Consider the following 42127-nt stretch of genomic DNA (forward strand, 5'->3'; position numbering starts at 1 on the left):
TCCAACCGATCCAATGGACCGGCCGGGGATGTCAACATATCTGGCGTTGACTTTTGGCACGCTGTTGAGTTCTCAAGGAACGGACACTTCCTTCGGACCGCCTTCCAGCGGGCCCTCCGGGCGCTTCGTTCTTTCGTGTTCTCAGCTTATCAGATGTTTCCCGGCCGTTTTACCGGCTTTCGTTTCTCCGAATTCCCGCTGAGGGGGTTTCCTTCGACTTCGCCGAGAAGCTTATCAAAGCTTCTGAGTGCTCAGACTCGGGAGGTTTTTCGCTTTGCCGGCCAACATCCGAGTGGATGCGATGCCCAGGCTTGGCGGTGTCGTAGACACTACGCCCGGTCCCCGCCGTTGTCCAGCGGGACCCAACCGTTCAAATCTACTAGCCGACCGGTACCACGTCAATGGTTCCGGGGGGATGATCATGACCTTACCAGGTCCGGAGCTCAGGCTGCGACGGGCTGGAGGTCGGCCCGGTCCGCCTCCTCGACATCTCCGAACTCGCCGCGGGAGGCGGCACGTCGGCCCAGCACGAGGGCGTAGACGAGGAACAGGACCTCCGCCAGGACGCCGATCCCGACCCGGGCCCAGGTCGGTAGGCCGGACGGGGTGACGAAGGCTTCCAGGATGCCGGAGACCAGCAGCACCACCGTCAGGCCGAGCGCCATGCCGATGGTGGCGCGGCCCTCCTCGGCGATCGCCGTGGCGCGGGTGCGCGGGCCGGGGCTGATGATCGTCCAGCCCAGGCGCAGGCCCATTCCGGCGGCGACGAAGACGGCGGTGAGTTCGAGCAGGCCGTGCGGGATGAGCAGACCCAGAAAGAGGTCGAGTCGGCCGGCCGCGGCCATCATCCCGATTCCCACGCCGAGGTTGACCACGTTCCCCAGCAGGACCGGGATGACCGGGATACCGAGCAGGACGCCGTAGACCAGGCACTGGACGGCGATCCAGGCGTTGTTGGTCCACACCTGGGCGGCGAAGGCGCTGGCCGGGTGCTCCGAGTAGTAGGCCTCGGCCTGGCCGCCCGGCTTGGTCAGCTCCTGGAACGCCTCGGGGGTGGCGATGCTGTCCCGGACCTCCGGGTGGGTCGCCACCCACCAGGCGATCACCACCGTGAGGGCCAGCGAGAGCAGCGCGATCGGTATCCACCACAGGCGCGCCCGGTACAGGGCGGAGGGGAAGCTGACCGCGAAGAACCGACCCACGTCGCGCCACGAGGAGGTACGGGCACCGGTCACCGCTCCCCGCCCGCGGGCGACCAGGGTGGTCAGCCGGCCTTCCAGGACCGGGTCCGGGACGGTCGCCTGGACCTGGGCGAGGTGGCTGGTGGCCCGCTGGTAGAGGGCGATCAGCTCGTCGGCCTCCTCGCCGCTGAGCCGGCGGCGCCGGCTCAAGGTCTCCAGACGCTGCCACTGCGCCTGGTGAGTGGCGACGAAGACGTCCAGGTCCATGCGGCTCGCTCCAGGGCTGCGGGGTGACGGCGGGTGAGGACCGCGGGCGGGGCACGCCCGGGCCCGGGTGCGCCTAGCTTGCCAGAGGTGGCGGGCGGCCCGGCAGGCGATACCGGGGCTGCCCGTCAGGGGCGGTACCAGTCTTCCGGCCGACGGACCGCCCCCGTACTGTTTGGCGCTGGTGCATTGCGGGGGGCGGGCCGTCCGGCTGCCACGAGTGAGCGGTGGGTGTTGTGAGCGACCTGGTGACAGGTGAGGCGGTCGTCCTGGGGCTGCGGGCGGCGAAGCTGCCCAGCCGGGCGCTGGCCCGGTTGATCGACACGGTGGTCCAGTTCATCGGCTGGATCGTCACGAGCATGGTGGCCATCGCCGTGGCCGGCGATGCCGACGAGGCCGCCATCGCCGCGATCATGCTGTCGATATTCGTGTTCTACGCGGCGATCCTGCCGATCCTGGTCGAGACGCTCTCCAAGGGCCGCTCGCTCGGCAAGCTGGCGCTCGGGCTGCGGGCCGTACGGACCGACGGCGGACCGGTGCGGTTCCGCCACACGCTGGTGCGCGGCCTGGTCGGGGTGGTCGAGTTCTCGCTGGCCGGTGCCCCTGCGGTGATCACCTCGCTGATCTCCCCGGAGGGCAAGCGGCTCGGCGACATCTTCGCCGGCACCCTGGTGGTCCGCGAGCGGGTGCCGGCGGGGGTGCTCGGCCACGGCGCGTTGCCGCAGGTGCCGCCGCAAGTGCTGCACATGCTCGGGAACGACCTGGTGGCGATGGACCTCTCCGCCGTCCCGGAACCGCTGTGGCTGGCGATCCGCCAATTCCTCGGCCGGCTCGACCAGCTCGACCCCGCCGTGGCGGCGGGGATGGCGCAGCGGCTGTCGACGGACCTGGCCGGGCACACCGGGCGCCCGGCGCCGTACGGGCTGATGCCGGCGATGTACCTGGGCGCGGTGCTGACGGAGCGGCAGCGCAGGGAGTGGGCCCGGGCCACCGCCGCCGCCGGCGCCGGCCAGTGGGGGGGCGCGCAGACCTTCCAGCAGCCCCAGCCGCAGGCCCCCCAGCAACACCAGCAGTACCAGCAGCACCAGCAGCCGCAGGCCCCTGCCGCGGCGCCCCCGGTAGCGCCCCCGGCGACGCCCGCCGAGGAACCCGCATGGGGACTCACCAAGGACCCCGCCGCACAGCCCGCCGCCGAAGGCTTCGCGCCCCCGGCCTGAACGGCCACCGCCTCGATCGGGCCACCCGCCTCGATCGGGCCGCCGCTCAGCCCCCGTACTCGACGGGCCACCGGTTGGGCGGGGACTCCAGCTCCTCCAGTTCGATGCCGGGCGCGGCGAGCACCACGTCGCCCGCCAGGTGGACCACCGCCTGCTCGCCGGTGGCCAGGTCGGCCACCTGGTAGCGCTCCACCTGGAGCGGGCCGCTGTCCGTCTCGTGCGTCTCGACGCCCTCCAGCTGCCAGCCCTGGTCCACGGTGTGCGGCGCGAGCACCGGATCGGTGAGGCGGACCAGCCTGATCCGGGCACTGCCGCCCGGGCGTAGCCGGAGCAGTCGGGCGGTGGCCACCAGGAAGGCCGGCGAGCTGCCGGTGAAGGCGTGCGCCCGGTCGTAGCCCTCGACGGCCTGTGCACCGCCCGGATCGGCGGCGTCGGTCCGGACCCAGGCGACCCCGTCGACCGCACCGCCCCGCACCTGCCAGCCACCGGCCCGCACCTCCAGCCGCAGCGGGCGGCTGCGGGAGTCGAGGGTGAGGTCGGTGGTGCCGAGCGTGCCGCCGTCCGGGCCGTAGGTCTTGGACACGTAGCGCCAGCCCGCCGGGCCGGGGGCGCAGCTGAAGCGTTCCTCGCCCAGCAGGACGTGGTCGTGGGTGTCGTGGAGCGAGTAGCGGCCGTTGGGCATGGCCCGAAGCCTACGCAGCCCCACGCACCGGCGCCCGGCACCCCCGTGAAGGGGTGCCGGGCGCCGTCGCGATCGGACCGGATCGGTACCGGATCAGTAGCGGTACTGGTCCGCCTTGTACGGGCCCTCGACCGGGACGCCGATGTAGTCGGCCTGCTCCTTGGTCAGGGTGGTGAGCTTGACGCCGAGCGCGTCCAGGTGGAGGCGGGCGACCTTCTCGTCCAGGTGCTTGGGGAGGACGTAGACGCCGACCGGGTACTGCTCGGTCTTGGTGAACAGCTCGATCTGCGCGATGGTCTGGTTCGCGAAGGAGTTGGACATCACGAACGACGGGTGGCCGGTCGCGTTGCCCAGGTTCAGCAGGCGGCCCTCGGAGAGCACGATGATGGTGCGGCCGTCCGCCTTGCGCCACTCGTGGACCTGCGGCTTGACCTCGGTCTTCACCACGCCGGGGAGCTGGGCGAGGCCGGCCATGTCGATCTCGTTGTCGAAGTGGCCGATGTTGCCGACGATGGCCTGGTGCTTCATCCGGGCCATGTGCGAGGCCATGATGATGTCCTTGTTGCCGGTCGTCGTGATGAAGATGTCGGCGGTCTCGACGACGTCCTCGAGGGTGGCGACCTGGTAGCCGTCCATCGCGGCCTGCAGCGCGCAGATCGGGTCGATCTCGGTGACGATGACCCGGGCGCCCTGGCCGCGCAGCGACTCGGCGCAGCCCTTGCCCACGTCGCCGTAGCCGGCCACGACGGCGACCTTGCCGCCGATCAGGACGTCGGTGGCGCGGTTGATGCCGTCGATCAGCGAGTGGCGGCAGCCGTACTTGTTGTCGAACTTCGACTTGGTCACCGAGTCGTTGACGTTGATGGCCGGGAACAGCAGCTTGCCGTCGCGGTGCATCTCGTACAGGCGGTGGACACCGGTGGTGGTCTCCTCCGTCACGCCCTTGATGGTGGCGGCGATCTCGGTCCACTTGGCGGGCGAGTCGGTCAGGGTGCGGTTGAGCACCTCCAGGATGAGGCGGTACTCCTCGTTGTCCGCGGTGGACGGGTCCGGGGCCTCGCCGGCCTTCTCGAACTCGACGCCCTTGTGGATCAGGAGGGTGGCGTCACCGCCATCGTCCAGGATCATGTTCGGGGTCTGGCCGTCGGGCCAGGTGAGCGCCTGCTCGGTGCACCACCAGTACTCCTCCAGGGTCTCGCCCTTCCAGGCGAAGACCGGGACGCCGGCCGGGTTCTCCGGGGTGCCCTCCGGGCCGACCGCGATGGCGGCGGCGGCGTGGTCCTGGGTGGAGAAGATGTTGCAGGAACACCAGCGGACCTCGGCGCCGAGCGCGGTCAGCGTCTCGATCAGCACGGCGGTCTGCACGGTCATGTGCAGCGAGCCGGTGATCCGGGCGCCGGCCAGCGGCTGGGAGGCCGCGTACTCCTTGCGGATCGACATCAGGCCGGGCATCTCGTGCTCGGCGAGCTGGATCTCCTTGCGGCCGAACGGGGCCAGGGAGAGGTCGGCGACCTTGAAGTCACCGGTGGGGTTCGACGACATGCGGGGGCTCCTCGCTGCGGTGGGCCTGGGAACGGGTGTGCTGAGCTGCAGAGCGGCCGCGGGTATGGCCCTCTGCTGCGGCACAATCCGTCGGAGGACCTCTCTCCCTCGACCCGCGCACCGGCGCGGCCCGACCGCCATCAGCAGCGACGTTTGGCTCTGCCGACGAATCTACACCGACCGGGCGGTGCGCCGGGGCGCACACACCCGGTTCCGGTCACGGCCGGGGCCGTGCGGGCTCAGTGCGCCGCGGGGCCGGGGCCGCCGGGGGTGGCCTCCGGGTCGGGGCCGGCGGCGGCCTTCTCGGCGCTGTAGATGTCGGGCTCCAGGTAGATCGCCCGGGCGATCGGGACGGCCCGCCGGACCCGGGCCTCGGCCAGGTCGATGGCCTCGGCGATCTGCGCGGCGGTGTCCTCGGCGTTGACCCCGATCTTGGCGGCCACCAGCAACTCCTCCGGGCCGACGTGCAGGGTGCGCATGTGGATCACGCCGGTGACCGAGTCGTGGTCGACCAGGGCGTCCCGGATGTCGGAGACCACCTCCTGGTTGGCGGACTCGCCGACCAGCAGGGACTTGGTCTCCACCGCCAGCACGACCGCGATCACCACCAGCAGGATGCCGATCGCCAGCGTGCCGATGCCGTCCCAGACGCCGTTGCCGGTGATCACGGTGAGGCCGACGCCGAGCAGCGCGAGCACCAGGCCGATCAGGGCGCCGGTGTCCTCCAGCAGCACCACCGGCAGCTCCGGGGCCTTGGCCCGGCGGATGTAGGAGGTCCAGGCGTGCGTGCCCTTGTCCTTGACCGCCTCGCGGTAGGCCGTCAGGAAGGACCAGCCCTCCATCAGGATGGCGAAGACCAGCACGCCCACCGGCCAGTACCAGCTGTCCAGCTCGTGCGGGTCGTGGATCTTCTCGTAGCCCTCGAAGCAGGCGAACAGGCCACCCACGCTGAACAGCACCACGGCGACCAGGAAGGCGTAGACGTACCGCTCGCGCCCGTACCCGAACGGGTGCTCGGCGTCGGCCTCCCGGGCGGCCCGCTTGCCGCCGATCAGCAGCAGCACCTGGTTCCCGGAGTCGGCCACCGAGTGGACGCCCTCGGCGAGCATCGAGGAGGAGCCGGAGAAGGCGAAGGCCACGAACTTGCCCGCCGCGATCGCCAGGTTCGCGGACAGCGCCGCGACCAGTGCCTTGGTGCCGCCTTCGGTACTCATGCTGTGGTCGGGTCCCTCCGACTGGGGCCGGGGCAGTCCGGCCGTGGTGTGTCGAGCGCACATTATCCCGATGCCGGCCGGCCGCCTCGCCGCCGGTACGCCGGGAGCCGGCGCTCCGAGAGGCAGCATCGGGTGGTCCGGGCAGAGAATCGGTTCGGGGCGGCGGGTGCCGGGCCGACCCGGTGCGATCGCCGGAGCGGCGGACGACGCGAGGACGAGGACGGCCATGGCTGAGACCGGCGAGGCACCGCGGACGGTGATCCTCACCGTCGACGACGATCCCGGGGTGTCCCGCGCGGTCGCCCGCGACCTGCGGCGCCGCTACGGCGGCACCCACCGGGTGGTGCGGGCGGAGACCGCGGCGTCGGCGCTCGACGCGCTGAACGAGATGAAGCTGCGCGGCGACCTGGTCGCGGTGATCCTCGCCGACTACCGGATGCCGCAGATGAACGGCATCGAGTTCCTCGAACAGGCGATGGACGTCTACCCCGGGGCGCGGCGGGTGCTGCTGACCGCCTACGCGGACACCGGCGCGGCGATCGACGCGATCAACGTGGTGGATCTCGACCACTACCTGCTGAAGCCCTGGGACCCGCCGGAGGAGAAGCTCTACCCGGTGGTGGACGACCTGCTGGAGACCTGGCTGGCCTCCGACCACCGGCCGGTGCCGGAGACCAGGGTGGTCGGGCACCGCTGGTCGGCGCACTCCTCGGAGGTCCGGGAGTTCCTCGCCCGCAACCAGGTGCCCTACCGCTGGTACCCCTCGGACGAGCCCGAGGGACAGCGCCTGCTCGCCGCCGCCGGCGAGGACGGCATGCGGCTGCCGCTGGTGATCACCCCGGACGGCGAGGCGCTGGTCGAGCCGGACGGGACCGAGCTGGCGAGCCGGGTCGGCCTGGCGACCACCCCCTCGGCGGATTTCTACGACCTCGTCGTGATCGGCGGCGGCCCGGCCGGCCTGGGAGCGGCGGTCTACGGCGCGTCCGAGGGCCTGCGGACCGTGCTGGTCGAACGCACCGCGACCGGCGGCCAGGCCGGCCAGAGCTCGCGGATCGAGAACTACCTGGGCTTCCCCGACGGCGTGTCCGGCGCCCAGCTGACCGAGCGGGCCCGGCGCCAGGCCGCCCGGTTCGGGGCCGAGATGCTGACCGCGCGCGAGGTGACCGCCCTGGAGGTGAACGGGCCGTCCAGGACCGTGCGCTTCGCGGACGGCTCCGCGATCGCGGCCCACACCGTGATCCTGGCGACCGGCGTCAGCTACCGGCAGCTGGACGCCCCCGGGGTCGCCGAACTCACCGGCCGCGGCGTCTACTACGGCTCGGCGCTGACCGAGGCGGCCGGCTGCGCGGGCAAGGACGTGTACATCGTGGGCGGCGCGAACTCGGCCGGCCAGGCCGCCGTGTACCTGGCCAGGGGCGCCCGCTCGGTGACCATCCTGGTGCGCGCGGCCTCGCTGACCAGGTCGATGTCGCACTACCTGGTGCAGCAGATCGCCGACCTGCCCGGGATCGCCGTGCGCACCGCCACCGAGGTGGTCGAGGCGCACGGCACCGACCACCTGGAGCAGATCACCCTGCGGGACACCGGGACCGGCCGTACCGAGCGGGTCGACGCCCAGTGGCTGTTCGTGTTCATCGGTGCCGCGCCGCTGACGGACTGGCTCGAAGGCGTGGTGACCCGCGACGGCCGCGGCTTCGTCGTCGCCGGGCCCGACCTGTCGCCCGGCGGGCAGCCGCCCGCCGGCTGGCCGCTGGACCGGGCCCCGTACCACCTGGAGACCAGCGTCCCCGGCGTCTTCGTGGCCGGTGACGCGCGCTCGGAGTCGGCCAAGCGGGTCGCGTCGGCGGTCGGCGAGGGCGCCATGGCCGTGATGCTGGTGCACCGGTACCTGGAGAGGCTGTGAGACCTGTGACCACTCCGCCCGTGTGCAGCCCCGCGGAGCTCCGCACGCTCTTCCTGTTCGAGCACCTGGCCCCGGAGCAGCTGGACTGGCTGTGCCGCGAGGGGCGGGTGGAGCAGGCCCCGGCCGGCCCGGTGTACGCCGAGGGCGACGCCGCGACCTGCTTCTACGTCCTGCTCGACGGCACGATCGTGCTCTCCCGGCGGGTCGGCGTGGACGACATCGAGGTGACCCGGACGTCCCAGCGCGGCGTGTACGCGGGCGCCTTCCAGGCCTACCTCGGCGACCGGACGCCACAGCTGTACACCAGCTCGCTGCGGGCCGTGGCGCCCTCGCGGTTCTTCGTGCTGTCCGCCGAGACGTTCGCGCGGCTGATGCGCGAGTGGTTCCCGATGGCCGTCCATCTGCTGGAAGGGCTCTTCCTCGGCGTGCAGGTGACCCAGGAGGCGGTCGGCCGGCGCGAGCGGCTGCTCGCCCTCGGGTCGCTGTCGGCCGGCCTCACCCATGAACTGAACAACCCCGCGACCGCCGCGCTGCGGGCCACCGCCGCGCTGCGCGAACGGGTCGCCGGGATGCGCCACAAGCTCGGTGCGCTCGCCACCGGCTCGTACCCGGTGGAGGGGATGGAGGCCCTGATCACGCTCCAGGACAAGGCGGTCGACCAGGTCGCCGCCACGAAGTCCGTCACCCTCGGGCCGCTGGAGGCGGCGGACCGCGAGGACGCCGTGGACGACTGGCTGGACGAGCGGGGGATCACCGACGGCTGGCAGCTCGGACCGGCCTTCGTCCAGGCGGGCCTGGACACCGGCTGGCTCGGCCGGGTCGAGGCCGCGGTCGGGGCGGGCAAGCTGGAGGGCGCGCTGCGCTGGCTGCACTACACGGTCGAGACCGAGCTGCTGATGAACGAGATCGAGGACTCCTCCACCAGGATCTCGGCGCTGGTCGGTGCGGCCAAGCAGTACTCGCAGCTGGACCGGGCGCCGCACCGGGTGATCGACGTGCACGAGCTGCTGGACAGCACGCTGCTGATGCTCGCCGGCAAGATCCCGTCCGAGGTGGCGGTGGTCCGCGACTACGACCTGACGCTGCCGCACATCCCGGCGTACCCCGGGGAGCTCAACCAGGTCTGGACGAACCTGATCGACAACGCGCTCGCCGCGATGGCCGGCGCCGGCACCCTGACCGTCCGCACCGCGCGCGACCACGAGCAGGTGCTGGTCGAGTTCGGCGACACCGGGCCGGGCGTGCCCGACGAGATCCGGGAGCGGATCTTCGAGCCCTTCTTCACCACCAAGCCGGTCGGCGAGGGCACCGGGCTCGGGCTCGACATCTCCTGGCGCATCGTGGTCAACAAGCACCACGGCGACCTGCGGGTCGAGTCCGAACCGGGCAACACCCGCTTCCGGGTCCTGCTCCCCCTCGGCGAACCGGACCAGGGCGGGTCGGACAAGCCCTAGGGCTTGTCCGGCAAGCCCTAGCTCGCCAGGCCCAGGTAGACCGCGGCGAAGTCGGTGAGTCCGACCAGTTCGGCCAGGGCCTGCAGCGGGTCCTCGAAGCTCGACGTGTACTCGGTGAGCCGGACCTCGTGGGCGTCGGCGAGCCGGCGGGCCCGGGCCACGCTGTGGCCGGCCTCGTTCAGCTCCTCCACGCCCGGGGTGTGCCGCAGCAGCACCACCTGGAGCTGGAGCGTCTCTGGCTCCTCCACCCGGTCCCGGAAGAAGTCCTCCGGGTCGGCCCCCGCGCCCAGCCGCCCGACGAACATGCCGCGGTGCGCCGTGAGCACCGCGGGCAGCCGGCCGGGCAGCGCCGGCAGCCCGGCCCGGTCCGCCAGCACGGCGGCGAACCGGCCGGCCGCGGCGGCGGTCACCGGGCCGGCCGCCCACACCAGCGGGACGGTGCCGGAGAGCTGTGCCGCCAGCGCCTTGGCCGGGTTGGTGTACGCCTGGGCGTCCGGGCGGCAGCGCACCGCCACCTCGTCCAGCCGGTCGGCGGCGGCGGCCACCGAGCCCGGCGCGAGTTGGGTGACCCCGGTCTTCTCGGCCAGCGCGAGCAGCGGCGCCAGGAAGGCCCAGAGCGCGCCCGGGTCCTCGGCCGGCAGGTCCGGCTCGTCGGTCCGCGGCCGCCCGCCGTCCTCCACCGCGCTCGGCGCGAAGGGCAGCGGCAGGCCGCGGACCTGGAGGGCGGCCTCGGCCAGCGGGCTGCTCTCCGGGGAGATCACGGCGATCGCGCAACCCCGCGTGTAGGCCTGCTCGGCGAGCGAGACCAGGCCGCCCTCGATGCCCTGGGCGGAGGCCAGCACCACCAGGTCCAGCGGGCCGACCCAGCCGGGCAGCTGCCAGCCGAGCCCGGCGGTGAAGACCGGCCCGGCCGGCCGGGACTCGGTCGGCGCCAGCGGGAGCACCTGGCAGTTGGGCACCGCCAGCGCGGCGAGCATCGCGCCGGCGTTCAGCGCGCTGCCGCTGCCCGCGACCACGACCGTCCGCGGCCGCCCCTCGGGGCGCAGCCCCGCCAGGCCGGCGGCGTCGGCGAGCCGGGAGGCGATCCGGATCCTGGCGCCGACCCCGGCCAGCGCGAGCAGGGCGTGCTGCCGGTCGGCGCGCAGCAGGGCGGCCGGGTCGTCGAGCAGGGAGTCGTCGAGCATGCGGCTGGCCTCCAGCGGGTGACCGGACGGGATGTCAGGAGGGGCGGCGGGCCTCGTCCAGGAGGAGCACCGGGATGCCGTCGCGGACCGGGTACACCAGGCCGCAGGTCTCCCCGGTGCAGCGCAGCTCGTGCTCCTCGCCCTGGACCTGCTCGGTCAGCGGGGCGTGGCACTGCGGGCAGACCAGGATCTCCAGCAGGGAGGACGGCAGGCTCATGGCGTAGGGCTCCAGCTTCGTACGGAGGGGGGCGGGTATGCGGGTGCCCCGACCGGTAGCAACACTACCGGCCGGGGCACCTGCGCAGTCAGCGCCTCGGCGATCTGTCCGCCGCTCGGGCGGGCCCGGTGGCGGGCCCGGCCGGGTCAGGCCCGGACCAGCGCCAGGACGGCGTCGCGGACCTCGGCCATCCGGGCCGGGTCCTTGGCCTCGACGTTGAGGCGCAGCAGCGGCTCGGTGTTGGAGGCGCGCAGGTTGAACCACCAGTCGGAGCCGGCGACGGTGAGCCCGTCCAGTTCGTCGACGGTGACGCCGGGCTGCTCGCCCCAGGCGGCGCGGACGGCCTCGGTGCGGGCGTGCTGGTCGGCCACGGTGGAGTTGATCTCGCCGGAGGCTGCGTAGCGGTCGTAGCGGGCGGTCAGCTCGGAGAGGGTGCCGTCCTGGCCGCCGAGGGCGGCGAGCACGTGCAGGGCCGCCAGCATGCCGGTGTCGGCCCGCCAGAAGTCGCGGAAGTAGTAGTGCGCGGAGTGCTCGCCGCCGAAGATCGCGTCGGTGCGGGCCATCTCCTGCTTGATGAAGGAGTGGCCGACCCGGGTGCGGACCGGCTCGGCGCCGAGCTCCTGGACCACCTCGGCGACCGTCCAGGAGGTGATCAGGTTGTGGATGACGGTCGGCTTGTCCTCGCCGGCCGCCCGGGCCCGGGCGATCTCGCGGGCGGCGACCAGGGCGGTGATCGCGGACGGCGAGACCGGCTCGCCGCGCTCGTCCACCACGAAGCAGCGGTCGGCGTCGCCGTCGAAGGCCAGGCCGATGTCGGCGCCGGCCTTGACCACCTCGGCCTGCAGGTCGACCAGGTTCTTCGGGTCGAGCGGGTTGGCCTCGTGGTTGGGGAAGGTGCCGTCCAGCTCGAAGTACATCGGCACCAGGTCGAGCGGCAGGCCGGCGAAGACGGTGGGCACGGTGTGGCCGCCCATGCCGTTGCCGGCGTCCACCACGACCTTGAGCGGGCGGATCGGGGTGAGGTCGACCAGCGAGCGCAGGTGCGCGCAGTAGCCGGCCAGGCTGTCCTGGGCACTCAGGGTGCCGGGGGTGGCGTCCGAGGCGGGGACGGTGACGGCGCCGTCGGCGTCCAGCCAGGACTCCACCAGCTCGCGGATCTCGTCCAGGCCGGTGTCCTGGCCGACCGGGGCCGCGCCCGCCCGGCAGAGCTTGATGCCGTTGTACTGCGCCGGGTTGTGGCTGGCCGTGAACATCGCGCCGGGCAGGTCGAGGCTGCCGCTGGCGTAGTACAGCTGGTCGGTCGAGCAGAGGCCGATCTCCACCACGTCCGCGCCCTGGGCGGCGGCGCCCTCGGCGAAGGCCCGGGTCAGGCCCGGCGAGGAGGGGCGCATGTCGTGGCCGACCACGATCGCCGACGCACCCACCACCTTGACGAACGCCGCGCCGAACGCACGGGCCAGGGACTCGTCCCACTGGTCCGGCACCACACCCCGGACGTCGTAGGCCTTCACAAGCTGCTTGAGGTCCCGCACCTGACTGCTCCCGGTGTGTGTCTGCTCGGACGAAAGGGCAGCGTACCCGCAGCGGGTGGGGCCCAGGTGACGCCGGGCCCGCGGACCGGTGCGCCCGGCGGCCTCAGTTGTCGGGCGAGCGCAGCACCCGGAGGTGGCCGCGGCGGCCGGACTCGCCGGGGTCGCCGTCGCCGGGGCGGCCCTGACGGGGTGTGCGGTCCTGCGGGCGCTCCTGCGGGCGGGCCGCCTCGCGGACGGCGTTGGCCAGCGCTTCGAGGTCGTCGCTGCTGCGGCGCAGCGGGCTGACGTCGGCGGCGAGCCGGACCACCTCCCAGCCGCGCGGGGCGGTGAGCCGCTCGGCGTGCTCGGCGCACAGGTCGTAGCAGTGCGGCTCGGCGTAGGTGGCGAGCGGGCCGAGGACGGCCGTGGAGTCCGCGTAGACGTACGTCAGCGTCGCGACGGCCGGACGGCCGCACGCGGTCCGCGAACAACGACGTACAGAGCTCACGAGGGTGGACGGTACCGCACTCCTGACCAGGCCGCGAAGACCCGCCCCCGGTCCACCCGGTGTGTCGTCGTCACGCGGGGTGTCGGAATGGTCCACTTCCGAGCAGCCAAGGGCTACGCTCGACTTTGATATGGACAGCTCCGCACCCCAGCCTCCGGTGTCACCGGCCGGACCACCACGCCGTTCCCGGCACCGTGATCGGCACGGCCGCGGCCTGCGCGGGCCGCTGGCGCCGCCGCAGGTGCCGATCTCGCTCACCCGCTCCGAGCTCTTCGACGACTACGTGCGCGAGTCGGTGGAGCGGCTGGAGCGACGGTGGCCGCAGCTGCAGGAGGTCGAGTTCGCGGTCCTGGAGGTGCCGGTCCCCGCGGAGGGTGAGCGGGAGCCGGAGACGGTGCCGCTCGGGCGGGTGATTCCGGCCGCGCCCGGGCGGCGCAGCCGGATCGTGGTCTATCGCCGTCCGGTGGAGATCCGGATGAAGGCGCGCGAGGACCGGGCCGCGCTGGTGCACGAGATCCTGATCGAGCAGGTGGCCGAGTTGCTCGGCCTCTCCCCGGACGCGATCGACCCGCGCTACGGCGAGGACTGACCGGCCCGCCGCCCGGGCCGGGCGGCGGGCCGAGGCGTACCGGGCCGGGTGCGGCCCGGTCAGCGCAGCAGCAGTCCCGGGTCGCCCTGGGCGTGCGGCAGCCGGACGGTGCTGTGGTCGTCCGCCAGTGCCTGGATGGTGAACATCTGGACGTCCTTGGTCGGGACGGTGAGCATCCGGGCGGCCATCACCGGGCCGCCGGAGACGGTCTCGACGGTCAGGCCGTAGACGCCGTTCAGACCGTCCGGATCGGGCACGTCCAGGGCGACGGTGGCGCCGGCCGGGACGGTCAGGTCCTTGCTCACGGGGTTGCCGCCGCCGCTGCCGGCCGAGGCGGTGACCTTCACCTTGGCCTCCTCGCCGTTCGAGGTGAGGATCAGCTGGCTCTGGCCGCCGCCGCGGTTGTCCGCGATGTTGGCCCGCGCGCCCACCGGGGCCGCGCCGGCCAGCCAGGCGGCGTCCGACTTGCCGTTCTTGGCGCGGTCGACCCGGACCCCGGCCACCACCGGGGTGGGGTGGGCCGGGTCGTTGGTGGTCAGCCGGATCGCGCCGACCTCGCCGCGGGTGACCTGGCCCAGGTCGACCGCGGTCACCATGCCGGCCTTGACGTGCAGGGTCTCGTGGTCGACCGGGGTGAACCAGCCGTTCTTGCCGGAGATCTGGACCTTCAGGTCGGCGTCGTCCTCGCCGGGCGCGGCGACCACCAGCCGGGCCGCGGAGGCGTCCGCGGGCAGGCCGGGGATCACCACCTCGGGGGCCGGGGCGACGGAGGGCTGCAGCCAGTCCGCGCCCTTGCCGCTCTCCACGGCGTGCAGGCCGGCGCCGACCCGGCCGCTGCGCACCCGCACCTGCACCGCCAGGTCGTCGACGCCCGGGGCGAGCGAGCTGAGCCTCAGCGCGTCGGAGGTGCCGGGGGCGATCGCGATGCCGTTGGCCGCGTCGTTGTCGATCGGGCCCTTGGGGCCGTACAGCTTGAGGTCGACCACGGCCGGGCCCGCCTCGGCGTTGACCAGGCTGACGTAGTCGACCCGGCCCTGGACGGTGCTGGCGCCCGAGAACCAGAAGCTGGTGCCGGAGGGGACGCAGCCGACCCCGGACAGGCCGACGGCCTGCTGGTCGGTCACGGTGGTGATCTGCGAGACGCTGAAGCCCGGCGCGAGGGCGCCGGTGGCCACGGCGACGGTGCCGGGGGCGAGGTCGCCGTTGGCGGCCGGTCCGGTGGCCGGGGCGCCGGGTTTGGCCAGCGCCAGCCGGGCGGCCGCGCCACCGGCGGGCGCGTCGGACGGGGCCCCCGAGGCCGGGGCGGAGGGCGCCGGGGCGGGCGCCCCCGCCGTCGGCACGGTGACGTCGTTGAGCGTCGCCGCGCCGCCGGTCGCGGTGGCGCCCAGCGGTGAGTACAGCGACAGCGCGGTGTTCCCGGTGACGCCCTGGAGCGGCTGCGGGCACACCAGCGAAGTCCGCTCGACCTGCGCGGTGGTGGCGCCGGCGGCGGTCCCGGCGGCGGCCGGGGTGACCGGGGGGCGGAGCTCGGCGATGCCGAAGACCACGCCCAGGACGACCGCGGCGGCCAGCAGCGAACGGCCGGTGCGGCTGCCGCCGGACAGCGTGGCGGCGGCGAACTCGGGCTTCTTGAGCGTGGGCGCCTTGAGCTTGGGCGCCTTCAGGCTGGGCTTCTTCATACCGGGTCAGCTCCCCGATCCGTGGTGGTGCGGGTGACCGCCGTTGCCGTAGGGGTCGGTGCCCTCGGGGTACGCCTGCGGGTACGGCTGGGTCCCGTCGGGTGCCCAGGGCTGCTGCTCGGGCGCGTTCGGGTAGCCGGCGTACTGGTCGTAGCCGTACGGGGCGTACTGGTCGGGGTACTGCGGCTGGGCGTACGGGCCGTCGGCGCCGGGCTGCCCGGCCTGGGGGGCGTACGGGCTGCCGGCCGGCTGCTGCTCGGGGTAGCCCTGGTAGCCGTACGGGTCCTCCTGGTAGCGGCCGTCCTGGTACTGCTCGCCGTCCTGGTAGGGCGCCCCCTGGTACGGGTCGCTCCGGTACTGGTCGGCCTGGTAGGGATCGGCCTGGTACGGGTCCGCGTACTGCTCGGCGGCGGGCGTGAACTCCTCGACCGGCTCCGGCTCACCGGTGGTCTGTGCCGGGATCCCGGCGGCGTAGACGCCGCCCTCCGGCTCGCCCTCGCCCTCGCCCTCGCCGCGCTCGGCCATCCGGCGGGCCCGGCGGCTGCCCGGGGCGGGTGCCTGGGCCTGGACGGCGGCGGCCAGCGCCTGGGCGGCGGCGACCTCCTCGGGGAGGTCGTCGTCGTTGTGGTTGCGGCGGCCGGGCAGGGCCAGCACCAGGACGGTGAGGCCGAGCAGCAGCTGCAGCGCGATCCAGCCGGTGTGCACCAGGTTCGACTCGCGGGTCACGTCGAGCCGGCCGCCCTCGGCGGGGAGCTTGAACCCCTGCGCCCAGCCGTCCAGGGTGACCGCCTCCAGCGGCTTGCCGTCCAGCGTGGCCTGCCACCTGGGGTCGGCCTGCTCGGCGAGGCGCAGCTGGCGGCCGGCCGACCCGGCCGGCAGCTCGGTCCAGATGTCGTGCACCCCGGAGGCGAGCGGCACCGGGAGGCCCTTGGGGTCGGTCAGCACCGCCCGGGCCCCGGCCGCCCCGGTGACCTGCCAGAGCGCGATGCCGTTGCCCTGGTTGAGCCTGGTCAGGCCGGGGGTGGTGTCCAGCACGTCCCGGACCTTGGCGGTGATCGGGTCCTTGGTCTCGATGTACTCGACGCCGTAGCCGGCCAGCGCGGCCGCCTGGTCGCCGCCGGAGCCGGCCAGCAGCTGGCTGGTCAGCTTGGTGAGGTCGCCGGCGGTGCCCGCGTCCACGGTGCCCTCGGCCTGGCCGAGCGTCAGGCCGGAGCCGCGGACCAGCGCGTAGGAGACCGAGGAGGCGTCGGCGGGGCCGGCCAGCACCAGGGTGCGGGCCCGGTCGGAGGTGCTCGCCTCCTCGGCGATGAAGGCCGGGACCTGGGCCTGGGCGGTGCGGGTCAGCGGGCCGTGGGCCCCGGTGACGGCCCACCAGACGGCGGTGCCCAGCGGCGCCAGGACGGCGCTGAGGACCACCACCGCGGCGAGCGGCTGGCGCCAGCCGAAGGCGATGCCGGAGACCCGGGCGTTGGCGCCGTCGGCGCCGATCGCGGCGGCGGCCAGCAGGGCGACACCGGTGAGCAGGGTGGCCGGGCCGGCCCAGGCGGCCGCGGCGGGCCCGCCGGAGGCCGGGGTGACGGCGGTGCCGGCCACCGCGACCGAGAACACCAGGCCGGCGCCGGCCGCGCCCCAGGCGGCGAGCACCGCGCGCCGCCGGTCGGCGCGCAGCAGCGCGGCCAGGGCGGCCAGCACCACGCCGACCGAGAGCCAGACCGGCGGCACCCCGGCGCCGCCGGGGTTGACCAGGACCAGGCCCAGGGAGGTGGCGGACGGGCCGTTGAATCCGGCCACCCCCGCCTCCAGCAGCAGCCGCGAGGGGTGCGCGAGCACCTGCAGCGACCAGGGGGCGAGCACCAGCACGGGCACCCCGAGGATCACCAGCACCCGCAGCCCGAGCAGCCGCAGTGCCTCGCCGCCGGAGCCGTACGCGCCGCCGCGGACCACCGCGAAGGCCAGCGCGGCCAGGCAGAGCGGGACGGCGATGGCCCAGGCGAGCGGGACGAAGGCGGTGCAAAGGACGAGCATCAGGGCCGTCATCCAGGTCGACCGCCAGCCGGGGCGGGCGCCCTTGGCGGCGGTCTCCTTGCGGATGCCGAGGCCGGCGCTGATCGCCGCGGCGCGGGCCAGCGGCGGGAGCAGCACGGCGAGCACCGCGGTGCCGATCCGGCCCTGGGCGAGGGCGCCGGTGGCGGCCGGGAGCAGCGCGTAGCTGGCGCTGGCCCAGGCCCGGACCAGCTTGGACTCGATCAGCGGGCGGGAGACCAGGTAGGCGCTGACCGCCGCGAGCGGGATGGAGAGCACCACCAGCAGGGTCACCGCGAGGTCGGCATGGCCGAACAGCGCCCAGGACAGCACCGAGAGCACCGCCAGGTACGGCGGCGCGGTCGCGGTGGAGCCGCTGCCGACCGGGTGCCAGGAGTCCGCGTACATCCGCCACAGGCCGGCCGCGCCGTCGGTGGCGGGCAGCAGGGCGCCGCCCTGGAGCAGCCCGGAGCCGATCAGGCCGCGGCAGGCGACCAGGGCGAACAGCAGGAGCGCGGTGAACAGCAGCGGCGCGGGGCGCTTGACGAGCTTCTTGAGCAGGGTGAACTGCTCGACCACCAGGTCGTCGGCGTCGTCGTCGCCGGGCCCGGACTCGACCGAGCCGTGCCGACCGGCGCCCGGGTCCTCGCTGCCGCCGATCCCCAGCGAGCTGATCATCTGCTCGACGGCGAGCCGGGCGGTGGCGCCGGGGGCGGGGAAGAGGCTGCGGTCGTCGCCGGCGTCGGCCGAGCGGGTGCGCTTGCGGCGCTTGCGGGCGAGCAGCAGCCGGGGCAGCCGGATCAGCTCGTGGCCGAGGCCGGCCAGCTCGTCGAAGGCCTGCCGCGGGTCCTTGCCGACCAGGTTGGTCCCCACCCGCAGCAGGGTGCCGAGCACCAGCCGCAGCAGCATGTACGGGAGCAGCGCGCGGCGGGTGTTGGCGAGCAGGGTGTAGACCGCGCCGGCCTTGTCGACCCGGTGCGGGTGGTCGGGGCCGCAGTCGATGGCGCGGCGCTCGCGGCTGGCCGCCTCGGCGTGCCGCAGCACCGCGTCCGGGGCGACCACGACCCGGTGGCCGGCCGCGTTGACCCGCCAGCAGAAGTCGGTGTCGTCGCGCATCAGCGGGAGCGCCTTGTCGAAGCCGCCGAGCTCCTCGAAGACGTCCCGGCGGACCAGCATGCCGGCGGAGGAGACCGCCAGCACCGGGCGGACCTGGTCGTGCTGGCCCTGGTCCTGCTCGCGGCGGTCGAGCCCGGTCCAGCGGCGGCCGGAGCGGGCGATCGTGACGCCGACCTCCAGCAGCTGCCGGCGGTCGTACCAGCTGCGCAGCTTGGGGCCGACCACGGCGGCGGTCGGGGTGGAGTCGGCGACCTGGAGCAGCCGGCGCAGGGCGTCGGTCTGCGGCTCGCAGTCGTCGTGCAGCAGCCAGAGCCATTCGACCGGGCGGGTCTCGCGCGGGCCGCCGCGGCCGAGGTCGTCCTCGTGGCCGAGCGGGTCGCCGTAGTCGTCCCAGCCACCGGTGACCGGGTCGTAGCCGGACGGGTCCAGGCTGTACGGGAGGTCCTCGGGGCGCAGCGGCGGGCTGTTGAACACGGCCTGGCCGACGGCGGTGCCGAAGCCCGTGCGGCGGCCGAGGACCAGCGGGCCGCTCTCGGGGAGCCAGTCGCCGAGGGTGTCCTGGAGCAGCTGCGGGGAGGTGTCGGTGGACCCGGTGTCGACGGCGAGGATGCGCTGCACCTGGCGGTCCTGGCCGAGCAGTCCGGCCAGCGCCTGCGGGAGCCAGCGGGCACCGTCGTGCGAGACGATCACGGCGGTGACGAGGTGGCGCGGGTACGCGGGCGGCCTGGCGGCGGCGAAGCCGCTCTGGTGGCTGTAGACGGTCATCGAGTGCGCGGGCCCCGGTTCCGGTGGGAGGGCGGTTGGTGTCGCAGTGCCATCCGGGCGGGCCGTCGGTCCGAACGCGGGTGGCGGTTGCGCATGCCGGATGCCGGACATCCGGATGGCGCACCACACTAACGGCTCTGGATGGCCGCGATGCCCCCGGTCCTGGTGAAGATGTGGCTGGGAAAGGAGTACGGGCATGGAGAAGCGCCCCACCGCTCAGGTGAGGCGCTGCCACGGGTGGGGGGCCCAGGGCCGCCGCCCGGGGGTCCGGGCGGGGGTCAGACCGCGCTCTTCTTGAGTCGGCGGCGCTCCCGCTCGGAGAGGCCGCCCCAGATGCCGAACCGCTCGTCGTTGGCGAGCGCGTACTCCAGGCACTCGGCCCGGACCTCGCAGGCGAGGCAGACCTTCTTGGCCTCGCGGGTGGAGCCGCCCTTCTCGGGGAAGAAGGACTCAGGGTCGGTCTGGGCGCACAGCGCGCGCTCCTGCCAGCCGAGTTCCTCTTCTTCCTCTTCGATGCCGTCACCGATCAAAAGCTCAAAGAGCTCGCTCATCTGGCGCGCCTCCTCTGCCCCTCTTGGCGTCCCCGTGGTGTTGCCGTTGCCTGGAGCGGCGGAACGACACGAGTGAAATTACAGTTGCGTCACTCTGGCCCAGTCAAGCCGAGCTCTGGTATTGGGCCAAGGATTCACTCCCCGGAACCAAGCTGTTACGAATAGTGTACATATCCGGACAACCCGGACATTCGTAGCAGCTGTTGGCAGATCGCCCCAGAACCACTTGCGGGTCGACGCACCGTCAACGCTGACCGGAACGGCCCTCCTTCCGACAGGAGGGACGCGTGCGGCCCGAGTGCGGTTGCCGGGTCACCCGGCTGCCTTCCCGGCGATCTTCGCATCGAAACCTAGAGGGTGATTTATCACCCCATCCGGTGGTTCAGTCGGGATGTGACCTGAATGTCCGTCCGCTCGGGTTGACACTCTCGCCTCTCTTGCGGTCTCCTTGCTCCCATGTCAGAGTTCGCCGTCCACCGGAGCCGCCGCCAGGCCGCGCTCCGTCGTGCCGCGAGCTCGCTCTCCTGTCGCCTCTGTTCCCGCTGTATCTAGGCGCTCGCGTCCCACCGCGCGCCGCCCAGGTAAGCCAGAGGCCGCCCGCGAGACAGTCCCCCTCGAAAGCTCCGCGGACCCGGCTGAATCCCCGCCGAACCAGCCGATCCAAGGACTATCGACCGTGCGAATGCCCCGTATCCGCAAGCGCAATCGGGACCGCGCCAAGCTTTCCCTGCGTTCCCTCCCCGGCACGTCCGCCCGCTGGGCCGACGGTCTGAGCGACGTCTCCATCGCCGGCGACCCGCTGGCCTTCCCGCACCTCGCCCGCACCGACCTGCCGGCGCACCCGACCACGGTGGCCGGCTACGCGCGCCTGGTCCGGGAGATCGCCGCCGACCGCGACCGCTGGGCCCCGCTGGTCCGCTACGACGCCCTCACCCGCTGGTACGCGCGGCTGGAGACCGGCCCCGGCTACGAGGTCTGGCTGCTCAGCTGGCTGCCCGGGCAGAGCAGCGGCTTCCACGACCACGGCCGGTCGGCCGGGGTGATGACGGTCGTCCAGGGCGAGCTGGTCGAGCGTTCGCTGACGGACGCGGGCGAGGGCAGCCGGGTGCTGGCGACCGGCCGGCAGCGGGTGTTCTCCGCCGGGTACCTGCACGAGGTGGTCAACGGCGCGCTGGAGCCGGCCGTCTCCATCCACCTCTACACGCCCGGGCTGGTGGAGATGAACCAGTACGGCGGCGCGGTCGTCCCCGAGCACCGGCACGAGCAGCAGCCCCAGCAGCACCAGCGCCAGCCGCAGGCCTGACGGGTCGCCACCGGGCCGCCTGGCAGGATGGGGCCATGCGCATCGTGGCACTGGCAGGCGGAATCGGTGGGGCGCGCTTCCTGCGCGGGCTCAAGGAGGTCGTCGCCCCGGGCGACGAGATCACGGTCATCGGCAACACCGGTGACGACATCCATCTGTTCGGGCTGAAGGTCTGCCCCGACCTGGACACCGTGATGTACACCCTCGGCGGCGGGATCCACGAGGAGCAGGGCTGGGGCCGGGCCGAGGAGACCTGGTCGGTCAAGGAGGAGATGAAGGCCTACGGGGTCGGCCCGGAGTGGTTCGGCCTCGGCGACCGGGACTTCGCCACCCACATCGTGCGTACCCAGATGCTGGCCGCCGGCTACCCGCTGAGCGCCGTCACCGAGGCGCTCTGCGACCGCTGGCAGCCCGGCGTGCGGCTGATCCCGATGAGCGACGACCGGGTGGAGACCCATGTCCGGATCACCGACGGGGCCGGCACCCGGGCGGTCCACTTCCAGGAGTACTGGGTCCGGCTGCACGCCGCCGTGCCGGCCGAGGCGATCGTGCCGGTGGGCGCCGACACCGCCGCGCCGGCCCCAGGCGTGCTGGAGGCGATCGCCGCGGCGGACGTCATCCTGCTGCCGCCGTCCAACCCGGTGGTGAGCATCGGCACCATCCTGGCCGTGCCCGGCGTGCGGCGCGCGGTCGCCGAGGCCCCCGCGCCCGTGGTCGGGCTCTCCCCGATCATCGGCGGCGCCCCCGTCCGGGGCATGGCCGACAAGGTGCTGGCCGCCGTCGGGGTCGACAGCACGGCCGAGGCGGTGGCCCGGCACTACGGCTCCGGGCTGCTGGACGGCTGGCTGGTGGACACCGCCGACCAGGGTGCGGTGGCCGGGGTCGAGGAGGCCGGCATCCGCTGCCGGGCCGTCCCGCTGCTGATGACGGACGTCGCGGCCACCGCCGCGATGGCCCGGGCGGCGCTGGCGCTGGCCGAGGAGGTCCGGTCGTGATCGGCGTCCTGCCGGTGCACGGGCTGCCGGAGATCGGCGCCGGCGCCGACCTGGCCGAACTGATCGCCAAGGCCGGCGGATTCGAGGACGGCGACATCCTGCTGGTCACCTCGAAGATCGTCAGCAAGGCCGAGGGCCGGCTGCTGCGGGCCGACGACCGGGAGGCCGCGATCGACGCGGAGACCGTCCGGGTGGTCGCCCGGCGCGGCGCGACCCGGATCGTGGAGAACCGCAACGGCCTGGTGATGGCCGCCGCCGGCGTCGACGCCTCCAACACCGCGCCCGGCACCGTGCTGCTGCTGCCCGAGGACCCGGACGGTTCGGCCCGCGCCCTGCGCGCCCGGCTCCAGCAGCTGACCGGCCGCCGGCTCGCCGTGCTGATCACCGACACCTTCGGCCGCCCCTGGCGCAACGGCCTCACCGATGTCGCCATCGGCGCGGCCGGCCTGCCGGTGCTGGAGGACCACCGGGGCCGGACCGACAGCCACGGCAACCAGCTGGCGATGACCGTCACCGCCACCGCCGACGAACTCGCCGCCGCCGCCGACCTGGTGAAGGGCAAGGCCACCGGCACCCCGGTCGCGGTGGTGCGCGGCCTGGCCGCCCTGGTCACCGCCGAGGACGGCGAGGGCGCGCGGGCGATGGTCCGCTCCCCCGCCGACGACATGTTCCGGCTCGGCACCTCGGAGGCCGTCCGCGAGGCCGTGACCCTGCGCCGCACCATCCGCTCGTTCACCGCCGAACCGGTCGATCCGGCCGCCGTCCGCCGCGCCGTCGCCGCCGCCGTCACCGCCCCCGCGCCGCACCACACCACACCCTGGCGGTTCGTGCTGCTGGAGGGCGCCGAGGCGCGGACCGCGCTGCTGGACGCGATGCTCGCCGCCTGGCGGCGCGACCTGCACGAGCTGGACGGCTGGGACGAGGAGAAGATCGCCCGCCGGACCGCCCGGGGCGACGTGCTGCGCGACGCGCCCTACCTGGTGGTGCCCTGCCTGGTGATGGACGGCTCGCACGACTACCCGGACGCCCGGCGGGCCGCCGCCGAGCGCGAGATGTTCACCGTGGCGATCGGCGCCGCCGTGCAGAACCTGCTGGTCACACTGGCCGGCGAGGGCTACGGGTCGGCCTGGGTCTCGTCCACGATGTTCTGCCGCGACACCGTCCGCGGGGTGCTCGACCTGCCGGCCGGCTGGGACCCGATGGGCGCCGTCGCGGTCGGCCGCCCGGCCGAGGCCCCCCGGCACCGCGCCCCGCGCGGTGCCGAGCCCTTCGTCACCGTCCGCTGACGACCGCCACCGGGGCGCGCTACCTGCCGCGGTGATCGTTGGGGGTGAGCCGGGGGCCGTAGCGCGGGGCCCGGGCGCCGGAGAGCAGGAGCAGGCGGCAGAGCCGGTGGCGGTGCGGGCGGTAGGGCTCCAGGAGGGCCAGCATCTGCTCGTCGTCGCTGCGGGGTCGGCCGGCCAGTGCCCAGCCGACCAGGTTGGGGAGGTGGAAGTCGCCGACCGAGACCGCGTCCGGGTCGCCGTTGCTGCGCTGCAGGGTCTCCGCCGCCGTCCAGCGGCCGATGCCGGGCACGGCGGTGAGCCGGGCGAAGGCCTCGGGCGGCTCGAAGCCGGCGGCCTCCTCCAGCCGGGCCGCCAGGCGGGCGGCCCGCACCACGGTCGCCGAGCGCTTCGGGTCGACCCCGGCCCGGTGCCACTCCCAGCTCGGGATCAGCGCCCACTCCCGGGCCGAGGGGGCGACCCGCATCCCCTCGGCCGGACCGGGCGCGGGGGTGCCGAAATCGCGCAGCAGGGTGCGCCAGGCCCGGTACGCCTCGTCGGTGGTGACCTTCTGCTCCAGCACGGCGGGGACCAGCGACTCCATCACCAGCCCGGTCCGGCCGATCCGCAGCCCCGGATGGGTGCGCTGGACCTCCCGCAGCGGGCCGGGCGGCAGCACCAGCGCGGCCGGGTCGTCGGCCGCGCCGAGCAGCTCGGGCAGCCGCGCCAGCAGCCACCCGGCGCCCGGACCCCAGGCCCGCGCCGCGACCTCGCCGCCGGCCGCCGCGATCCGGAGGGTGCCGGGCCCGTCCGGGGTGCGGGAGGCCCGCCAGAAGGCACCGTCCGCGGTGCTCCGGAACGCGGGGTCGGCCGGGCCGCGGCGCAGCGGGAAGAGGATCCTCGGCAGGTCGACCGGGAATCCCGGCCGCCACCGCCGCTCCGTGCCCGGCATCGCCCGTCACCTCTTCCGCCGCCCGGGGGTCGGGCCACAGGAACCATACGCCCGGCGGCCCGGGCGGATCAGCGGCCCTGGAGGTGGGCCGCCCTGGTGCGGATGTCGCCGAGGCTGTTGTAGAGGGTGTCGCCCGGGCACTCGGTGGCGAAGGCGTCCCGGTGGCCCGAGATCGTCTTGAAGCCGACCGAGGTGCCCTTCTTGTAGCGGCTGCCGTCGGAGGCGGAGACCAGGGTGGTCGAGCCGGCGGCGTCCTGGTCGGTGAGGCCGAGCTTCCAGGCGGCGATCTTGACGATGCCGTCCTGCTGGGCCTGCGGCGCCGAGGCGGAGCCGAAGCTGCCGATCGCGGCGACGCCCGAGGTGTCGGTGTTGAAGCCCAGGGTGTGGGCGCCCAGCACCGGTTGGATCACCCCGCCGGCCCGGCCCTCGAAGATGGTGCCGCAGCGGTCGACCAGGAAGTTGTAGCCGATGTCCCGCCAGCCGTTGCTCTGCACGTGGTAGAGGTAGATGGAACGGATGATCTTGGCGCTGTCGGTGCAGGCGTAGTTGTTGGCGGTGTCGGTGTGGTGGACGAAGACGGCCTTGACCGTCCCGGTGTAGACGAATCCGGGCTCCCGGATGGACTCGTCGGCACCCCAGCCCGAACGGGTGACGATGCCGGGCCGGGGGCCGGGGTGGTCGACCGAGGGCAGGGCGCGGTCGGCGGAGGCGGCGCCCCCCTCGGCGACCGGCAGGCCCTGGTCGGCGGCGGGCGAGTTGCCCGGGTCGACCAGCTCGACCCGCAGGCCGGTCGGCAGCGGGTGGCCCTCACCCCGGACCCGGACGGCGACGCCGTTGCTCGGGCCGACCCAGAGCGGCGCCGTCGACCCGCGCCCGGTCGGCTCGTCGGGGCGGTCGTCCGCATCGGTGGACAGGTCGAGCCAGCCGCTCCAGCGCCCGGTGCCCGCGGCCCGGGTGCGGACCTGGACGGTGCCCTTGAGCTGCGCGGCGGGGTCGTCCCAGCTCACCCCGACCATCGAGAAGGGCTTGGTGGACTGTGCGGCGAGGGTGTGGTCGGCGACGGCGGAGCGTTGCTCGGCGGTCAGGGAAAGGGTCGTGACCCCGCCCGGAGTCGCTCGGCCCTGGCTCGGCGGCGCGTCGGCGCCGGCGGCCACGGGCTGGAGCAGGAGGAGCGCGGTGGACCCGATGGCGAGAGAAGCTAAGTATGTAAAACGCATAAAACGGATATTGACGGCAAATCACTCCTGACGCCACGTCGACCACCCCCTGCGATCACCCTCCCGGCGGACCGCCGGGAGGCCGTAGGCTGGACCGCACCATGACTGCGCCTTTCGCTGCCGACGCCCGCACCCCCGCCGAGCTGCTGAACGCCTATCTGCGCCCCGGGGCCACCGATGCCGACTCCTCCCGCCCCCTGGTCACCTTCTACGACGACTCGACCGGCGAACGCGTCGAGCTGTCCGCGAAGACCTTCGACAACTGGGTGGCCAAGACCGCGAACCTGCTCCAGGACGAGCTGAACGCGGGGCCCGAGGACCGGGCCGCGCTACTGCTGCCCGCCCACTGGCAGACCGCCGTCTGGCTGCTGGCCTGCTGGTCCGTCGGGGTCACCGTGATCCCCCGCGGTGACCCGGCCACCACCGACCTGGTGGTCAGCGGTCCGGACGGGCTCGCGGCCGCCGAGGCCTGTACCGGCGAACGGGTGGCGCTGGCGCTGCGCCCGCTGGGCGGCCGCTTCCCGCAGCGCCCGGACGGCTTCCTCGACTACGCCGCCGAGGTGCCCGGCCAGGGTGACCGGTTCGCGCCGTACTCACCGGTGGACCCGCAGGCCCAGGCGCTGGAGACCAGCACCGAGGGGCTGCCGCTCAAGCTGACCGGCGAGCAGACCGTCGAGCTGGCCCGGGCCGGCGCCGCCCGGCTCGGCCTCGGCCCCGGCGACCGGGTGCTGAGCACCCTCTCGTACGACGACTGGGCCGGCCTGGAGGCGGGGCTGCTGGCACCGCTGGCCGCCGGTGCCTCGGTCGTGCTGTGCCGCAACTCCGAGCAGCTGACGGCCGATCAGTGGGAGAAGCGGATCGAATCCGAACGGGTGACTCTGCGGCTGAGCTGATCCTCGCCGCCACCCGGGGGTACGGATCCCCGCGATGGCAGTGGAGGAGGAGGACGGCGAGCGCCCCCCGACCCGCGAGGGCGAGGGGCGCCGCCCGTTCCTGCGGCGCCACTGGCTGGCGCTGACCGCCGGGCTGCTCGCCGGGCTGCTGCTGGTCGGCGGCACGCTGGCCTGGCTCGCCTACCGGAAGCTGAACGGCAACATCAGGACCGACACCGTGACCGGCCCGCTGCTGGAGCACGAGTCGGACCGGCCCACCCCGGCCGGCACCGCCGAGAACATCCTGCTGATCGGCAGCGACGACCGCAGCGGCGACAACGCCGCGTACGGCTCCACCGGCGGGCAGCGCTCGGACACCGTGATCCTGCTGCACCTGTCCGCCGACGGGCGCCGGGCCACCGCCGTCTCCGTCCCGCGGGACGTGATGGTCACCATGCCGCCCTGCGACCTGCCGGACGGCACCCGCTCCCGGGGCGGGCTGCTCCAGTTCAACCTGGCCTTCGAGATCGGCGGCCCGGCCTGCACCATCCGTACCGTGGAGCGGCTGAGCGGGATCCGGATCGACCACCACCTGATCCTCGACTTCTCCGGCTTCAAACGGATGGTGGACGCCGTGGGCGGCGTCGAGGTCTGCGTGGCCACCCCGATCCACGACCGGGACGCCAAGCTGGACCTGCCGGCCGGACGCCAGGTGCTGCACGGCGAGCAGGCGCTGGGCTACGTCCGGGTCAGGGAGAGCCTGGGGAACGGGAGCGACACCGACCGGATGGGCCGCCAGCAGCAGTTCCTGGCCGCGTTGATCCGCAAGGTGCAGTCCCAGGGGGTGCTGCTCAACCCGACCAAGCTCTGGCCGCTGCTGGACGCGGCCACCTCCTCGATCACCGCCGACCCCGGGTTGAGCCGGCTCGGGGCGCTCTACGACCTGGCGCAGCGGCTGCGCGCGATGGACTCCTCGGACATCGCCTTCCTGACCACCCCGCGCCGGCCCTACCGCTACAACGCCAACCGGGACGAGTTCGTCCAGCCGCAGACCGACCAGCTGTTCGCGGCCCTGCGGGCGGACCGGGCGGTGACGGTGCAGCCGGGCGCCGCACCCACCGGCGGCGCCGCGCAGGACGCGGCGCCCGGCCCGACCCCCGCGCCCGGCGCACCCGGGAGCGGATCGGGAAGCGGACCGGCGGGCCCGGACGACTCGCCCTCCGGCACCGACGGCACCGGCACCGGCGCCTCCGGGACGGGCGCCCCCGGGACGGGCGGGCCGCTGGAAGGGCGGACCGCCGACCAGGACGACTGCGCGGCGCGCTGACCCCGGTCCGGCGGGCGGTCGCCGGACCGACCGACGCCCTAAATGGGTACGTTATGTGAAGACACCTCAGACACTTTGCCCCGGTTCGCTCCGGATCGACCATGTGGCAGCTGTCACAACGTGACCAACCCACCGTTCCGGCTCGTCTAGGGTGTCCGGGGTGAACAGCGGACACCGGCAGCCGAACCACTTCGTGGACCCGCTGCCCCAGGAGGTCGACCCGGCCGACCAGTGGGTGCTCGACCCGGCGACGGGCGAGTTCCGGCTGAACCTGGACGGGCCGCCGCCGGCCGGAGTCCCGGCCCAGGCCGGGCCCGGGCGCAGCGCGCCCGCGCGGACGCCTCTGCCCCGCCCCCGCCCGGAGCCCTCCGGGGAGCCCGTGCTCCCCCGCGGCCCCGAGGTCGGCGGCCGGGCCGCCCGGCGCAAGGGCGGACGCTCCAAGCCGCGCCGGGCGCTCAAGTGGACCGCCGGCGTGGCCGCGCTGGTGCTGGTGGCCGGCTGCGGCGGCGCGTACTACGTCTACCAGCACTTCAACAGCAACATCAGCTCGGTCGAGGTGCAGCTCGGCAACGAGGCGGAGCGCCCGCAGGCGGCCGGGGACGCGCTCAACATCCTGGTGATCGGCACCGACAGCCGGCAGGGCCTCGGCCGCGACTACGGCGACGAGGGCAGCACCGGGCACGCCGACACCACCCTGCTGTTCCACGTCGCCAAGGACCGCAGCAACGCGACGGTGATGAGCATCCCGCGCGACCTGATGGTGCCGATCCCGGAGTGCAAGTCCGGCACCAAGAAGATCCCCGGCAGTGCCCGGGCGATGTTCAACACCAGCCTCGGCCAGGACGGCCGGGATCCGGGCTGCACCTGGATGACGGTGGAACAGGCCACGAAGATCCGGATCGACCACTTCATGATGGTCAACTTCGAGGCGGTGAAGACGCTCTCCACCGCCGTCGGCGGGGTCGAGGTGTGCGCGGCCAAGGAGATCAACGACCCGGACTCGCACCTGAGCATGACCAAGGGCAAGCACGTGGTGCAGGGCGAGGAGGCGCTGGCCTTCGTCCGCACCCGGCACGCGGTCGGCTTCGGCGGCGACCTGACCCGGATCCCGCTGCAGCAGCAGTTCATCAGCTCGATGATCCGCAAGATCAAGAGCAGTGACACCCTGACCAGCCCGACCAAGCTGTGGACCCTGGCCGACGCCGCCACCAAGGCACTCACCGTGGACTCCGGCATCGGCAGCGTCGACAAGCTCAAGGACCTGGCGCTCGAACTGAGCAAGGTGGACACCAAGAACATCACCTTCACCACGGTGCCGGTGCTGGACGACCCCAAGGACAAGGACCGGCTGATCCTCAAGCCGGGCGACGCCGATCAGCTCTTCTCGATGATCGCGAACGACCGCTCGCTGACCGAGGTCCAGGCCGCGGCCGGCGCCGGGTCGGCGGCTCCGGCCGAGCCGAGCACGCCGCCCGCGCCGAGCGTTCCGCAGGTGGACGCCGCGGCGGTCCGGGTGACGGTGCGCAACGGCACCGGCCAGCCGCAGCAGGCCGCCAAGGCCGTGACGGCGCTTCAGGGCAAGGGCTTCGGCAAGGCCGCCACCGGGAGCAACGCCGACGCGGCGCAGGCCAGCACCGTCTCGTACCCCGCGGGGAAGGGCGACCAGGCCGCCGCGCTGGCGGCCGCGCTCGGGCTGCCGGCGAGCGCCGCCCAGCAGAGTTCCCAACTCGGCGCCAAGGACTCCCTGGTGGTGGTGCTCGGCAAGGACTTCCTGGGTGGCGGCGCGGCCGCCGGGGCGGCTGCCGCGCCGGCCGAGGCACCGAAGGACCTGCAGCGGGTGCAGGCCGACGACACCAACGTCTGCGCCAAGTAACTCCGGCCGCCCGCAGGCCCGTTCGCCCCGCCCGTGCGCTCCGCCCGGGGCGCCGCGGGGTGGCCGTGCGCCCGCTGCCGTCCGTGACCGCCCGTTCGACGGAGCGTCAAACCTGTTTCGCCCTAACGTTTCCGTCATGTGATCAACCTGCAATCCAGGAGTTCTCTCGGGTAGCTTGTCCGTTCGAACACTCACGGGGTATCGAACGGCGGGCGGGGGATCAGGCATGGGCGAGGACGACGTCACGGCGGCGAGCGGTGGTCGAGCCGCTGCCCGCCGGGCCGCCCGGGGCGGCTCCCGGCGGCGCGGCCGGGCACCGCGCACCGGGATCCGCCGCTGGCTCAAGCCGGTCGCGCTGACCACCGGATCGGTCGTGCTGGCCGGCTGCGGCGCCGGCTACCTCTACCTGCGGCACCTGGACGCCAACATCCAGCACGCCCCGCTCGGGGCGGGCAACCCCCCACCCCCCGGCGGGCAGGCCGACGCCGAGGGCCGGGTGGCGATGAACATCCTGATCATCGGCACCGACAGCCGCAAGGACCTCGGCGGCGACTACGGCGACCGGGACAACACCGGCATCGGCAACAACGACGTCAACATCGTCCTGCACATCTACCCGGACAAGCGCGCGGCCGTCGCCCTCGACCTGCCCCGGGACACCCTGGTGGACCACCCCAGGTGCACCGATCCGAGCGGCAAGGTCGCCCCGGCGTTGGCCCACCGGCCGCTGAACGCGGCGCTCGGCCGCGGCGGCCCCGGCTGCGTCCAGGACACCGTGCAGTCGATCACCAAGCTCAAGATCGACCACTACCTGCTGGTCAACTTCCAGGGCGTCAAGGACCTCACCGACGCGGTCGGCGGCGTGGAGGTCAACCTCTGCCAGCCGATCAAGGACCCGGACTCCCACCTCGACCTGCCGGCCGGCGCGACCAAGCTCAGCGGCGAGCAGGGCCTGCAGTTCGTGCGCACCCGTCACTCCGTCCAGGACGGCACCGCGATAGGCCGGTTCGCGATGCAGCGGGCCTTCCTCTCCGCGCTGCTGAAGAAGGTCACCGACCAGGGCACGCTGCTCGACCCGGGCAAGGCCTTCGGCGTGATCGAGGCCGCCACCAGGTCGATCACCGTGGACGACCCGATCGCGGGCACCACCAAGCTGGCCGCGCTGGCGGGCAGCCTGCGCAACATCAAGCCCGCCGAAGTCACCTTCGTCCAGCCGCCGATGGCGTACACCCACGACGAGCCGCTGAAGGAGCTCCAGGAGAAGGCCAAGTTCGTCCAGCCCGGGGCGGACGACCTGTTCCGGCTGATCCTCGCGGACCGGACGCTGAACGGGAGCGAGGACCACACCGGCGGCGCGGATCCGGCCGCCGCCCCGCCCTCCCCCTCGCCGTCACCCTCCGCCGCACCCACGGTGGACCCGGGCACCGTCACGGTCACCGTGCACAACGGCACCACCAGGGCCAGGCTCGCCGCCGACACCAGCACGAAGCTGGCCGGCCTCGGGTACCACGCCTCGTCGGGCAGCGGGGCGGGTAGCGTCAGCCAGAGCACCGTCCGCTACGGCCAGGCCGACCAGAAGGACGGCGCCCTCGCGGTGGCCGCGGCGCTCGGCCTGCCCGGGTCGGCGGTGGCGGCCGGGGGCAGCGGGCGGACCGTGGTGGTCACCCTCGGCGCGGACTACCAGCCGGCCGGCGCCGCGGCGGCAGCGGCCCCGGTGCCCACCGCGGTGCCGTCCGACGTGGCGGTGCACCAGGGTGACGAGAGCAAGTGCGTCCAGGGCTGGACCGGGACGCACTGACCGGCCGTCAGTCGGCCTGGCTCAGCACCCCGTCGGATTCGAGGTACCCCTCGCCGGTGCGCGGGCAGCGCCACCGCCCGCCACCGGCGTCCTCCAACGGCTCGCCGGCCCGGCCGACCCACTTGATCCGCCGCGCCGGGACACCGGCGACCAGCGCGAAGTCGGGGACGTCCCGGTGCACCACGGCGCCGGCCGCCACCAGCGCCCAGCGGCCCACCGTCACCCCGGCGACCAGCACCGCCCGGCCACCGATCGAGCAGCCCTGCCGGAGCGTCACCCCGCGCGCGTGCCAGTCGTCACCGCGCTTGAGCCGGCCGTCCACGTCCACCGAGCGCGGGTAGAGGTCGTTGGTCAGCACCGCGGCCGGGCCCACGAACACGCCGTCCTCGACCACCGCCGGCTCGTACACCAGCGCGTGGTTCTGCAGCTTGACCCGGTCGCCGATCCGCACGCCGGGGCCGACGTAGGCGCCCCGGCCGATGATGCAGTCCGCCCCGATCTCCGCGTGCTCGCGCACCTGGGCCAGGTGCCAGACCGTGCTCCCCGGGCCGATCTCGGCCCGCTCGTCCACGTCGGCCGTCGTCTCGATCCGGACGTCCGCCCGCACCCGCGCCCCCTCAGCAATCCCCATGGCGGGGACGATAGCGCCCGGGGCACCCCGTCCGGGGCACAATCGCGGGAGCCGGTCAGCCGTTCTCCGCGGCCGGGGTCATCGGGGCCGGCGCGGTGCTCCCGATCACCCGGCGGGCCAGCGAGCGCGGCGAGGTGAGGAAGCCGAAGCCCCAGCTCATGTGCATGGTCACGAGCGCCACCGGGAGCAGCGCCCGGGCCTTGCCGGACAGCCCCCGGCCCTCGACGGCCGAGCCGCCCAGGATCGCGGCCAGGTAGCCGAGCGGGACCGCCAGGAAGCCGGGGTGCACCGCGGCGCCGAGCAGCAGGCCGGCGAGCACCGCGGCCAGCGCGAGCGGCGGCGCCAGGTAGCGCAGGTTGACCGAGCCGCGGTGGTAACGGGTCACCACCCGGCGCCAGCGGCCGTAGTCCCGGTACTGCTTGGCCAGCGCCCGCACGCTCGGGCGGGGCCGGTAGGTCACCCGCAGCTGCGGGCTGAACCAGATCAGGCCGCCGTCCTGGCGGATGCGGTAGTTCAGCTCCCAGTCCTGGGCGCGGATGAACTCCTCGTTGTAGCCGCCCTGCCGCTCCAGCACCTCGCGGCGGAAGACGCCCAGGTAGACCGTCTCGGCCGGGCCGGCCAGTCCACCGGTGTGGAAGGCCGCGTTGCCGACGCCGATCTTGGAGGTCATGGCGGCGGCGACCGCCTTCTCCCACTCGGTCTCGCCCTCGGCGTGCATGACCCCGCCGACGTTGGCCGCGTCCATGTCGCCGAGCAGCCGGACCGCGGTGGTGATGTACCCGGGGGTGAGGAGACCGTGGCCGTCGACCCGGACCACCACCGGGTGCCGGGAGCCGCGGATCGCGGCGTTCAGCGCCGCGGGCGTGCGGCCCGTGGGGTTCGCCACGGTGCGTACCCGGGGGTCCTCGGCGACCAGTTCGGCGGCGATCTCGTCGGTCCGGTCGGTGGACGGTCCGAGCGCGATCACCACCTCGATCTCACCGGCGTAGTCCTGGTCCAGGATCCGGCGCACAGCGGTGCGGAGGTGACGTTCCTCGTTGAGCACCGGCATGATCACGGAGACCGCCGGCAGCTCCTCAGCAGCCTTGGTGTTCATCGGGCCCAACCGTACCGGCGCGGCCCCGCGCTTGTCAGATGCGGGGGCCCCCGATGTTCGACCGCGCGACCCCGGCGACGTGGGCGGCAGCCCTCCGGCTTCGCCCGGACGGCGCGGCGCGCCGTGCGCCACCCGCTCCGGACCGCCCCTACGATCCACAGGGTGCCGTCATCGCCCGTGCGCCGACCCGCCCGCCCGCCCCGCCGCCGCTGGGGGCAGTGGACGGCGGGCAGCCTCGCGGTGGTCCTGCTGGCCACCTCCTGCGGGGGCTGGGCGATGCTGAACGGGGTCAGCGACTCGATCGGCCGGGTGAACGCCTTCGGCGGGGAGCACGAGCGACCGGCGGACGACGGGCTGACCACCTTCCTGGTGGTCGGCACCGACGATCGCGAGGGCATCGCGGAATCCACTCTGAAGGAGGACCTGCACGCGGGCGGCGAGTCCTGCCACTGCACCGACACCATGATGATCGTCCAGCTCGCCGGGCACGGCGGCCGGGCCACCGTGGTCAGCATCCCGCGCGACTCCTACGTGGACATCCCCGCGCACCCGGACCAGGCGACCGGCCGGGAGGTGGCCGCCGCCAAGGGCCGGATCAACGCGGCGTACGGGATGGGCGGCGCCCCGCTCACCGTGCGCACCGTGGAGCAGAGCACCGGCCTGCGGATCGACCACTACCTCCAGATCGACTTCCTCGGCTTCGTCGCCGCCGTGGACGCGGTCGGCGGCGTGGAGGTGTGCAGCGCCAAGCCGCTCAAGGACGAGTACTCGGGACTGGACCTGCCGGCCGGCACCAGCCGGTTGGACGGCGCGGGCGCCCTGAAGTACGTCCGGGCGCGGCATGTCGACGGCAGTTCGGACCTGGGGCGGATGCACCGCCAGCAGAAGCTGCTGGCCCAGCTGCTGCGGCAGGCCACCGCGAGCGGCACCCTGCTCGACCCGGCCCGGCTGGGCGCGGTCACCGAGACCGTGCTGCGGTCGGTCAAGGCCGACGAGCAGCTGACCAGCGACGACCTGCTCCAGCTGGTCACCCGGCTCAAGGGCCTGTCCGCCGCCGACGCCGACTTCACCACGGTGCCGCTGGCGGTGGTCGACCACCAAGTCGCCGGGTGGGGATCGACCGTGCTCTGGGACGCGCCGGCCGCCAAGGCCCTGTTCGACGCGCTGCGGGAGGGCCGGCCGCTGATCGACCGGCCGAGCCCGCTCCCGTCCGCCTCCCCCGTGCCGGCCGGCACCACGGCGCCCGGGCTGATCCGGGTCCAGGTGCTGAACGGCACCGGGATCCAGGGGCTCGGTGCCCGGGTGGACGGCGATCTGCGCACGGCTGGCTTCGCCACCACCGGGACGCCCTCCAACGCGGGCGGAACGGCCTTGGCCAGGACGGCCGTGCGGTACGACCCGGCCTGGGACGGGTCGGCCCGGACGGTGGCGGCCGCGCTGCCGGGGGCCGAGCTGGTCCAGGTACCCGGGCAGGGGGCGACCGTCCAGGTGGTGGCGGGCGCCGACTACCGGGGGGTGGCCGGGGCACCGGCGACCGGCCCGCCCTCCTCGCCCGCTGCGGCACCCTCCCCGACCGCCCCGGCCACCCCCGCGGTGAACGCCGAGACCGGCGCCCAGATCAGCTGCCCGTAGCGCGGCGCACCGTGCTCGGGCGGCGGTCTGGCGGGATCAGCGGAATCAGCGGGATCAGCGGGATCAGACGAAGAAGCGCAGGAGTACGAAGGCCAGGCACCCGGTCAGGACGACCCGGTTGACCAGCACCCGGCGGTGGTCGACCGGCGGCCCCCGAGACCAGGCCGGTCGCGAGGACCAGCAGCAGCGCGGCGAGGATCCGCAGCAGCGGCGGGCGCGACGGGTGGAGCAGCGGGCCAGGGCCGTGCGCGGCGGCCCACGGGTACGGCACCGGCGGGCCCATCAGCGCGTCGAGCTGCCGCCGGGCGGCGCGGCGGCCGAGTTCGGCCCGGAGCAGGCCGGCGAACAGCAACCCGTGCGCCAGCAGCGAGATCCAGCGGGTGGCTTCGTCGGGCAGCCCCTGCGGAATGAACCAGAGCAGCGCTCCGGCGACCGCGGGCACCAGCAGCAGACCGCGCGGGCGGACGAACAGCACCATCGCCTCGATCGCCACCACCGCCCCGGAGGCCGTCTCGCCCCACGGGGTGAGGCAGGAGGCCGGTGCCCCGGCAGCCGGTCGGCAACCCGTCGGCGACCGTCCCGAGCACGCCGATCAGCAAGGGCAGCAGCACCAGCCAGCGGGTCGCCAGCGGCCGGCCGACCCTGGCCGCCCGCCACCGATCGGCGTCGGCGGCGGTGAACGTCGGGGCCGGCGGCAGCGGTGGGGTGTCGGACATGGGCGAATGCTCTCAGCCGCCCCGCGGGCGGACGCGGCGGGGGCCGGGCGTGCTGCCCGGCCCCCGCTGGTGGTGCGTTCGGTGCTGCTGGTGCGTCAGTCGGTGGCGATGGCCGCCAGGACGTTCATCCGGCCGGCCCGGAAGGCCGGGACGAGCGCGGCCAGCAGGCCGATCACGGCCGAGGCGGCCAGGATGAACACGATCGTGCCGGTCGGGACGGTGAGCACGTCCAGCCCCTGGTCGGCGAGCACCTTGCGGGCGGTGACGCCCCAGGCGAGGCCGAGGCCGCAGCCGAGCAGAGCACCGAAGACCGCGATCACCACGGACTCCAGCCGGATCATCCGGCGCAGCTGGCGGCGGGACAGGCCGATCGCCCGCAGCAGGCCGATCTCCCTGGTCCGCTCGACCACCGACAGGGCGAGGGTGTTGATCACGCCGAGCACGGCGACCGCGATGGCCAGGCCGAGCAGGCCGTAGACCATGTAGAGCAGCTGGTTGATCTGGCTCTGCACCAGGTCCTTGAGCCCTGCCTGGTCCTGCACCTTGACCTGCGGGTAGGCCTCCAGGGACTTCTGCAGGGCGGTCAGCGTCTGCGCCTTGTCGGCGCCCGCGGCCGCGGTGCCGAACATCACCACGTCCAGGGGGAGTTCGTCGGCCGGCAGCGCCTTCGCGACGGTCTCGACGGAGGTGAAGAACTGCTTGTCGAAGAGCGAGTTGCCGAGCTGGGTGACGATCCCGAGCGGCAGGCTCTGGGTGCGGCCCTGCCCGTAGTCCACGGTGATCGGGTCGCCGACCTTGAGGCCGTGCTCCTTGGCGAAGTTCTCGTCCACCGAGATCCCGCCGGTGAAGGCGGCCTCGGGCTTGCCGGAGGCGACCGGCATGCGGAAGCCCTCGGTGAAGTTCGCGGTGGCGGCGGAGAGGTCGGCCTCGGTGCGCTTGCCGTCCGGGGTGGTGAAGGTGACCGGCAGCGACTTCTGCTCGATCAGGGTCTTCAGACCGGGCGTGCGGCGGGCCGCGTCGGCCATCGCCGGGGTGAGGGTGCCGGCGGCGGTGACGATGTAGTCCGCGCCCACCGACTTGTCGATCTGGGCGGTGACCGAGCTGACCATCGAGTTGGTGACCACCGAGGCGCCGGTCACCACGGCCAGGCCGATCATCAGGGCCGCCGCGGTGGCACCGGTACGGCGCGGGTTGCGCATCGCGTTGCGCTGGGCCAGCTTGCCGGACGGGCCGAACAGGGCCGGCAGCGCGGCGCCGAGCACCCGGACCACACCGGTGGACAGCAGCGGGCCGAGGACCACGAAGCCCACCAGGGTCAGGAAGATGCCGGCGGCCAGCGGGAGCCCGCCGTCGGCGGCCTTGGCCGCCGCGGCGGCCGCGGCCAGACCGGCCGCGCCGAGGCCGGTGAGCACCAGCCCCACGATGGTGCGGATCCGGTTGGCCGAGGCCTCGGCCGGGGTGCCGTGGTCGCGCAGCGCGGCCATCGGCGAGATCCGGCTGGCACGACGGGCCGGGACCCAGGCCGCCAGCACGGTGATCAGGATGCCGACCGCGTACGAGGCCACCGGGACGGTCCAGGTGATCTCCAGCGAGGAGGCGTCCAGGTTCATCCCGAGCAGCTTCATCAGCTGGATCAGCAGCACCGCGAGGCCGAGGCCGGCGGCCAGACCGAGGGTGGAGCCGAGCAGGCCGAGGATCAGCGCCTCGGCCAGCACCGAGCGGTTGACCTGCTTGCGGCTGCCGCCGAGGGCGCGCAGCAGGCCGATCTCCCGGGTGCGCTGGGCCACCAGCATGGAGAAGGTGTTGATGATCAGGAAGCCGCCGACCAGCAGCGAGATGCCGGCGAAGCCGAGCATCACGTACTTCATGAAGTCGAGGAAGGAGCCGACGCCCTTGGCGCCGTCGGCCTTCTGCTCGGCCGCGGTCTTGGCCTGGAAGCCGCTGCCGAGCGCGGTCAGCGCGTCCGACTTGAGCTGCTCGTCGGTGCGGCTGCCGTCGCCGAACAGCTCGACCGAGGTGTAGGCGCTCTGGCCGATCAGGTCGCTCTGGGCGGTGGCGGTGTCCAGGAAGGCGAGCGCCGCACCGGGGTTGGTGGTGCGGAAGGTGGCGATGCCGGCGATGGTGAAGTCGTAGCTGCCGCCGGCGCTGATGATCCGGATCGGGCTGCCGAGGCCGAGGTGGGCCTTCTTGGCGGTGTCCGCGTCCAGCACCAGATCACCGGCACCCTGCGGGACGTGGCCGGAGGTGATGTCGACCGACTTGCGCGGGGTCTCTGTCCAGTTGCCGGTGATCGTGGGCGCGCCCTGGGTCGGGCCGATCGCCTTGTTGGCGACCGGGTCGACCAGGGTGGCCGACTCGATGAACACCTGGCCGACGGCGCTCTTGACGCCCGGCAGGGCGGCCAGCTTGGTGGCGGTGTCCAGCGGGACGGTGGGGGTCTTGGCGCCCTGGCGGGGGCCGTCGGGGTTGTCCGAGGGCCGCTGGACCGACAGGTCGGAGGCGGTGGAGGCGAACAGCTTGTCGAAGGTGCTGGTCGCGGTGTTGGCGAACACCAGGGTGCCGGAGACGAAGGCGACCGACAGCACCACGGCGATCAACGAGAGGATCATCCGCCCCTTGTGGGCGAAGAAGCTCCGGAGCGAGGTCTTGAGCAGCATGGGAGGAGTCCGACCTTCGGATCAGCTGGTGCGCTTGCCGTCGAAACGGCGCATGCGCTCGAGGACGGAGTCGGCGGTCGGGGCGTGCATGTCGTCGACCAGCGCGCCGTCGGCGAGGAAGAGCACGCGGTCCGCGTAGCCGGCGGCGACCGGGTCGTGGGTCACCATCACGATCGTCTGGCCCAGCTCGTCGACCGAGCGGCGCAGGAAGGTGAGCACCTCGGCGCCGGAGCGGGAGTCGAGGTTGCCGGTGGGCTCGTCACCGAAGATGATCTCCGGTCGGGCGGCCAGCGCCCGGGCCACCGCGACGCGCTGCTGCTGGCCGCCGGAGAGCTGGGTCGGCCGGTGCTTGAGCCGGTCGGCCAGGCCAACCGTCGCGATCACCTGGTCCAGCCAGGCGGCGTCGGCCTTGCGGCCGGCGATGTCCATCGGCAGCGTGATGTTCTCCAGCGCGTTCAGCGTGGGGAGCAGGTTGAAGGCCTGGAAGATGAAGCCGATCTTGTCCCGGCGCAGCCGGGTGAGCTGCTTGTCCTTCAGCCCGGTGATCTCCGTCTCGCCGATCCAGATCCGGCCCTCGGAGACCGTGTCCAGCCCGGCCAGGCAGTGCATCAGGGTCGACTTGCCGGATCCCGAGGGGCCCATGATCGCGGTGAACCGCCCCCGCTCGATGTCCACGTCGACCGCGTCGAGCGCCGTCACCCTGGTCTCCCCGGCGCCGTACGCCTTGGTCACCTGGCGGGCACTGGCCGCGTTGGCGGCGGGGCCGCCGGAAAGCTGCGCGCCGTGCACGGCGTTGGCTGCCGTCGTCACTGGATTCTCCTCGTTGATCATGGTTCCACCCGTTGCCCCCCAGCCTGGCGGCCGTGACCGGCGCACCACCATGGTGCTGGCACCCGTCCCCGGCCTGTGGCCGGCACCACCATCGGGTGGCGCGGGGGGATAAGGAACACGTTAGGAGTACCAGGGGGACGGGACCTCCTCCGTCGGGAGGAACCCGGCTGACCGGGAGATGTACGGGGTGCCCCTGCTCTCCCCCTAGGGGACCAGGGGAACCGGATGAGGGTCGGTCCGGGTGGGGTGCTCCCGGACCGACCCTCCCGGGCCGTGGACCGCGGTCGGCTCAGGCCGCCAGCGCCGGGGCGGCCCGGCGCTCCAGTGCGGCCGCGAAGGCCTCCACCACCGGCGTGAGCAGCGCTTCCGTCTCCCGCTCGAGCTCGGTGGAGCCGTCGTCACGGACCGAGATGTGGCGGTCCAGCACGAACCAGCCCTGGGTGATGTGGCCGGCGCCCATCGCGCTGAGCACCGGGCGCAGGGCGTAGTCCACCGCGAGCACGTGCGCGGTGGAGCCGCCGGTGGCCAGCGGCAGCACCGTCCGGCCGCGCAGCGCGTACTGCGGCAGCACGTCCAGCAGGGTCTTCAGCAGGCCGGAGTAGGCGGCCTTGTAGACGGGGGTGCCGATCACCACACCGTCGGCCTGGGCGAAGAGCTCGATCGCACGGGCCAGTTCGGGGTGCGAGACGTCGCCGGCCAGCAGGGCCTCGGCGGGCAGGCTGCGCACCTCGAACGGGATCACCCGGTGGCCGTAGGCGGTCAGCCGGGCGTCGACGTGGCGCAGCAGGCGGGTGGTGCGGGAGGTGGCGGAGGGGGAGCCGGAGACGGACAGGACGGTGGCCATGGGTTCACCTCGGGGCGGGGCGGTGCCCTGGGTCGGCGGGCACCGGGCGGGAAGCGGGGGTGGGCCGGCGGGGGCACGCCGGTGACTGCCGTCCGGGACGGCCGGCGGTGCCGGGGCTCAGGAGGGAGCTCAGGTGAGCGGGAGCTCAGCGCAACGGGAGCTCAGCCCAGCGGGAGCTCAGGTGAGCGGGAGCTCGACGCAGCGGGAGGGGTGGCGCGGACTCAGCCACAACAGAGCGCACCACAGACGCGCAGCAGGTCGACGTGCCGCCGCCGCGTGAGGGTCCGTCGCTGTTCCATGCCGGTCATGCAAGCACGGGCGTTTCGGGACGGTCAAGGTTGGTTCCACGGGCTGAACATTCCGGCTGAACGATCCGGGCCCTGCATCAGCTCTGCTACAACGGGCCCCGGAGGCGACCCGGGCGTACTGAGCCCGGGTGGTTTCGGGCATCCTTCCCCACATGAACACGTGGCAGGAGGACCGCCCGGGCGGCGGCGGGTACGGGGCGTACGGCCAGGGCCAGGGCCAAGGCGGTGCGGCCCAGGGCGGTCAGGGCTACGGCGGCGGTCACGGCGGTGCCGGGGCCGAGCCGCCGCTGCCGCCCGAGCTCAACCCGCGCGGCACGGGCGCCCCCGCGCCGTCCGCGGCGCCGGCGGCGGCGCCCGGCAGACCCGTGCCGCGGCAGCACCCCGTCCGGCCCGCGCCCGGTGGACCCGGGGGGCCCGGGGGGCCCGGCGGGCCGGCCGGCCCCGGCGGCCCGGGTGGACCCGGCGTACCGACGGCCCCGCCGGCCGCCGGCCGCTCGCGCTGGCCCCGCCGCCGGAAGATCAAGGTGGCCGCGCTGGCAATCGTCACCACGCTGCTGGTCACCGGCATCGGCACGTACTTCTGGGCGGATTCGCAGCTCAACCACGAGAACGTGCTCGCCGGCTACGCCGGCCGCCCCGCCGAGGGCAAGGGCACCAACTGGCTGATCGTCGGCTCCGACAGCCGGGCGGGGCTCTCCGACGCGGACGAGGACTCGCTGCACACCGGCTCCGCCGAGGGCAAGCGCAGCGACTCGATGATGATCCTGCACATCGGGGACAACGGGAACACCCTGATGTCCATCCCGCGTGACTCCTGGGTGCAGATCCCGGCGCACGCCGACACCAGTGGCAGCGGCAAGACCGTGCCGGCCGGCACGTCCAAGATCAACGCGGCCTTCGCCCGCGGCGGCGGCCGGCTGCTGGTGCAGACCGTCGAGTCCAACACCGGCATCCACATCGACCACTACGCCGAGATCGGCTTCGCCGGGTTCGTCGGCATCGTGGACTCGGTCGGCGGCGTGGACATGTGCATCGAGCAGGCCGTCTCCGACAAGGACTCCGGCCTGAACCTGAAGGCAGGCTGCCAGACCCTGACCGGCGCCCAGTCGCTGGCCTTCGTCCGGCAGCGGCACCAGATGGCCGACCAGGACCTGGGGCGGATGCGCAACCAGCAGAAGTTCCTCGGCGCGCTGGCCAAGCAGGCGGCCTCCCCCGCCACCCTGCTCAACCCCTTCACCTTCTACCCCATGGTCAGCTCCGGGCTGGGCACCCTGATCGTCGACGACGACGCGGGCCTGACCGACCTCGGCTCGCTCTTCCTGGCGATGAAGGAGGTCTCCGGCGGGGAGGGCAAGAGCATCACGGTGCCGATCGGCAACCCGGACTTCCACACCCCGACCGGCGAGTCCGCGGTCAAGTGGGACCCGGCCAAGTCCAAGCTGGTCTTCGACGCGATGAAGAACGACAGCCCGGTGCCGGACACGAAGTAGGCACCGCAGGCGCCCGGTTGACGGCCCGGCGGCGCGGCGCGCGCCACCGGCCGGCCGGCGCGAAGGCGCCGGGTCACACTGTGCGGCATGTCGCTGGTGACCGCTCTCATCCACCGCCGCCGCCACCGCCTGTTCGGGCGGCTGGTCCAGGAGGCCCTCGCGCTCTACGGGATGGAGGTCCCGGCCGCCGTCCAGATCGGGCCCGGACTGACCGTCTTCCACCGGGGCTTCGGCACCGTCCTGCACCCGTACACCACGCTCGGGGCCGACGTGACGCTGTACAACGGCGTCACCATCGGCCGGGCCGATCCCTGGGTGCCGCAGGAGGCGAGCCCGATGCGGCGGGTGGTGCTGGAGGACGGGGTGGTGGTCTGCGCGGGCGCGAAGATCATCTGCAAGAACGGCGTCCTCACCGTCGGCGCGGGGACGATCGTCGGCGCCAACGCCGTCCTGACCCGCTCGACCGGACCGGGCGAGATCTGGGCGGGCGTACCGGCCCGGCGGGTGGGGTGGCGCCGGGCGGCCGATGCCGCTCCGGTCGATTCGGCTCCGGTCGATTCGGCTCCGGTCGATTCGGCTCCGGTCGAGGGGGCGACGGGAGCGGGTTCGCGGTCGGCACCCTGACCGGGCGACCGGCCCCCTCGGCGCGGCCGAGGGGGCCCGGTGACACCGCGCCCGCCACTCCCTACGGCAGGTTGCGGGCCATCACGATGCGCTGGACCTG

34 protein-coding genes are annotated in these 42127 nt (G+C 73.8%); 14 read left to right on the forward strand and 20 right to left on the reverse strand.

Annotated features, from left to right (window positions below; translation table 11 throughout):
* Window positions 1–443: 443 nt before the first annotated feature.
* On the reverse strand, window positions 444–1448 hold the full coding sequence (locus AB0K43_RS28195) for a stage II sporulation protein M (RefSeq protein ID WP_363644613.1): 1005 nt from the start codon (window positions 1446–1448) through the stop codon (window positions 444–446).
* A gap of 233 nt (window positions 1449–1681) precedes the next feature.
* Here AB0K43_RS28195 and AB0K43_RS28200 point away from each other — a divergent pair, with 233 nt between their 5' ends.
* Window positions 1682–2662, forward strand: a complete 981-nt coding sequence (locus AB0K43_RS28200) for an RDD family protein (RefSeq protein ID WP_363644615.1) — start codon at window positions 1682–1684, stop codon at window positions 2660–2662.
* A 46-nt stretch (window positions 2663–2708) separates the two neighbouring features.
* Here AB0K43_RS28200 and AB0K43_RS28205 read toward each other — a convergent pair whose 3' ends face one another.
* The 3 genes from AB0K43_RS28205 to AB0K43_RS28215 all read right to left on the reverse strand — a co-directional run bounded on the left by AB0K43_RS28205 (window position 2709) and on the right by AB0K43_RS28215 (window position 6100).
* Window positions 2709–3344, reverse strand: coding sequence for a hypothetical protein (locus tag AB0K43_RS28205; RefSeq protein ID WP_363644617.1), 636 nt, complete (start codon window positions 3342–3344; stop codon window positions 2709–2711).
* Window positions 3345–3437: 93 nt separating this feature from the next.
* Window positions 3438–4886 (reverse strand): adenosylhomocysteinase, encoded by a 1449-nt coding sequence (ahcY, locus tag AB0K43_RS28210; protein ID WP_363644619.1) that lies wholly within the window; start codon window positions 4884–4886, stop codon window positions 3438–3440.
* A 239-nt stretch (window positions 4887–5125) separates the two neighbouring features.
* On the reverse strand, window positions 5126–6100 hold the full coding sequence (locus tag AB0K43_RS28215) for a cation diffusion facilitator family transporter (RefSeq protein ID WP_363644621.1): 975 nt from the start codon (window positions 6098–6100) through the stop codon (window positions 5126–5128).
* Between the two features lie 226 nt (window positions 6101–6326).
* Here AB0K43_RS28215 and AB0K43_RS28220 point away from each other — a divergent pair, with 226 nt between their 5' ends.
* Together AB0K43_RS28220 and AB0K43_RS28225 are read left to right on the forward strand one after the other, a co-directional pair.
* On the forward strand, window positions 6327–8003 hold the full coding sequence (locus AB0K43_RS28220; protein ID WP_363644623.1) for an FAD-dependent oxidoreductase: 1677 nt from the start codon (window positions 6327–6329) through the stop codon (window positions 8001–8003).
* Between the two features lie 5 nt (window positions 8004–8008).
* Window positions 8009–9457, forward strand: coding sequence for an ATP-binding protein (locus AB0K43_RS28225; RefSeq protein ID WP_363644625.1), 1449 nt, complete (start codon window positions 8009–8011; stop codon window positions 9455–9457).
* A 17-nt stretch (window positions 9458–9474) separates the two neighbouring features.
* Here the strand turns inward: AB0K43_RS28225 and AB0K43_RS28230 are convergent, their stop codons facing one another.
* The 4 genes from AB0K43_RS28230 to AB0K43_RS28245 form a co-directional block, all read right to left on the reverse strand.
* On the reverse strand, window positions 9475–10641 hold the full coding sequence (locus AB0K43_RS28230; protein ID WP_363644627.1) for an SIS domain-containing protein: 1167 nt from the start codon (window positions 10639–10641) through the stop codon (window positions 9475–9477).
* Between the two features lie 34 nt (window positions 10642–10675).
* Window positions 10676–10858: a Trm112 family protein gene (locus tag AB0K43_RS28235; protein WP_363644629.1), complete on the reverse strand. Its 183-nt coding sequence runs from the start codon at window positions 10856–10858 to the stop codon at window positions 10676–10678.
* Window positions 10859–11004: 146 nt separating this feature from the next.
* Window positions 11005–12390, reverse strand: coding sequence for a phosphomannomutase/phosphoglucomutase (locus AB0K43_RS28240; RefSeq protein WP_363644631.1), 1386 nt, complete (start codon window positions 12388–12390; stop codon window positions 11005–11007).
* Window positions 12391–12493: 103 nt separating this feature from the next.
* Window positions 12494–12877: a DUF3499 domain-containing protein gene (locus AB0K43_RS28245; RefSeq protein ID WP_363644633.1), complete on the reverse strand. Its 384-nt coding sequence runs from the start codon at window positions 12875–12877 to the stop codon at window positions 12494–12496.
* Between the two features lie 130 nt (window positions 12878–13007).
* Here AB0K43_RS28245 and AB0K43_RS28250 point away from each other — a divergent pair, with 130 nt between their 5' ends.
* Window positions 13008–13466 carry a metallopeptidase family protein gene (locus AB0K43_RS28250; RefSeq protein ID WP_363644635.1) on the forward strand — a complete coding sequence of 153 codons (459 nt, stop codon included), beginning with the start codon at window positions 13008–13010 and terminating at the stop codon, window positions 13464–13466.
* Window positions 13467–13525: 59 nt separating this feature from the next.
* On the opposite strand, the gene AB0K43_RS28255 is transcribed toward AB0K43_RS28250, so the two are convergent.
* The 3 genes from AB0K43_RS28255 to AB0K43_RS28265 form a co-directional block, all read right to left on the reverse strand.
* Window positions 13526–15145, reverse strand: a complete 1620-nt coding sequence (locus AB0K43_RS28255; protein WP_363644637.1) for a DUF5719 family protein — start codon at window positions 15143–15145, stop codon at window positions 13526–13528.
* Between the two features lie 6 nt (window positions 15146–15151).
* Window positions 15152–19048, reverse strand: coding sequence for a glycosyltransferase (locus AB0K43_RS28260; RefSeq protein WP_363644639.1), 3897 nt, complete (start codon window positions 19046–19048; stop codon window positions 15152–15154).
* A 278-nt stretch (window positions 19049–19326) separates the two neighbouring features.
* A complete protein-coding gene (locus tag AB0K43_RS28265; protein ID WP_350642958.1) occupies window positions 19327–19599 on the reverse strand; it encodes a WhiB family transcriptional regulator in 273 nt (90 codons plus the stop codon).
* A gap of 676 nt (window positions 19600–20275) precedes the next feature.
* Between AB0K43_RS28265 and AB0K43_RS28270 the strand changes: the two genes are divergently transcribed.
* From AB0K43_RS28270 to AB0K43_RS28280, 3 genes are read left to right on the forward strand one after another with little or no spacing between them, the layout of a single operon-like run.
* A complete protein-coding gene (locus tag AB0K43_RS28270; protein ID WP_363644642.1) occupies window positions 20276–20902 on the forward strand; it encodes a cysteine dioxygenase family protein in 627 nt (208 codons plus the stop codon).
* 35 nt (window positions 20903–20937) lie between these two features.
* Window positions 20938–21897, forward strand: a complete 960-nt coding sequence (gene cofD, locus AB0K43_RS28275) for a 2-phospho-L-lactate transferase (RefSeq protein WP_363644644.1) — start codon at window positions 20938–20940, stop codon at window positions 21895–21897.
* Entirely contained in the window at window positions 21894–23183 is a 1290-nt protein-coding gene (locus tag AB0K43_RS28280) for a coenzyme F420-0:L-glutamate ligase (RefSeq protein WP_363644646.1), read from the forward strand. The genes cofD and AB0K43_RS28280 overlap by 4 nt, the downstream gene beginning before the upstream one ends.
* A gap of 19 nt (window positions 23184–23202) precedes the next feature.
* Here AB0K43_RS28280 and AB0K43_RS28285 read toward each other — a convergent pair whose 3' ends face one another.
* Both AB0K43_RS28285 and AB0K43_RS28290 read right to left on the reverse strand, forming a co-directional pair.
* Window positions 23203–24111 carry a DNA-3-methyladenine glycosylase 2 family protein gene (locus tag AB0K43_RS28285; RefSeq protein ID WP_363644648.1) on the reverse strand — a complete coding sequence of 303 codons (909 nt, stop codon included), beginning with the start codon at window positions 24109–24111 and terminating at the stop codon, window positions 23203–23205.
* 68 nt (window positions 24112–24179) lie between these two features.
* Entirely contained in the window at window positions 24180–25328 is a 1149-nt protein-coding gene (locus tag AB0K43_RS28290; protein ID WP_363644650.1) for a peptidoglycan recognition protein, read from the reverse strand.
* Between the two features lie 101 nt (window positions 25329–25429).
* Here AB0K43_RS28290 and AB0K43_RS28295 point away from each other — a divergent pair, with 101 nt between their 5' ends.
* From AB0K43_RS28295 to AB0K43_RS28310, 4 genes are all read left to right on the forward strand, one after another.
* Window positions 25430–26221: a TIGR03089 family protein gene (locus AB0K43_RS28295; protein ID WP_363644652.1), complete on the forward strand. Its 792-nt coding sequence runs from the start codon at window positions 25430–25432 to the stop codon at window positions 26219–26221.
* Window positions 26222–26255: 34 nt separating this feature from the next.
* Window positions 26256–27527: an LCP family protein gene (locus AB0K43_RS28300; protein ID WP_363644654.1), complete on the forward strand. Its 1272-nt coding sequence runs from the start codon at window positions 26256–26258 to the stop codon at window positions 27525–27527.
* Window positions 27528–27687: 160 nt separating this feature from the next.
* A complete protein-coding gene (locus tag AB0K43_RS28305; protein WP_363644656.1) occupies window positions 27688–29400 on the forward strand; it encodes an LCP family protein in 1713 nt (570 codons plus the stop codon).
* 226 nt (window positions 29401–29626) lie between these two features.
* Window positions 29627–31198, forward strand: a complete 1572-nt coding sequence (locus AB0K43_RS28310; RefSeq protein WP_363644658.1) for an LCP family protein — start codon at window positions 29627–29629, stop codon at window positions 31196–31198.
* Between the two features lie 7 nt (window positions 31199–31205).
* Here the strand turns inward: AB0K43_RS28310 and AB0K43_RS28315 are convergent, their stop codons facing one another.
* A complete protein-coding gene (locus AB0K43_RS28315) occupies window positions 31206–31829 on the reverse strand; it encodes a DapH/DapD/GlmU-related protein (protein ID WP_363644660.1) in 624 nt (207 codons plus the stop codon).
* Window positions 31830–31884: 55 nt separating this feature from the next.
* Complete coding sequence (locus tag AB0K43_RS28320) at window positions 31885–32925, reverse strand: glycosyltransferase family 2 protein (protein WP_363644662.1); 1041 nt, start codon at window positions 32923–32925, stop codon at window positions 31885–31887.
* 162 nt (window positions 32926–33087) lie between these two features.
* On the opposite strand from AB0K43_RS28320, the gene AB0K43_RS28325 reads away from it, so the two are divergent.
* Window positions 33088–34557, forward strand: a complete 1470-nt coding sequence (locus AB0K43_RS28325) for an LCP family protein (protein WP_363644664.1) — start codon at window positions 33088–33090, stop codon at window positions 34555–34557.
* Here AB0K43_RS28325 and AB0K43_RS28330 read toward each other — a convergent pair.
* From AB0K43_RS28330 to AB0K43_RS28350, 5 genes are all read right to left on the reverse strand, one after another.
* Window positions 34544–35053, reverse strand: a complete 510-nt coding sequence (locus AB0K43_RS28330) for a hypothetical protein (RefSeq protein ID WP_363644666.1) — start codon at window positions 35051–35053, stop codon at window positions 34544–34546. The two genes, AB0K43_RS28325 and AB0K43_RS28330, sit on opposite strands and share 14 nt — an antisense overlap.
* A gap of 315 nt (window positions 35054–35368) precedes the next feature.
* Window positions 35369–37930, reverse strand: a complete 2562-nt coding sequence (locus AB0K43_RS28335; protein ID WP_363644668.1) for an FtsX-like permease family protein — start codon at window positions 37928–37930, stop codon at window positions 35369–35371.
* 21 nt (window positions 37931–37951) lie between these two features.
* Window positions 37952–38740, reverse strand: a complete 789-nt coding sequence (locus AB0K43_RS28340; RefSeq protein ID WP_363644670.1) for an ABC transporter ATP-binding protein — start codon at window positions 38738–38740, stop codon at window positions 37952–37954.
* A gap of 310 nt (window positions 38741–39050) precedes the next feature.
* Complete coding sequence (ssuE, locus tag AB0K43_RS28345; protein ID WP_363644672.1) at window positions 39051–39605, reverse strand: NADPH-dependent FMN reductase; 555 nt, start codon at window positions 39603–39605, stop codon at window positions 39051–39053.
* 221 nt (window positions 39606–39826) lie between these two features.
* A complete protein-coding gene (locus AB0K43_RS28350; protein WP_363644678.1) occupies window positions 39827–39913 on the reverse strand; it encodes a putative leader peptide in 87 nt (28 codons plus the stop codon).
* A gap of 152 nt (window positions 39914–40065) precedes the next feature.
* On the opposite strand from AB0K43_RS28350, the gene AB0K43_RS28355 reads away from it, so the two are divergent.
* Both AB0K43_RS28355 and AB0K43_RS28360 read left to right on the forward strand, forming a co-directional pair.
* Complete coding sequence (locus AB0K43_RS28355) at window positions 40066–41403, forward strand: LCP family protein (RefSeq protein WP_363644674.1); 1338 nt, start codon at window positions 40066–40068, stop codon at window positions 41401–41403.
* A gap of 87 nt (window positions 41404–41490) precedes the next feature.
* The gene (locus AB0K43_RS28360) at window positions 41491–42027 is read left to right on the forward strand and encodes a hypothetical protein (protein WP_363644676.1); all 537 of its coding nucleotides are present in this window, start codon (window positions 41491–41493) and stop codon (window positions 42025–42027) included.
* Window positions 42028–42127 lie beyond the last annotated feature (100 nt).

It is taken from the genome of Kitasatospora sp. NPDC049258 (genome assembly GCF_040678895.1).
Classification (GTDB): Bacteria; Actinomycetota; Actinomycetes; order Streptomycetales; family Streptomycetaceae; genus Kitasatospora.

Excerpts from the sequence above, each read along its gene's own strand:
- AB0K43_RS28195 (WP_363644613.1), bottom strand. The coding sequence starts at position 1,448 with ATGGACCTGGACGTCTTCGTCGCCACTCACCAGGCGCAGTGGCAGCGT.
- AB0K43_RS28205 (WP_363644617.1), bottom strand. The coding sequence starts at position 3,344 with ATGCCCAACGGCCGCTACTCGCTCCACGACACCCACGACCACGTCCTG.
- ahcY (WP_363644619.1), bottom strand. The coding sequence starts at position 4,886 with ATGTCGTCGAACCCCACCGGTGACTTCAAGGTCGCCGACCTCTCCCTG.
- AB0K43_RS28215 (WP_363644621.1), bottom strand. The coding sequence starts at position 6,100 with ATGAGTACCGAAGGCGGCACCAAGGCACTGGTCGCGGCGCTGTCCGCG.
- AB0K43_RS28220 (WP_363644623.1), top strand. The coding sequence starts at position 6,327 with ATGGCTGAGACCGGCGAGGCACCGCGGACGGTGATCCTCACCGTCGAC.
- AB0K43_RS28230 (WP_363644627.1), bottom strand. The coding sequence starts at position 10,641 with ATGCTCGACGACTCCCTGCTCGACGACCCGGCCGCCCTGCTGCGCGCC.
- AB0K43_RS28235 (WP_363644629.1), bottom strand. The coding sequence starts at position 10,858 with ATGAGCCTGCCGTCCTCCCTGCTGGAGATCCTGGTCTGCCCGCAGTGC.
- AB0K43_RS28250 (WP_363644635.1), top strand. The coding sequence starts at position 13,008 with ATGGACAGCTCCGCACCCCAGCCTCCGGTGTCACCGGCCGGACCACCA.
- AB0K43_RS28255 (WP_363644637.1), bottom strand. The coding sequence starts at position 15,145 with ATGAAGAAGCCCAGCCTGAAGGCGCCCAAGCTCAAGGCGCCCACGCTC.
- AB0K43_RS28260 (WP_363644639.1), bottom strand. The coding sequence starts at position 19,048 with ATGACCGTCTACAGCCACCAGAGCGGCTTCGCCGCCGCCAGGCCGCCC.
- AB0K43_RS28265 (WP_350642958.1), bottom strand. The coding sequence starts at position 19,599 with ATGAGCGAGCTCTTTGAGCTTTTGATCGGTGACGGCATCGAAGAGGAA.
- cofD (WP_363644644.1), top strand. The coding sequence starts at position 20,938 with ATGCGCATCGTGGCACTGGCAGGCGGAATCGGTGGGGCGCGCTTCCTG.
- AB0K43_RS28285 (WP_363644648.1), bottom strand. The coding sequence starts at position 24,111 with ATGCCGGGCACGGAGCGGCGGTGGCGGCCGGGATTCCCGGTCGACCTG.
- AB0K43_RS28290 (WP_363644650.1), bottom strand. The coding sequence starts at position 25,328 with ATGCGTTTTACATACTTAGCTTCTCTCGCCATCGGGTCCACCGCGCTC.
- AB0K43_RS28295 (WP_363644652.1), top strand. The coding sequence starts at position 25,430 with ATGACTGCGCCTTTCGCTGCCGACGCCCGCACCCCCGCCGAGCTGCTG.
- AB0K43_RS28300 (WP_363644654.1), top strand. The coding sequence starts at position 26,256 with ATGGCAGTGGAGGAGGAGGACGGCGAGCGCCCCCCGACCCGCGAGGGC.
- AB0K43_RS28310 (WP_363644658.1), top strand. The coding sequence starts at position 29,627 with ATGGGCGAGGACGACGTCACGGCGGCGAGCGGTGGTCGAGCCGCTGCC.
- AB0K43_RS28315 (WP_363644660.1), bottom strand. The coding sequence starts at position 31,829 with ATGGGGATTGCTGAGGGGGCGCGGGTGCGGGCGGACGTCCGGATCGAG.
- AB0K43_RS28320 (WP_363644662.1), bottom strand. The coding sequence starts at position 32,925 with ATGAACACCAAGGCTGCTGAGGAGCTGCCGGCGGTCTCCGTGATCATG.
- AB0K43_RS28335 (WP_363644668.1), bottom strand. The coding sequence starts at position 37,930 with ATGCTGCTCAAGACCTCGCTCCGGAGCTTCTTCGCCCACAAGGGGCGG.
- ssuE (WP_363644672.1), bottom strand. The coding sequence starts at position 39,605 with ATGGCCACCGTCCTGTCCGTCTCCGGCTCCCCCTCCGCCACCTCCCGC.
- AB0K43_RS28350 (WP_363644678.1), bottom strand. The coding sequence starts at position 39,913 with ATGACCGGCATGGAACAGCGACGGACCCTCACGCGGCGGCGGCACGTC.
- AB0K43_RS28355 (WP_363644674.1), top strand. The coding sequence starts at position 40,066 with ATGAACACGTGGCAGGAGGACCGCCCGGGCGGCGGCGGGTACGGGGCG.
- AB0K43_RS28360 (WP_363644676.1), top strand. The coding sequence starts at position 41,491 with ATGTCGCTGGTGACCGCTCTCATCCACCGCCGCCGCCACCGCCTGTTC.